General features: G+C 67.3%; 38 protein-coding genes and 3 tRNA genes. 34 read left to right on the forward strand and 7 right to left on the reverse strand.

Annotated elements, in window-relative coordinates; all coding sequences use genetic code 11:
- Window positions 1-142 precede the first annotated feature (142 nt).
- The 9 genes from AC5RUW_RS16010 to AC5RUW_RS16050 all read left to right on the forward strand — a co-directional run bounded on the left by AC5RUW_RS16010 (window position 143) and on the right by AC5RUW_RS16050 (window position 7393).
- Window positions 143-913 carry a fumarylacetoacetate hydrolase family protein gene (locus AC5RUW_RS16010; RefSeq protein WP_494161586.1) on the forward strand — a complete coding sequence of 257 codons (771 nt, stop codon included), beginning with the start codon at window positions 143-145 and terminating at the stop codon, window positions 911-913.
- Between the two features lie 44 nt (window positions 914-957).
- On the forward strand, window positions 958-1521 hold the full coding sequence (locus AC5RUW_RS16015) for a hypothetical protein (RefSeq protein ID WP_494161587.1): 564 nt from the start codon (window positions 958-960) through the stop codon (window positions 1519-1521).
- 191 nt (window positions 1522-1712) lie between these two features.
- Complete coding sequence (locus AC5RUW_RS16020) at window positions 1713-3590, forward strand: glycosyltransferase family protein (RefSeq protein ID WP_494161588.1); 1878 nt, start codon at window positions 1713-1715, stop codon at window positions 3588-3590.
- Between the two features lie 40 nt (window positions 3591-3630).
- Window positions 3631-4551: a glycosyltransferase family 4 protein gene (locus AC5RUW_RS16025; protein ID WP_494161589.1), complete on the forward strand. Its 921-nt coding sequence runs from the start codon at window positions 3631-3633 to the stop codon at window positions 4549-4551.
- A gap of 76 nt (window positions 4552-4627) precedes the next feature.
- Window positions 4628-6145, forward strand: coding sequence for a glutamate--tRNA ligase (gene gltX, locus AC5RUW_RS16030; protein ID WP_494161590.1), 1518 nt, complete (start codon window positions 4628-4630; stop codon window positions 6143-6145).
- A gap of 5 nt (window positions 6146-6150) precedes the next feature.
- A complete protein-coding gene (locus AC5RUW_RS16035) occupies window positions 6151-6870 on the forward strand; it encodes an HAD family hydrolase (RefSeq protein ID WP_494161591.1) in 720 nt (239 codons plus the stop codon).
- 117 nt (window positions 6871-6987) lie between these two features.
- Window positions 6988-7059: transfer RNA gene (locus tag AC5RUW_RS16040), tRNA-Gln, on the forward strand.
- Window positions 7060-7107: 48 nt separating this feature from the next.
- Window positions 7108-7180: transfer RNA gene (locus AC5RUW_RS16045), tRNA-Glu, on the forward strand.
- Window positions 7181-7320: 140 nt separating this feature from the next.
- Window positions 7321-7393: transfer RNA gene (locus AC5RUW_RS16050), tRNA-Glu, on the forward strand.
- Between the two features lie 263 nt (window positions 7394-7656).
- Here the strand turns inward: AC5RUW_RS16050 and AC5RUW_RS16055 are convergent.
- Complete coding sequence (locus tag AC5RUW_RS16055) at window positions 7657-8520, reverse strand: ATP-grasp fold amidoligase family protein (RefSeq protein ID WP_494161592.1); 864 nt, start codon at window positions 8518-8520, stop codon at window positions 7657-7659.
- A 148-nt stretch (window positions 8521-8668) separates the two neighbouring features.
- On the opposite strand from AC5RUW_RS16055, the gene thiL reads away from it, so the two are divergent.
- Together thiL and AC5RUW_RS16065 are read left to right on the forward strand one after the other, a co-directional pair.
- Complete coding sequence (gene thiL, locus AC5RUW_RS16060) at window positions 8669-9667, forward strand: thiamine-phosphate kinase (protein ID WP_494161620.1); 999 nt, start codon at window positions 8669-8671, stop codon at window positions 9665-9667.
- 128 nt (window positions 9668-9795) lie between these two features.
- Window positions 9796-10689 (forward strand): hypothetical protein, encoded by an 894-nt coding sequence (locus AC5RUW_RS16065; protein ID WP_494161593.1) that lies wholly within the window; start codon window positions 9796-9798, stop codon window positions 10687-10689.
- A 108-nt stretch (window positions 10690-10797) separates the two neighbouring features.
- On the opposite strand, the gene AC5RUW_RS16070 is transcribed toward AC5RUW_RS16065, so the two are convergent.
- Entirely contained in the window at window positions 10798-11223 is a 426-nt protein-coding gene (locus tag AC5RUW_RS16070; RefSeq protein WP_494161594.1) for a potassium channel family protein, read from the reverse strand.
- A 36-nt stretch (window positions 11224-11259) separates the two neighbouring features.
- Entirely contained in the window at window positions 11260-11979 is a 720-nt protein-coding gene (locus AC5RUW_RS16075; protein ID WP_494007359.1) for an IclR family transcriptional regulator, read from the reverse strand.
- A 153-nt stretch (window positions 11980-12132) separates the two neighbouring features.
- Between AC5RUW_RS16075 and leuC the strand changes: the two genes are divergently transcribed.
- The 6 genes from leuC (at window position 12133) to AC5RUW_RS16105 (ending at window position 18685) form a co-directional block, all read left to right on the forward strand.
- Window positions 12133-13575 carry a 3-isopropylmalate dehydratase large subunit gene (gene leuC / locus AC5RUW_RS16080; RefSeq protein ID WP_494161595.1) on the forward strand — a complete coding sequence of 481 codons (1443 nt, stop codon included), beginning with the start codon at window positions 12133-12135 and terminating at the stop codon, window positions 13573-13575.
- A 9-nt stretch (window positions 13576-13584) separates the two neighbouring features.
- A complete protein-coding gene (leuD, locus tag AC5RUW_RS16085) occupies window positions 13585-14184 on the forward strand; it encodes a 3-isopropylmalate dehydratase small subunit (protein WP_494007357.1) in 600 nt (199 codons plus the stop codon).
- Between the two features lie 217 nt (window positions 14185-14401).
- On the forward strand, window positions 14402-15745 hold the full coding sequence (gene murA / locus AC5RUW_RS16090; protein ID WP_494161596.1) for a UDP-N-acetylglucosamine 1-carboxyvinyltransferase: 1344 nt from the start codon (window positions 14402-14404) through the stop codon (window positions 15743-15745).
- An 11-nt stretch (window positions 15746-15756) separates the two neighbouring features.
- On the forward strand, window positions 15757-16497 hold the full coding sequence (locus AC5RUW_RS16095; protein WP_494161597.1) for a lysophospholipid acyltransferase family protein: 741 nt from the start codon (window positions 15757-15759) through the stop codon (window positions 16495-16497).
- On the forward strand, window positions 16494-17537 hold the full coding sequence (locus AC5RUW_RS16100; RefSeq protein WP_494161598.1) for an NAD(P)H-dependent glycerol-3-phosphate dehydrogenase: 1044 nt from the start codon (window positions 16494-16496) through the stop codon (window positions 17535-17537). The genes AC5RUW_RS16095 and AC5RUW_RS16100 overlap by 4 nt, the downstream gene beginning before the upstream one ends.
- A gap of 11 nt (window positions 17538-17548) precedes the next feature.
- The gene (locus AC5RUW_RS16105) at window positions 17549-18685 is read left to right on the forward strand and encodes a D-alanine--D-alanine ligase family protein (RefSeq protein WP_494161621.1); all 1137 of its coding nucleotides are present in this window, start codon (window positions 17549-17551) and stop codon (window positions 18683-18685) included.
- 63 nt (window positions 18686-18748) lie between these two features.
- Here AC5RUW_RS16105 and AC5RUW_RS16110 read toward each other — a convergent pair whose 3' ends face one another.
- Window positions 18749-19216 carry a DUF3515 domain-containing protein gene (locus tag AC5RUW_RS16110; protein ID WP_494161599.1) on the reverse strand — a complete coding sequence of 156 codons (468 nt, stop codon included), beginning with the start codon at window positions 19214-19216 and terminating at the stop codon, window positions 18749-18751.
- Window positions 19217-19730: 514 nt separating this feature from the next.
- Here AC5RUW_RS16110 and AC5RUW_RS16115 point away from each other — a divergent pair.
- The 7 genes from AC5RUW_RS16115 (at window position 19731) to AC5RUW_RS16145 (ending at window position 31273) form a co-directional block, all read left to right on the forward strand.
- Window positions 19731-20150 carry a hypothetical protein gene (locus AC5RUW_RS16115; RefSeq protein WP_494161600.1) on the forward strand — a complete coding sequence of 140 codons (420 nt, stop codon included), beginning with the start codon at window positions 19731-19733 and terminating at the stop codon, window positions 20148-20150.
- Window positions 20151-20455: 305 nt separating this feature from the next.
- Complete coding sequence (locus AC5RUW_RS16120; RefSeq protein WP_494161601.1) at window positions 20456-21346, forward strand: ABC transporter permease; 891 nt, start codon at window positions 20456-20458, stop codon at window positions 21344-21346.
- Complete coding sequence (locus AC5RUW_RS16125; RefSeq protein WP_494161602.1) at window positions 21330-22199, forward strand: ABC transporter ATP-binding protein; 870 nt, start codon at window positions 21330-21332, stop codon at window positions 22197-22199. The genes AC5RUW_RS16120 and AC5RUW_RS16125 overlap by 17 nt, the downstream gene beginning before the upstream one ends.
- A 26-nt stretch (window positions 22200-22225) precedes the next feature.
- Complete coding sequence (locus AC5RUW_RS16130; RefSeq protein ID WP_494161603.1) at window positions 22226-24094, forward strand: glycosyltransferase family protein; 1869 nt, start codon at window positions 22226-22228, stop codon at window positions 24092-24094.
- 14 nt (window positions 24095-24108) lie between these two features.
- A complete protein-coding gene (wecC, locus tag AC5RUW_RS16135) occupies window positions 24109-25359 on the forward strand; it encodes a UDP-N-acetyl-D-mannosamine dehydrogenase (protein WP_494161604.1) in 1251 nt (416 codons plus the stop codon).
- Between the two features lie 41 nt (window positions 25360-25400).
- Window positions 25401-29831 carry a glycosyltransferase gene (locus AC5RUW_RS16140; RefSeq protein ID WP_494161605.1) on the forward strand — a complete coding sequence of 1477 codons (4431 nt, stop codon included), beginning with the start codon at window positions 25401-25403 and terminating at the stop codon, window positions 29829-29831.
- Between the two features lie 539 nt (window positions 29832-30370).
- The gene (locus AC5RUW_RS16145; RefSeq protein ID WP_494161606.1) at window positions 30371-31273 is read left to right on the forward strand and encodes a hypothetical protein; all 903 of its coding nucleotides are present in this window, start codon (window positions 30371-30373) and stop codon (window positions 31271-31273) included.
- Window positions 31274-31295: 22 nt separating this feature from the next.
- Here the strand turns inward: AC5RUW_RS16145 and AC5RUW_RS16150 are convergent, their stop codons facing one another.
- From AC5RUW_RS16150 to AC5RUW_RS16160, 3 genes are all read right to left on the reverse strand, one after another.
- On the reverse strand, window positions 31296-32681 hold the full coding sequence (locus tag AC5RUW_RS16150; protein ID WP_494161607.1) for a hypothetical protein: 1386 nt from the start codon (window positions 32679-32681) through the stop codon (window positions 31296-31298).
- A 163-nt stretch (window positions 32682-32844) separates the two neighbouring features.
- Window positions 32845-33990 (reverse strand): non-hydrolyzing UDP-N-acetylglucosamine 2-epimerase, encoded by a 1146-nt coding sequence (wecB, locus tag AC5RUW_RS16155; protein WP_494161608.1) that lies wholly within the window; start codon window positions 33988-33990, stop codon window positions 32845-32847.
- 109 nt (window positions 33991-34099) lie between these two features.
- On the reverse strand, window positions 34100-34348 hold the full coding sequence (locus AC5RUW_RS16160) for a hypothetical protein (protein ID WP_494161609.1): 249 nt from the start codon (window positions 34346-34348) through the stop codon (window positions 34100-34102).
- 234 nt (window positions 34349-34582) lie between these two features.
- On the opposite strand from AC5RUW_RS16160, the gene AC5RUW_RS16165 reads away from it, so the two are divergent.
- The 10 genes from AC5RUW_RS16165 (at window position 34583) to AC5RUW_RS16210 (ending at window position 55284) form a co-directional block, all read left to right on the forward strand.
- On the forward strand, window positions 34583-35782 hold the full coding sequence (locus tag AC5RUW_RS16165; protein WP_494161610.1) for a glycosyltransferase family 4 protein: 1200 nt from the start codon (window positions 34583-34585) through the stop codon (window positions 35780-35782).
- 14 nt (window positions 35783-35796) lie between these two features.
- Window positions 35797-37524, forward strand: coding sequence for a glycosyltransferase family 4 protein (locus AC5RUW_RS16170; protein WP_494161611.1), 1728 nt, complete (start codon window positions 35797-35799; stop codon window positions 37522-37524).
- Window positions 37514-38389, forward strand: a complete 876-nt coding sequence (locus AC5RUW_RS16175) for an ABC transporter permease (RefSeq protein WP_494161612.1) — start codon at window positions 37514-37516, stop codon at window positions 38387-38389. Before AC5RUW_RS16170 ends, AC5RUW_RS16175 begins: the two co-directional genes overlap by 11 nt.
- The gene (locus tag AC5RUW_RS16180) at window positions 38382-39248 is read left to right on the forward strand and encodes an ABC transporter ATP-binding protein (RefSeq protein ID WP_494161613.1); all 867 of its coding nucleotides are present in this window, start codon (window positions 38382-38384) and stop codon (window positions 39246-39248) included. Before AC5RUW_RS16175 ends, AC5RUW_RS16180 begins: the two co-directional genes overlap by 8 nt.
- On the forward strand, window positions 39245-41146 hold the full coding sequence (locus AC5RUW_RS16185) for a glycosyltransferase family protein (RefSeq protein ID WP_494161614.1): 1902 nt from the start codon (window positions 39245-39247) through the stop codon (window positions 41144-41146). The genes AC5RUW_RS16180 and AC5RUW_RS16185 overlap by 4 nt, the downstream gene beginning before the upstream one ends.
- 111 nt (window positions 41147-41257) lie before the next feature.
- On the forward strand, window positions 41258-44344 hold the full coding sequence (locus AC5RUW_RS16190) for a bifunctional glycosyltransferase/CDP-glycerol:glycerophosphate glycerophosphotransferase (protein ID WP_494161615.1): 3087 nt from the start codon (window positions 41258-41260) through the stop codon (window positions 44342-44344).
- Window positions 44337-47009: a bifunctional glycosyltransferase/CDP-glycerol:glycerophosphate glycerophosphotransferase gene (locus AC5RUW_RS16195; protein WP_494161616.1), complete on the forward strand. Its 2673-nt coding sequence runs from the start codon at window positions 44337-44339 to the stop codon at window positions 47007-47009. Before AC5RUW_RS16190 ends, AC5RUW_RS16195 begins: the two co-directional genes overlap by 8 nt.
- Complete coding sequence (locus tag AC5RUW_RS16200; RefSeq protein WP_494161617.1) at window positions 47010-50552, forward strand: CDP-glycerol glycerophosphotransferase family protein; 3543 nt, start codon at window positions 47010-47012, stop codon at window positions 50550-50552. It begins immediately after the preceding gene.
- A 185-nt stretch (window positions 50553-50737) separates the two neighbouring features.
- Window positions 50738-51454 (forward strand): phosphocholine cytidylyltransferase family protein, encoded by a 717-nt coding sequence (locus AC5RUW_RS16205; RefSeq protein WP_494161618.1) that lies wholly within the window; start codon window positions 50738-50740, stop codon window positions 51452-51454.
- 50 nt (window positions 51455-51504) lie between these two features.
- The gene (locus AC5RUW_RS16210; RefSeq protein ID WP_494161619.1) at window positions 51505-55284 is read left to right on the forward strand and encodes a CDP-glycerol glycerophosphotransferase family protein; all 3780 of its coding nucleotides are present in this window, start codon (window positions 51505-51507) and stop codon (window positions 55282-55284) included.
- The last annotated feature ends 103 nt before the right edge of the window (window positions 55285-55387 follow it).

Below are 55387 nucleotides of genomic sequence, written 5' to 3' on the forward strand. Positions count from 1 at the left end.
CAACCATTACAAGGAAGAGGGCCCCGCACCGACGCGGGGCCCTCACCCATTTAACAACAAGTCGCAGAGGCCTGTGGTCAGAGCCGGCTCCAACTGGCGGCACGCGGGCGCGCGCTGATGCGGGCAGGATAGGCTTGAACCTATGCGTATTGCCCGATTTGTACATGAAGGAGATCCCACGTTCGGCGTGGTCGATCCCGGTGATAACCCCGCCGAAGTGGCCGTCATCAAGGGGGACCCGTTCTTCTCCGGTGTCCAGCTGACGGGTGAGCGGCACAAGCTGGAGGACGTGCGCCTCCTGGCACCGATCATTCCCCGCAGCAAGGTCGTAGGCATCGGCAAGAACTACGCCGACCACGCCAAGGAAATGGGGGGAGAGGTACCTGCCGCTCCGCTGATGTTCCTGGTGCCCAACACCGCGGTCATCGGCCCCAACGATCCGGTGGTCCTCCCCGCCTTCTCGGACGAGGTGTCCTACGAAGCCGAGCTCGCCGTCGTCATCGGCCGGATCTGCAAGGACGTTCCCCTGGAACGCGTGGACGAGGTCATCTTCGGCTACACCTGCGCCGACGACATCACTGCCCGCGACGCGCAGCGGACCGACGGCCAGTGGGCCCGGGCCAAGGGCTTTGACACCTCCACTCCGCTCGGCCCCTGGATCGAGACCGACCTCGACGTCGACGACCTTGCAGTGCAGGGCCGGCTCAACGGCACCCTCGTGCAGGACGGGCGGACCAGCGACATGATCTGGGGCGTCCGCGAGCTGGTCTCCTACGTTTCGCAGGCGTTTACCCTCCTGCCCGGCGACGTGATCATGACCGGTACCCCCGCCGGCGTCGGCACGCTTTCGGAAGGCGACCGCTTCGAGGTCGAGGTCGAAGGCATCGGACGGCTCACGAACACGGTTCGTTGATTTCCGGCAGGAACGACGCCGGGCGCCCCGCCGGGCGCCCGGCTGTGGCCGTTCCCGCCGGCATCACCTGGGCCGTACTGCTGTTCGCGGCACCCATCGCGGACATGAGCGGCTGGGCCGGTGTTGTCTGGGGGACAGGCGCCGCGCTGCTCATCGCCGTTTTCCCGTGGCTGGTAGTTACCGTCCTGGACCGCCGGGGTGACCTGCGCTCAGGCCTGCGCCGCCTCGGTGCGCCGCCGGTCATCCTGGGGGCAGCCGGCGCGGGCCTCGTCCTGCTGCGGGTGATCCTCTGGCTGGACGGACCACGGGCTCTGGCCGCCGTCATCTTCGGCATGATCACCGCCTATGCGGTCCTGCTGCTGGCGCAGCGGGTGCGCCCGCTCTCCTGGCGGACCGTTAGCAGCGGTGCCGCGGTCGTTCTCCTGCCGGCACTCCTGTATTTCGGATGGGGCTACGGTGGTGCGGCAGCTGGTGCGGTGGCCGCCGTCGTCGCCCTGACAGCTGCTGTGGCAGCGGAACGCCACCGCGGCGCAGCTCTTGCAGCAGCCGGGCTGGGTGCGGCCGCCGGCGGCGGGGTGGGCCTGTGGCTCCTGAACGTGCCGCTCTAAGTATTCGCTATCGACACACCATCAAGCCGTCAAGGGGATACCTCCAGAAGTCAGGAGTTTAGTCCCTCTGGGCTGGCTGATTTCCGCGGCTCATGTGATGAGGCTAGTATTGATAACCATCCTCCATGCGTGCCTGGCCGCGCATTACTTGGGTGAACACAGACTGCAATTCAGGGAGCTTGGAACGAAACGTGAGCGCAACGAAACGCACGGTCTACGACTGGAACCTAACGAGCAGGCGCTCCCTTGGAGTTACTCGGCGCGCATCGCGCGTGGAGGTGGATTCTCAGGCTGACGTTCATTTCTACGTGACCTATCGACGTGAGGACCGGCGATTCTCTGACCGGCCTTCCACCTCATCGTTCGACTTCCAGCCGGGAGAAGCGCTCGAGATCAACATTGAAGCGGATGCTTCTGCTGGTATGCAGGTGTCCTATTACGTAATTGAGTACACGGAGCAGGACCGCCGTACCCACAGCTACGCTACGTCGCATTTTGTACATCGAGTATCGGAAGATACCAAGCAGGTTACGCTGGCAGTGCGTGCGCAGGGTAGGGGACATATGAACCTGGGTGACGTGACTATAGCTCCCCTTAGCCGTGCGGATGATTGGCGTACCTCGTTGAAGGTGACAGCTGGGGAAACGCTCGCCTTCGAGGCGGGTGCCTTTGCTGTTGACTCCGTTCCGCCGGGCGCCGTACTCGTCAATATCGCCTTTGAAGACGCTGAAGGCGCAGTCGTCCTGCCCGGCGGTGATTCGCCCATAAACCCAAAGCTCGGCGCATACAAGTATTTGGAATGCGGAACCAAAAACGAACCCCGTACGACTAGGTTCGAAGTGCAGGTTCCTGAGGGTGCGACAACGGCCACGCTGAGTGCCATCCGATGGAAACAAGGGGATGTCTATTTCTCCCAAGAGCCCGAGGTCAACGTCAGCCGTAGGGATCCAAGCCTGGCACGGGAAACGGTTGAGGACTTCGTGGGTCGGATTCCTGAGAACGATACGCTTATAGTCCTCTATACCACCGCCCCTCAACTCGGCCACCCCACCCTCGCCCTGCGTCCTAACCGGCTCAGCAAGGAGTATCTTAAGCTGGGCTGCTGGGTCGTCTTTTTTCCATTCAGCCGTGTGCCAGTCGGGGAGGAAGCACAGGGGCCGAGGGCCCGACAGTACTCTCGAGAGGAAATGGGAAGGTTCCTGTCAGCGGCCAGCCGCCGCAGGGGGGCAAACAATGTTTTTATCTGCAGCTCGTTCCCCGACATAGTCGCTGTGGGAGCCGTCGACCTCCTCCGTCTGCACAGCTGGACGACCGTCTATGAAGTCAGGGACGACATGGAGGAATTCAATCGCGTGGGCTACTCGAAGTGGTTCCATCCGCAGTTGGAGACGCGGGTTGCCAGGGAAGTAGACCAGGTTGTAACCGTTAGCCCCCGGCTTGCTTCGAAGATGGACATTTTGCGTAACAGCCCGGGTCACTCCGTAGTAGTGCCAAACGCAGTTGACGGCGACTTTATTCTTGAATCTAAGATGAATCGGAGTGCCTCGAGTTTCGAGCGACGCTCCTCGTCGATGACCGTTGGCTATATCGGTCACTTAACCCCCTCGTGGTTTGATTGGCCCCTTCTGATTGATTGTGCCGTGCAGCTCCCTCATCTGTCATTCGAGATTATCGGGCACGGTATGCCGGAAGATTTGAACCTTCCGGAGAACGTGAGGGTTCTAGGACCGAAAACCCATGCCGAGTTCAAGGAGATCGCCCAAGACTGGAAGGTGGGCATCATCCCCTTCAAACCGTCCACGCTGACTTACGCCGTGGACCCAAATAAGGTTTACGAGTATCTTTCGGTAGGTCTTCGTACCGTTACCGCTCGAATGGGATCCGTCGATCTCTGCCCCTCGACGTGGATCTATGATGATCGCGAGGGATTCGCCGCGTCTCTAACGGAAGCAATGGCTGATCCTTACACCCCGGAGGAAGCCGCCAGAATGGAGGAGTTCCTGCAAACAGCAACTTGGGGGGCTCGTGCCGAGACTATGCTTCAACTGATCAGGGGAAACCGTGCCTAAGAAAATTCTTCATCTTTACCCGAACTGCAGCTTGGGGGGTATGACCACCGTTTACCGTAACCGTGCCCTCAGCGATCCTGACAATCGGTACATGTTTCTGTTTGCCAACGATAAGTCCGGTTCGGTTGCATATCAGGCGCTAGAGAATGCAGATTTTCGAATCACCAGGCCGGATCGGTACGAGGCCTTTGTGGAACACGCGGTGACTGCGGTTGACTATGACGTTATTCGGATAACCTCTCTACCCAGGATCGTCCAACGAGTGGCGCATTCTGGCGCCGAGGTCGTTTATGAGTTCCACTCCTCGGATGAGCGGGTCATCGAGCGTGAACTGTCGGAACTAAACTTGGGCCAAGTAGCTAAGATAACGGCGCCGAGCGACTTTCTGGCTGACGTAGTGCGCAGCAAACTTCCAAGTGAATCCAAGGATTTGGTTGAGGTCCTGCCCAACTTAGTCGACGCTGAGAGTTTCGCTACGGCTGGGTCCGAGGCTCCTTTGGCCTTCGGAGCGGATGAGATTCCCCTCGTCTGGATCGGGCGGCTCGACAAGGGGAAGAACATTGCTGATTTCATACGGGTGCTGAGCCTGTTGCCGGCCACTTATCATGGAATCGCCATCCTGAGCTTCGAGGATCAGCCTCATCGAATGGCTGATCTCCTCGGACTGGCGGCGTCGCTTGGTGTGGCTTCCAGGCTGCGGATCCTCTTGAACCTGAGCCAGCCGAAGATTGCAGATATATACCGGCAGGCCCGGGACCGGGGCGGCTTCTTCTGCAGCACGAGTTTGGGAGAGTCCTTCGGGTACGGGGTCGCTGAAGCACTCGCCTGTGGCCTCAACTCAGTCGCCTTTAACGTCGGGGCGCTCGGTGAACTTACCAGCGACATCGCGAACTATGATCTCGTTCCAGTCGGCGATCTCCATGCTTTCGCAGAGAGCGTGCTTCACGGGGCCAGATCCTAGCCGGTTCAGGAGACGCCTGCGGCCGGGGGTGAGTCAGGCGGCGCACCGGATGCCGGGAGACTAAACTGGGTTCATCATGACTACTGAGCCTTCCTCTCTCGCGTCCCTGCCCACCGTTGACGAGAACACCCCGGTCCGGGTGCGCTTCTGCCCGTCGCCCACGGGCACCCCGCACGTCGGGCTGATCCGCACCGCACTGTTCAACTGGGCCTACGCCCGGCACACCAAGGGCACCATGGTGTTCCGCATCGAGGATACCGACCGGGCACGCGACAGCGAGGAAAGCTACCTGCAGCTCCTCGATGCCCTGAAGTGGCTGGGCATCACCTGGGATGAGGGCGTGGAGGTCGGCGGGCCGCACGAACCGTACCGGCAGTCCCAGCGCGGGGAGATCTACCAGGACGTGATCGCCAAACTGCGCGAGGGCGGCTGGGTCTACGAGTCGTACTCGACCCCTGAGGAGATCGAGGCACGGCACCGTGCCGCCGGCCGCGACATCAAGCTCGGCTACGACAACTACGACCGGAACCTCACCGAGGGGCAGATCGCCGCATTCCGCGCCGAGGGCCGGGAGCCGGTGCTCCGGCTGCGGATGCCGGACGAAGACATCACCTTCAACGACCTGGTCCGCGGCGAAATCACCTTCAAGGCCGGCACCGTTCCCGACTTCGTGGTCGTACGGGCAAACGGGGCTCCGCTCTACACCCTGGTCAACCCGGTGGACGACGCGCTCATGGACATCACCCACGTGCTGCGCGGCGAGGACCTGCTGTCCTCCACCCCCCGGCAGATCGCCCTCTACCGGGCCCTGATCGAAGTCGGCGTCGCCAAGTACATGCCGCTGTTCGGCCACCTGCCGTACGTCATGGGTGGCGGCAACAAGAAGCTCTCCAAGCGCGACCCGGAATCGAGCCTGTTCCTGCACCGCGAGCGGGGCTTCATCAAGGAAGGCCTGCTGAACTACCTCGCCCTGCTGGGCTGGTCCCTGTCCGCCGACGAGGACATCTTCACCGTGGACCAGCTGGTGGAGAACTTCGACATCCACGACGTGCTGTCCAACCCGGCCCGCTTCGACCTGAAGAAGGCCGAGGCCATCAACGGCTCGCACGTCCGCATGCTCGAGCCCGAGGACTTCCGGGCCCGGCTGGTGCCGTACCTGCAGCAGGCCGGCCTGGTGGGCGAGACCCTCACCGGGCGCGAAGCGGAAATCTTGCGCGAGGCCGCCCCGCTGGTCCAGGAACGCATCACCCTGCTCGGCGAGGCGCCGGACATGATGGGCTTCCTGTTCAAGGCTGACGACGAGATCGAAATCGCCGACGATGCGCGCAAGGGCCTGCCCGCCAACCTGGCTGAGGCGCTCGACGCCGCCCTCGCGGCTTTGGAGCCACTGGAGGACTGGACCGCGGAATCCCTGCAGGCCGCGCTGCGCCAGGCGCTGGTCGAGGAGATGGGGCTGAAGCCCCGACTGGCCTTCGGCCCCGTACGCACGGCCATCTCCGGCCGGCGCATTTCTCCGCCGCTGTTCGAGTCCATGGTCATCCTGGGCCGCGAGTCGTCGCTGGCCCGGCTGCGAGCCTTCCGGGCGCAGGCCTGAGTCCCTTGACGAACGCCGGAGCGGCCCACGGGGTCCTGTTCGACATCGACGAGACCCTGGTGGACCTCTACACGGCCATGGGCAGCACGCTCCGCGCGATCAGCGCGGAGCGGCTGTCCCATTTCTCGGAGGAGCAGTGGCAGGCCTACCACGGCCTGTTCACGTCGGATCCCTTGGGCTATTACGACTCCTATCTTGCCGGGGACCTGTCCTTCACGGAGCAGCGCATCCTCCGTGTTCAGCACGCCGAGCAGGCTTCAGGACTCGACGGGCTGGACGAGGCCGCCGCGTCCGCCTGGAACGAGGAGTACGACGCGCTGCTGCCGCTCCATTTCAAGCCCTTCGCGGACGTGTTCGCCCTGTTGGACCTGCTGGAGCTCCGCGGCATCCCTTACGGGGCAGTCAGCAACAACGTCGCCGACTACCAGCGTGCCAAGCTGGACGCGGCCGGGTTGAACCGGGTTGAGATCCTGGTGGGCATCGACACCGTGGGGGCCGCGAAGCCAGATCCCGCGATCTTCCTGGAGGGCGTCCGCCGACTGGGCACCGAACCCGGACGTACGCTCTACGTGGGGGACAACCCGGTGGTCGACGCCGAAGGTGCCTGCGCGGCGGGTCTGCGCGGTGTGTGGCTGGATCGGACCGGTGCTGCGCTCCGGGAGGCCAGGGAGCTAGGGTTCCCCGTGGTCACCTCCTTGGCCTCGGTGCCGGATCTGCTGTACTGAGGCCGGGATCACACCCCGCTCGGTTTTGCACGGAGACCGATCCTCGTGTAGAGTTAATACTCGTTGCTGAGGGGTTGCAACGGAGACAAGTACTCCGAAACGACCCGGCAGAAACAATGGGATATGGTGTAATTGGCAACACAACGGTTTCTGGTACCGTCATTCTAGGTTCGAGTCCTGGTATCCCAGCGCTGATTGTTCAGGTGCATACTTGAAGCGTTACGCAGCAATATCAGCGGCCCCATCGTATAGCGGCCTAGTACGTCGCCCTCTCACGGCGGTAACGCGGGTTCGAATCCCGCTGGGGTCACGTTTTGAAGCCGGCTCCGGACATTGTCCGGAGCCGGCTTTTTCGTGTGCATTTTCCTCCGGACTGAGAGCTGCTGGATTTCTCTTTCTCATGTGGATGTGGCATACTTGTTGATGCCCGCAGAAACGCGGGAAGTATATGGCCCCATCGTATAGCGGCCTAGTACGCCGCCCTCTCACGGCGGTAACGCGGGTTCGAATCCCGCTGGGGTCACTAAAGGAAAGGACCCTCAGAGTATATCTCTGAGGGTCCTTTCCTTTTGATATCTGGAGGAGCGTCCGGGGCAGGGGTGTCCAGGAACTCAACCTTTCTGTGTGCGGCCAGTAGGTCTCGGGACACCGATAACAGCAACAGAAATCCTGCTTCTGCCCAGGTCGACACACAGATACAGAAGTTACGGAGTCATTGCAAACACGAACTTGTAAACGAGCCCCCGTGAAGGGGGTGCTTCCTGGTGGATCCGGCCTAAGGAGGAGTCATTTCGCCGGGATCGGACGAAAAACATTTTCGTTTCTCCTGTGGCTGAGCGTGCCTTGGAGCCGACGCTCTGCTGCATCCCACATACGCCCGAGGCGCTCAGCCTCGCTTTGGCTCATGATTTTACGGTTCCGATAGTAGAAGGTTCCCGGGAAAAAGGTAATTTCGCCCAAGGTGGGACCATTAGGGGTGTCGTATAGATCAATGCGTGCGAACGCGGATGGGACTGCCGTGGATATCCTCTTCGCAACCGACAGAAGCGCTTCCCAGTTTTCAGGGGTCTTCGCCTCCACGATCTCTTCGAGCTGCTTTGCTGTCTCGGCGACGGAGTACCGGCTTGAAAGATCACTGAAAGGCAAGAAGTCTCCATCGAAGTACATCGCCTTGGCGGCTTGCCCGGTCATGTGATCCTCTTTGAGGATCATGCCAATCTCACCCTGAAAAGCGTAGAAGCGAATGTCCTGCGGCGGTGTAGACCCGTCGTAGTCACGGAGGAGCTCTTCCACTATGAAAGTGGCTGCACTGGTTTTCTCACGGTAGCGTTCAGCGATGCTCTCACACTGTTCGAAAATGGTCTCCCGCTCCACAACCGTCTGTGTCAGCAGATCTACAAAGGTGGAGTCGTCCGACTTCCTGAGAAGGTGCACTCCGATGGAGGTGGAAGCGAAGGAAGGTTTCAAGACGAACTCCTCCGGGAAATCGAACTTACGAAGTTCGTCCAAGGGGCCCCTGAAATATACTGCAGGCGTCCTCACGCCGACGAGGTCTGCGAACTGCCGGACAAGATGCTTGTCACCTATGCGGGCGGGTACGAAGTCTTCTTTGCCGCCTAGTCGGCGCTCCATATGATCAAAGTAGTCCATTTCTAGATACTAAACGATTTTCGCTGCCGATCTTACACAGCATTCGCTGGTGCGAGTCATCAGACGAGAGAGGAGCGTGGGTCCCCCCGGAGGGGGCGCTGAAATGGTAGTTTCTTACAGGATAGAGAGGAGCGGGTGCGTGGCACGTATGACGGTTGGGGAGCTTGGTGAAAAGGAGCTCCTGGCACGCATCCTTCCTCGCCTGGGCCCCACGGCTGCTTTGCTCGGCCCCGGCGACGACGCCGCCATGATTTCCGCACCGGACGGCCGGACGCTGATCAGTATCGATTCTCTTGTGCAGGATGAAGACTTTCGCCTCCGGTGGCCGAGTGGATACGAAAGCACAGGATTCGATGTCGGTTGGAAGTGTGCGGCGCAGAATCTGTCAGACATCAACGCTATGGGTGCCGAACCTACCTCGCTTGTGGTTAGCCTGACCTTGCCCGAGGGAACGCCAGTCGCGTGGGTCGAGGACCTCGCTGATGGCCTTTCGGCGGCGGTCCTAACGCTAACTTCGGGCTCTCCGGGCTGCTCCGTGGTAGGCGGCGACCTAGGTCGTGGCAGACAGATCGTCGTTACTGCAGCCGTTACAGGCAACCTGGGCGGTGCCGACCCTATCCTCAGGTCCGGCGCCCGGCCGGGGGACCTTTTGGCACATTGTGGAGCCTTGGGCCTCGCCGCAGCTGGCCTGGCTGTGTTAGAAAGCCCACTGGATACGTCTGGTGTCGCCGAGGGGGCTGTATCGGAGTTGGATCGTGTCGTTGCAGCACAGTGCAGGCCTCGACCAATCCTTATTGGACCAGCGGCAGCCCGGGCAGGGGCCAGCGCAATGCTTGATGTCTCCGACGGCCTGGTACGCGATGCCGAACGGATTGCCGTCGCCTCAGGAGTGCGGATCGACTTGGATCATGGCACGCTCGCTGAACGCTCCGGACAGTTGGCGGGAACTGCAGCACGATTGGGTGTCGACCCGATGTCATGGGTACTGGGCGGCGGAGAGGATCACGGACTGCTCGCAACATTTCCTCCGTCTGTTGTGTTGCCAGAGGGGTTTGCCGTACTTGGCCAAGTGTTGCCCGGTGCTCCAGCTGTCACTATTGGGGGTGTGACGGCGCGAAGAGTCGGCTGGGACCACTTTGGGGGATAGTCGCCACTGCAATGGGGCATTAGGCGTGCCTATGCATTTGAGGGGGCTTCCAGCGCACCTTACGGAATGCGTCCTCTGGGGGTGACGGTGGAAGATGGCCCCTGCTGTTCCTCTGCGATACTGGTGAAATGCGTATTGAAGACATTGAACAGGGTGGTGCCAACGTTCCAGTGGCCACCTTTGAGAGCGCAGCTCTATTCGCACCTTTCACAGAGGAGGGGGCTTACAGGTACAGTGCGCCGCTAGGTCGTGGGATCGACTTAGAAGCGCTGCATCTTAATCGTTCCTCGGACATTCTGGTGGTGGCATTCCATGGGGCCTTGACCCGCGAGACAACGGAGCTTCCACGTTTTGAGAGGTTAGCCACTCTACTGAACACGGACTACAGCCTTCTCATCGTTTCAGACCCTACTCTGCGGCTCGCGGATAACATACAGTTGGCTTGGTATACGGGTTGGGCCGATTTGGACCTACGGCCAATCATTGCTGACTGGGCAGTCAAAACATCTAAAGCAGCCGGTGCTGACCACGTGATCTTCACAGGCGGGTCGGGTGGCGGATTCGCCGCTTTGCAGGTCTCGGCGTTTGTTCCGAACAGTCTGGCGGTGGTGTATAATCCCCAGACGCTACTTAATAGGTACCGGGTGGAGGGCAAGTATATGGGCCCTCAAAGAAGGTACGTGAAGGTTGTCATGCCTGAGTTCAGCCCGGTGCCGCCGGACCAACTCACGATTGACGACGACTGGGCGTCTCCACTCGGGGAACGAGCATCAGCGCCACTGACATACACACGCCTCCTGGAGAACCGGGTCCTGTACGTTCAGAACCGAAACGACAGCAGCCATGTCGCAGACCACTACCAGCCTTTCCGAGAAGCGGTTGAGGCAGGCCCGAACGCTTCGCGTGTCCGCTTCGAGTTCTACGACGGGCCAAATGCTCACGTGGCACAGTCTCAGGAAGTGATGGACCGCGGTATTGCAGCGGGGGTCGAATGGATTCGTTCCCAGCCTTGCGCCCTATAACTGCTTCGCTTTGCGCGGCCAGCCACTTGCTGCCTGGGGGAGCTCCCACTTTTGCAGGCCTCTGCACTGGTGGGGTAAGTAATCGCATAGCACCGAAAGGGCGAGCTCCTATGGCGGCAGGACCCGGCGTTGCCGCACCCGCTCCGAGAGGTCCTGCAGCTGCTCAGGGGAGAGGTCGGGCAGGTGCTCGAGCTCATCCACGAACTCGGCCAGGCTGGAGCGGGCACGGACCTTCAGCAGCTCGTTGTAGAAGCCGACAACAACCCCGGTCAGCAGCGCGACCACCACAATGCCGTACAGAGCGACGACGACGGTGATCAGCCGGCCGGCAAAGGTCACCGCTGTCAGGTCCCCGAAACCGATCGTGGTGAAAGAGACGAAGAGGTACCACATGGCGTCACCGAGCGTTGGTATGCCGGGTTCCACCCGGGGCAGCACGACGGCGGCCGCCGCCAGGACGGCGAGGAAACCGAGAAACACGTAGCTGGCGCCGGTGAGGCGGATGACGTTCCATAGGACGCGAAGCCTTTTCATGCGGCCCTCCCTGGGTTGGAGGGCACCAGACTAGGGTCAGTCCGGCGTCTTGCGCAGTGCGTCGGTGAGCTGTGCGGCCGCCCGCACCACCACTTCGGCGTGGATGCGCCCGGGCTGCCGGCTCAGCCGTTCGATCGGCCCGGAAATGGACACCGCGGCAATCACGCGTCCGGACGGGCCGCGCACCGGCGCCGAGACCGACGCAACGCCCGGCTCCCGCTCGCCCAGGCTCTGCGCCCAGCCACGCCGGCGGACCCCCGCCAGCACGGTGGGGGTGAACCTGGCCTGCTGCAGGCCCTCCAGCAGCCGCTCATGGTCCTCCCAGGCCAGCAGCACCTGCGCTGCGGAACCGGCCTTCATGGACAGCTGCGTGCCCACCGGAATGGTGTCCCGCAGGCCCACCGGCCGCTCCGCCGAGGCCACGCATACCCGCCACTCACCCTGCCGGCGGAAGACCTGCGAGCTTTCGCCTGTGGCGTCCCGCAGCGCCAGCAGCACCGGGCCGGCCGAGGCGATCAGGCGGTCCTCGCCCGCCGCGGAGGCCAGCTCCACCAGGCGGCCGCCCAGGACAAAACGCCCCTGCATGTCCCGGGTCACCAGCCGGTGGTGCACCAGGGCGATCGCCAGCCGGTGCACGGTGGGCCGCGCCAGTCCGGTCGCGGAAACGAGCTGGGCCAGCGTCGTCGGGCCCGCCTCCAGTGCGTCCAGCACCATGACTGCCTTATCGATCACGCCCACGCCGCTTGTGTTGTCCATAAGCTGATACTGCCGTCTCACTATTTGAGATGCAATAGATGAAGCTGGCGGAACCTACGAGGCTGGGGGTTAGCTGGAATCAGCGCACCAACGGCCCGCCCTCCGGCGGGCTCCAAAGCAATTGGCAGGCGCAAAGGACAAGGAGCACCGGTCATGGGTGAACATGTGGCAGGCAGGACGCTGGCGCAGAAAGTGTGGGACGACCACGTCGTCGCCAAGGGCACGGACGGCGCCCCCGACCTCCTCTACATCGACCTCCACCTCATCCATGAGGTCACCTCGCCCCAGGCCTTCGAGGGCCTGCGCCTGGCCGGCCGGAAGCTGCGCCGCCCGGACCTGACGATTGCCACGGAGGACCACAACACTCCCACGCTGGAGATCGACAAGCCGATCGCCGATCCGGTGAGCCGCACGCAGATCGAAACCCTGCGTGCCAACTGCGCCGAGTTCGGTGTCCGCCTGCATCCGCTGGGCGACGCCGAGCAGGGCATCGTGCACGTCGTCGGGCCGCAGCTCGGACTGACCCAGCCCGGCCTGACCGTGGTGTGCGGCGACTCGCACACCTCCACGCACGGGGCCTTCGGAGCGCTGGCGATGGGCATCGGCACCTCCGAGGTGGAGCACGTCATGGCCACCCAGACGCTGTCCCTGAAGCCCTTCAAGACCATGGCCATCAACGTCGAAGGCACCCTGCGCCCGGGCGTCAGCGCCAAGGACATCATCCTGGCGGTCATCGCCAAGATCGGCACCGGCGGCGGGCAGGGCTACGTGCTCGAATACCGCGGCTCGGCCATCCGCGCCCTGTCCATGGAAGCGCGGATGACCATCTGCAACATGTCCATCGAAGCCGGCGCCCGCGCCGGCATGGTGGCCCCTGACGACACCACCTTCGCGTACCTGAAGGACAAGCCGCACGCCCCGCAGGGCGCGGACTGGGACGCCGCCGTCGAGTACTGGCGCTCACTCGCCACCGACGACGACGCCGTGTTCGACGCCGAGGTCTTCCTGGACGCCGATGACCTGGAGCCGTTCGTGACCTGGGGAACCAACCCCGGCCAGGGCGTGCCGCTGTCCGAGAAGGTGCCCGCGCCCGAGGACTTCGCCGACGAAAACGCCAAGGCCGCCGCGAAGCGCGCCCTGGACTACATGGGCCTGGAAGCGGGAACTCCGATGAAGCAGATCCGGGTGGACACCGTCTTCCTGGGTTCGTGCACCAACAGCCGGATCGAAGACCTCCGCCTGGCCGCCTCCATCATCGAAGGCCGCGCCAAGGATCCCGCCGTGCGCATGATCGTGGTCCCGGGATCGGCGCGCGTCCGGCTGCAGGCCGAAGCCGAGGGGCTGGACCGGGTCTTCAAGGACTTCGGCGCCGAGTGGCGCTTCGCCGGCTGCTCCATGTGCCTGGGCATGAACCCGGACCAGCTCGAGCCGGGGGAGCGCTGCGCCTCCACCTCGAACCGCAACTTCGAGGGCAGGCAGGGCAAGGGCGGACGCACCCACCTCGTCTCCCCGGTCGTCGCCGCCGCCACCGCGGTGCGCGGCACCCTCTCCTCACCCTCGGACCTCGACCCGCTGCCCGTTGCCGCGGCCGCCTAGGAGCCCACCATGGAAAAGATCACATCCCACACCGGCATCGGCGTGCCGCTGCGCCAGTCCGACATCGACACCGACCAGATCATCCCGGCCGTCTACCTCAAGCGGATCACCCGCACCGGGTTCGAGGATGCCCTGTTCGCCGGCTGGCGCAAGGACCCGCAGTTCATCCTGAACCGGGAGCCCTACTCGGCCGGCTCCGTGCTGGTCGCCGGACCCGACTTCGGCACCGGGTCCTCCCGCGAACACGCCGTCTGGGCCCTGAAGGACTACGGCTTCCGCGCCGTGCTCTCCTCCCGGTTTGCCGACATCTTCCGCGGCAATGCAGGCAAGCAGGGCCTGGTGGCCGCGCAGGTCGCCCAGGATGACATTGAACTCATCTGGAAGGAGCTCGAAAACTCCCCGGGCACCCAGGTGACCGTGGACCTCGCCGCCCGCACCGTCACGTGCGGCCCGATCACCGCCGGCTTCCAGATCGACGACTACACCCGGTGGCGGCTGATGGAAGGCCTGGACGACATCGGCCTGACGCTGCGCCACGAGGCAGACATCACCGCGTTCGAGACCCGGCGCCCCGCCTACAAGCCGCAGACCCTCCCCGCGCTGGCCTGACGCCGGCCCGGTTCGCCCGCGGCCGACAGGCGGAAGTATCATGGACAGGCCCCCGATCCCGGGGGCCTGTCGGCGTTTTCCCTCCGGGGGAGCAGCAAGCCGGGCAGGAGAGGGCAGGACGCAGGGGCGCGTGTTTCTGAACGGATGCCCTTCCTCCTATGCTTGATGCAGTCGTGTTTCGTACCGGGGGCGTTGGGACTAAAGGAAATAGGTGTTCATGGGTAGCGTTCTGACCATCCGCGGTGGAGTTCCGCTCACCGGGAAGGTCCCGGTTCGCGGGGCCAAGAACCTCGTTCCCAAGGCCATGGTGGCGGCGCTGCTGGGCAGCACCCCCTCCCTGCTGCGGAACGTGCCGGAAATCAAGGACGTCGAGGTTGTCACGTCCCTGCTGAAGCTGCACGGCGTCGAGGTCACCAAGGATCCGGTCACCGGAGACCTGACCATGGACCCGAAGAACGCCAAGACCGCCGCGTCGAAGGACATTGACGCGCACGCCGGCGATTCGCGCATTCCCATCCTCTTCTGCGGGCCGCTGATGCACAGCCTCGGCGAGGCCTTCATCCCCGATCTGGGCGGCTGCCGCATCGGCGACCGGCCGATCGACTTCCACCTGCAGATGCTGCGCGACTTCGGCGCCGTCGTCGACAAGCGTCCCGGCGGCATCTCCATCTCCGCCCCCAAGGGCCTGCGCGGCGCCAAGCTGCGCCTGCCGTACCCGAGCGTCGGCGCCACCGAACAGGTGCTGCTGACCGCCGTGCGCGCCGAGGGCATCACCGAGCTCTCCGGTGCCGCAGTCGAGCCGGAGATCATGGACCTGATCGCGGTGCTGCAGAAAATGGGCGCCATCATCTCCGTGCAGACGGACCGGGTCATCCGCATCGAGGGCGTCACCGAGCTGACCGGCTTCAACCACCGCGCCCTGCCGGACCGCAACGAGGCGGCCTCCTGGGCCTCGGCGGCGCTGGTCACCCGCGGCGACATCTACGTGGAGGGCGCCTGCCAGCAGGACCTGACCGCCTTCCTGAACATCTACCGCAAGATCGGCGGCGCGTTCGACGTCGACGACAACGGCATCCGCTTCTACCACCCCGGCGGCCGGCTCAATCCGCTGGTGCTGGAAACCGACGTGCACCCGGGATTCATGACCGACTGGCAGCAGCCGCTCGTCGTCGCCCTCACCCAGGCCGACGGCGTGTCGATCGTGCACGAAACCGTGTACGAGAACCGCTTCGGCTTCACCGACGCGCTGATCCGCATGGGCGCCGGCATCCAGGTTCACCGGGAGTGCCTGGGCAGCGTGCCCTGCCGCTTCGGCCAGCGCAACTTCCTGCACTCCGCCGTGATCTCCGGGCCCGCCAAGCTGCACGGCACCCGGATCGACATTCCGGACCTGCGCGGCGGCTTCAGCCACCTGATCGCGGCCCTCGCCGCCGACGGCGTGTCCACGGTCACCGGCATCGACATCATCAACCGCGGGTACGAACACTTCCAGGGCAAGCTCGAGGGCCTGGGCGCCGACTTCGACGTGGCGGAAGCGGCGGCCGGCGCTGCCATGCGGTAGACAGGTTCCTTATGAGCAATGAAACAGCGAAATCACGGCTCGTGTTCGCCCTCGTGGCCGGAGCCGCGCGCCCGGTCCTGAACCTGCTGATGGGCCGCGACTGGCGGGGAATCGACAAGCTGCCCCGGAACACCGGCTTCATCGTCTGCCCGAACCACGTCACGGAAATCGACCCGCTGGTGGTGGGCCACTACCTCTACAACCAGAAGATCATGCCGCGCTACCTGGCCAAGGAGTCGCTGTTCCGGGTGCCCGTCCTGGGTGCTGCGCTGCGCGGCACCCAGCAGGTGCCGGTGGCGCGCAGCACCGGCAAGGCCGGCGCCTCCCTGGAGGTGGCCCGGGACGTCATCGACGCCGGCGGCGCGCTGATCATCTACCCCGAAGGCACCCTTACCCGGGACCCGGATCTGTGGCCGATGCGTGGCCGGACCGGAGCCGCCCGGCTCGCGCTCGAAACCGGCGCGCCGGTGGTCCCCGTAGCCCATTGGGGCGCGCAGGACGTGCTGCCCCGCTACGCACGGAAGATCCATGTCTTCCCCCGCAAGCGGGTCACCGTCCTCGCCGGCGATCCCGTGGACCTATCGGACCTGCAGGGCAAGCCCCTCACCCGCGAAGCGGTCGACGACGCCACCAACCGCATCATGGACGCCGTCACGGCCCTGGTCGCACAGCTGCGCGGGGAACAGCCGCCCGCCGAGCGCTGGGATCCGGCCGCCCATGGCCAGCCTGAAACCGGACGGAGCACCTCATGACCCCCCGCACCCAAGGCCCCGCCCGCATCGCCGTCCTGGGCGCCGGAAGCTGGGGAACCACGTTCGCCAAGATTGCGGCCGACGCCGGCGCCGCCGCCGGCACCCCGGTGGCCGTCTGGGCCCGGCGGCCGGAAGTGGCCCGGGACATCAACGAGAACCACCGCAACAGCGACTACCTCGGCGACATCGCCCTGCCGGAGAACCTCACCGCGTCCACCGACGCGGCCGAGGTCCTGGCCGGAGCCGACCTGGTGGTCCTCGCGGTGCCGGCGCAGACGCTGCGCCAGCGGCTGCGCGAGTTCCGCGGGCTGATCCCCGCGCAGGCGGTCCTGCTGTCCCTGGCCAAGGGCCTCGAGGTAGGCACCGACGCGCGGATGAGCCAGATCATCCGGCAGGAGCTCGAGTGGCCCGAGGATCAGGTCGCCGTCCTGTCCGGACCGAACCTGGCCCTGGAGATCGCCCGCGGCGAGCCGACCGCCTCCGTGGTCGCCTGCACCAGCCTGGAGACCGCAGGCTGGATCGCCGCCGCCTGCACTCCGCCGTACTTCCGGCCGTACACGAATACCGACGTCGTCGGCACTGAAATCGGCGGCATCGTGAAGAACGTCATTGCGCTGGCCGTCGGCATCTGCGAAGGCAAGCAGATGGGCGACAACACCAAGGCCTCCGTGATGACCCGCGGGCTCGCGGAGACCACCCGGCTCGCCGTCGCCCTCGGCGGCAGGGCCGAAACCCTGTCCGGGCTCTCCGGCATGGGAGACCTGATCGCCACCTGCTCCTCGTCGCTGTCCCGCAACCACACCGCCGGCCGCCTGCTGGCCCAGGGGCTGACCCTGGACCAGGTGACCGACACCATGCGGCAGACCGCAGAGGCCATCAAGTCCGCTCCGGCGGTGCTGGACCGTGCCGTCCAGCTGGGCGTCTCCATGCCCATCACCGAAAACGTGGTGGCCGTACTGCAGGGGGTGATCTCCGTGGACGAACTCGGACCGCGGCTGCTCGCCCGAGAACTGAAATCCGAAGGTGTGCACGCGCAGTGACCGAGAATCCCATCGTCCCCTCCGGCACAGGGCGGCAGCCGGCAAAGCCCCGGGTCGCGGTGCTGTTCGGCGGGCGCTCCAGCGAGCACGCCGTCAGCTGTGTCACCGCCGCCGGTGTCCTGGATGCCATCGACCGCGACAAGTACGACGTCGTGCCGATCGGCATCGCCCGCAACGGCCAGTGGAGCATCGTCTCCGAAGACCCGCACACCTGGTCCCTGCGCGCCACCTCGCTGCCCGAGGTGCTGCCCGGCAAGGAGGCCGTGGTCATCGCGGCCCGGGACGCCGGCCAGGAACTGGTGGCGCACGCGCCCGGCGAGGAGCCGCGCAGCTTGGGCGCGGTCGACGTCGTGCTGCCGCTGCTGCATGGCCCGTTCGGTGAGGACGGAACCCTGCAGGGCATGCTCGAAATGGCCGACATCCGCTATGTGGGTGCCGGCGTGCTGGCCTCCGCCGTCGGCATGGACAAGCACTACATGAAGGTGGTCTTTGAGGCCGCCGGTCTGGCCGTGGGCCCGTACGAGGTCATCACGGACCGCCAGTGGCAGCGCGACCCGGAGGCAGCGCTGACGCGCGCCGCAGCCCTCAAGCTGCCGCTGTTCGTCAAGCCGGCCCGGGCCGGATCCTCCATGGGCATCACCCGGGTCACCGATCCCGCCCAGCTGCCCGCGGCCATCGAAGCGGCGCGGGCGCACGACCCCAAGGTCGTCGTCGAAGCCGGCATCACCGGGCGTGAAATCGAAGTGGCCGTGCTGCAGGGGCGCGGCTTTGCCGACCCGCGCACCAGCCAGCCCGGGGAGATCGCCGTTCAGCCCGGCGCCCACCAGTGGTACGACTTCGAGGCCAAGTACGTGGACGGCGCCGCCGCGCAGCTCAGCTGCCCGGCCGACCTGCCGGCCGAGGCCATCGACCAGGTCCGCACCCTCGCCGCCCGCGCCTTCGACGCCGTCGGCGCGGAGGGCCTGTCCCGCGTGGACTTCTTCTACACGCCCGACGGCGCGCTGGTCGTCAACGAAATCAACACCATGCCCGGCTTCACCCCGGTCAGCATGTACCCGCAGATGTGGGCCAAGTCCGGCATGCCCTACACCGAGCTGATCGACGAACTGATCCAGCTGGCCCTGGAGCGGCCCACCGGCCTGCGCTGAGCCTGGGCCGGCCCGGCCGGGCTGACAGCTGGGCGGTTGAGCTCCCGCTGGTTGGCTCCGGCGCTAGGGGATATCCAGGGTGTCCTGCGGGCTCAGGCATTCCCCGGTGGGTTCGATCCGGGACACCGGCCCGGCCAGCTCCACCAGCAGGGTGGAGGAAGCGACCTCATTGGGGTTGAACACCACTTCCACGGCCGGCTCCCGGCCGTAGGTGGTCGCGCGCCAGACGTCGCCTTCCTCCTGCAGCAGCCAATCCACACCGTTGACGCTGGCGCAGGGCTCCGTGGTCGGGCCGGGGACGGGCACCCCGCACCGCAGGATCACCTTCGACGGGTTCCCCCAAGCCGCCGTCGCCTGGCTGTTGGTGTCCCGCAGGGGAGTCTCCGCGACTTCGACGGGCAAATACACCATGACTTCGGCGCAGGCCGGGTTCTCGGCGTCGGGAGCCGCTTCGACATCGGCGACCGGAGTGCAGCCGGAGAGCAGGGCGGCCGCGGCAAGGACACCCGCGGCGGTGGGCAAACGCTTCATGGCTTAAGCCTAGCCGCCGGGAGAGGGAGCCTTGACGCCGGGAGCGGCGGGAGGCTGTAGACTCTTACGGCGCCGACCCAGCGGCAACTCTGTTCCCGCTGGTCACAAGACCAGCAGCTATTCATCCTCGGGGGAGACCATGAGCATCCGCGACCGCCTAGCGGCCACAGCGCTGGCCGGTGCCCTCGTATTGAGCTGGGGAGCCGCCGCGCCGGCGTTTGCGCAGGACCCGCCGGCCGAAGGTGGGCCGGTCCGGAACGAGCCGTCTGACCCGCAGCCGGCCCCCGGTGTTCCGGGGACGGATGAACCGGGGCCGGACGAGCCGGGGAATTCCCCAGATACTCCGGGTGACGGAGGGGAGCAGCCGGACGATCCGGGGCTCACGGATCCGCCGCCGGCTCAGCCGGGTCCCTCCGTCCCTGCGAACCCTGCGCCCGCGCCGCCCGGCACAGCTGAGCCTCCTGTTGGACCCGCTCCCCAGAACGGCCCCTCCTACGACGCCGTTACCGGCTACTTGATCGACGCCGCCACCGGTTATCTGGTCCATCCCGCAACGGGACTCCTGATTGAACCGGGCAGCCTGCGGCTGATTGATCCTTTGACCGGAAGCTACACGGGTCTGCGCTGGGACCCGGAAACCGGCGAGGCGCTGGAACCGGAAAGCGAACCGGCCCCTGAACCAACGGCGTCGTCGACGCCTTCGTCTCCAGCAACCCGCTCCGCGCCCCCGACCGCCGCGCCCTCGCCGTCCGGCACGGAGAAAGCCGAAGCGCCGATCGAGGCAGCAGCGCACGAGTCCTCGGGCGCGGTGGGGGCGTGGCTTCCACGTGTTCTGGTCATAGTGTTGCTGGTTGGAATCGGCGCCGCGTACTACGCCAGGTTGCGTCGTCCGGTCCGTATGCACCCCGGTACCGGCAAGGAAAAGGACGGCTAAAACCAGCGAACTCCACGCCGGGGGCGGAATCGGTCTTCATTCTGAACGTCGCCGATTGAGCGTTCGCTCCCCTTCATTGGATTAGTACCTTTTGCATAAAATCTGGTTTCCTGAGAAACCCAGCAGAGAATACGTTGCAAGATCCCCGATCGGCCTGCAGGCCGAATCCGGGGTGCGTCAGACTCCCAGGCTTCCCGGCCCGGGACCGGAAGGAAACACATCTTGAGAGCAGCGCCCACCTCCTTTGAGGCAGGACGACGCCGCAGTGAAGGCGTCCAGCGGGCAGACCGGACGGCATGCCGGTGATGACGCAGGCTCAGAAAGCTCCGGCGGCGCAAAAGCCTCCCACCATCGTCCAGGTCGATCTTCGCAAGGTCAACCGGGTGGGTGCCCGCCCCCCGATGCTCGATTACCTGGTGTCCCTTTGGAACTACCGGCACTTCATGGCCTACGACGCGCGGGCACGCGTGCAGAGCGGCAACAGCAAGGACCGGCTTGGCAGCGCATGGCTGCTCCTGGATCCCCTGCTCAACGGCCTCGGGTACTTCGCGATCTTCGGCCTGCTGCTGAACTCCGGCCGGGGCATCGAGAACTTCATTGGCTACCTGATTATCGGTATCTTCCTCTTCCAGATGAGTTCCCGTGCGATCGTCAACGGCGCACGTGTCATCCGCAGCAACCAGAACGTCATCCAGGCGTTCAACTTTCCCAGGGCGACCCTCGCGGTTGCCGTGAACCTCCGGGAACTGATGGCCAACATTCCCGTCCTGGTGATGATGTTCCTCCTGATAACCCTCCTCGGGCCCGAGGAGGAAATCACTTGGCGCTGGCTGCTGATCATTCCGGTGGTCCTGCTGCAGGCGGTCTTCAACCTCGGGGTGGGCCTGTTCCTGGCGCCCCTGGTGGCCCGGCTGAACGACCTCGTCCATGCCATTTCCTTTGCGATGCGGTTCTGGCTGTTCGCTTCCTGCGTCATGTTCTCGATCGAGCGGTATGCCTCCGTTCCTGCGCTCAAGGCCGCCGTGGAGGTGAATCCCCTGTACCTGGTCCTGACCATCGCAAGGGATTCCATCCTCTACGCTCAGACGCCGTCATGGCAGTCCTGGGCGGGGCTTGCGGCATGGGCCTTCGGCGCTTTGATCCTCGGCATGCTGGTGTTCTGGCGAGGGGAGGAGTCCTATGGCCGCCGTGACTGAGCCGGGAGAGCTCGCCACATCGCCCGCCGTGGTGGTGGAGAACGTGCAGATGACGTACAAAGTGGCCGGAAAACGCGGCAAGGGTGCAGAGGGCCGCGGTCGACTCATCTCAGGGAGGACGGAAGTTTCCGCCCTCAACCCGCTGACCTTTGTGGCGGAGCACGGCGAGGCCATCGGCGTTATCGGCCGCAACGGGTCCGGCAAGAGCACGTTGATGAACCTCATCTGCGGCAAGGTGCAGCCTACCTCGGGGGCCGTCTACGCCTCCTCGACCCCGATCATGCTCGGAGTATCCGCGGCCTTGGTGCCGGACCTGTCCGGCGCGCACAACATCATGCTGGGCTGTCTGGCCCTCGGCATGACGCCGACGGAGATTGACCGCAAATACGAGTCCATCCTCGAACTGGCGGGCCTTGAAGGGTCCATCGACTTCCCCATGAGTTCCTATTCATCGGGTATGGCCTCCAGGCTGAGGTTCGCAATCGCCGCTGCCATTGATCCCGAAATCCTGGTCATCGACGAGGCGCTGAACACGGGCGACGACGAGTTCAAGGCCCGGACCAAACGCCGGATGGACCAGCTCCGCGAGCAGGCCGGCTGCGTCTTCCTGGTCAGCCACAGCCTCAACACCATTCAGGAGCTGTGCACCCGTGTGATCTGGCTGGATAAGGGGGACCTGCTGTTCGACGGAGAACCTGCCCAGGCGCTGGCCTGGTACCGCCGCTACACCAAGGAGCTCTCCTCCGGCGACCGCTTCGCAGCAGGCAAGATCCGCCGACGCATGCAGAATGACCTGCAGGCCGTGCAGATCCACCACCTGGCGCCGGGCCGGCGGAAGTCGGGGCAGGCGTGAGCATCACCCTCCGAGAGGCTCGGGCCATGCTCTGGCACCTTCGCAACGGCGGCCTCCAAAGCGTCCGTGAGCAGCAGCGCCGGCTGAAGGCTGAACGCGGCGGCCCGTCGTCGGGCATCGGCGGCCGACGGCGGCGCGGCGCCAAGGCACGTCTGGCCTTCGACCCCTATGAGCCCGAACGCCGCACCGTACGCCGATCCGACCTGACCGTCGCAGTCATCCTGGACGACTTTTCCCTGCAGGCCTTCGGCTTTGAGTGGACCCAGCTGGCGCTGTCCCGCCGCGGCTGGCGGGAGGAACTCGCTGCAGCCCGTCCGGACCTGCTGTTCGTGGAGTCGGCATGGGCAGGGAACAAGGGCCAGTGGCAGTACCAGCTCACGGGGGAGCGCGGCCCGAAGCCTGACTTCACTGAGCTGGTATCCGCCTGCCGGGCCCAGGGCATTCCGACGGTCTTCTGGAACAAGGAAGACCCTCCCCACTACGACGACTTCCTGGACGCAGCACGCCTGTTCGACGTCGTCTTCACCAGCGATGCCAACCGGCTCGAAGCCTACCGCCGTGACCTGGGGCATGACCGGGTGGATGTGCTTCAGTTCGCCGCCCAGCCGGCCCTCCACAACCCCGTTCGTCCCCGCCGGGGCTGGCACGAACGCGACGTCGCCTTCGCCGGGATGTACTTTGCCCACAAGTTCCCGGAACGGCGCGAACAGCTCGATCTGCTGCTCGGTGCGGCGGGGAAACTGAGCGAGGAAAAAGGGCTCGGGTTGGACATCTTCGCCCGCAAGGCGGGCGCCTCACCGAATTACCGCTTTCCCGCGCCCTTCGACCGCCACGTGGTCGGTTCCCTGCCCTACGACCGGATGCTGACTGCCTACAAGGCGTACAAGGTTTTCCTCAACGCCAACTCAGTGGTCGACTCTCCCAGCATGTGCGCCCGCCGCATCTACGAAATCACGGCCGCCGGGACCTCCGTGGTCAGCACTCCAAGCCGGGCGATCGAGGAGCAGTGGCCGCCGGAGGAGCAGTTTGTTGTCCGTTCTCCCGAAGAGGCAGCGGAGACCATCCTGGCACTGGCCCGCAACCCACAGCTCTCGGACCGCCAGCTGCACCGCGCCCAGCGTCGGATCTGGACTGAGCACACCTACGCGCACCGGACGGAGTCGGTGGTTGCCGCGGCGCTGCCTGCTGCGCTGCACCGTCCGGTCGCGGCTCCCTCGGTGTCCCTGCTGGTTTCAACCATTCGACCGGGGCAGCTGGAGCATGTGTTCCGCACGGTCGCAGCCTTCACCGGTCCGCGGCCGGAACTGGTGCTGTGCACGCACGGATTCGAGCTTTCCGGGACCGACCTGGACCGTCTGAAGCACAGCCACGGTGTGCAGGACGTCGTCCTGCTTAGCCTTCCGCGGACGGAACCACTCGGTGCCTGCCTCAACCTCTGCGCGTCGGCAGCGGGCGGGGATGTGCTGTCCAAACTGGACGACGACGACTTCTACGCCCCCGATTATCTCCAGGACATGCTCCATGCCCTGTCGTTTTCCGGCGCCGATGTGGTCGGCAAACAGGCGCACTACATGTACCTGGCAGCCCAGGACGCCACCCTGCTGAGGTTCCGGGACCGCGAGCACCGCTTCACGTCCACCGTCATGGGCCCGACCATCACTGCACGCCGTGAGGTCTTCCGCAGCCATCCGTTTGCACCGGTGGCGAGGGGCGAGGACACCGGCTTCCTGCGTTCCGTCAGCGGTGCGGGCGGGCGGATCTACTCGGCTGACCGGTTCAACTATGTCCAGTTCCGCGGCAGCGGAAACCATACCTGGCGGGTCTCGGACGCTGAACTGCTGGCGTCCGGGGAAATCCGCTTCTTCGGCTCACCATACGAGCACGTCACTATCTAGGGGAATAGAAACAGATGCACTCAACTCAGACCGTTGCCGTTATCGGGCTTGGCTATATCGGCCTTCCCACCGCCGCGATTCTTGCCGCCAATGGGATCAACGTCATCGGCGTGGACGTCAACGTGAACACCGTCAGCGCCGTCAACCGCGGCGAAGTGCCGTTCGTGGAGCCGGACCTGGGGGTCCAGGTGGCGGGAGCGGTAAGCCAGGGGATGCTCAAGGCGACCACTGACACTCCGGTGGCCGACGCCTACATCGTCGCTGTGCCCACCCCGTTCAAGGCGGACAAGAGCGCTGACCTCTCCTACATCGAGGCGGCGGCCCGGGGCATCGCACCCCAGCTCTCCGGCGATGAGCTGGTCATCCTCGAATCCACTTCACCTCCCGGGGCCACCAAGCACCTCGGCGACTACCTGGTCGAGCTGCGACCGGATCTGACCCTTGATCCGGCGGAGGACAAGCCGCTGATCCACGTCGCGCACTGCCCGGAGCGGGTGCTGCCCGGCCGCGTGATGATCGAACTCGTGACCAACGACCGGATCGTCGGTGGAATCACTCCCGCAGCGGCGGAAAAGGCCCGGGACCTGTACAGCGTCTTCTGCCAAGGTGAAATGCACATCACCGACGCAACCACCGCTGAAATGGCCAAGCTGGTGGAAAACTCCTATCGGGACGTGAACATCGCCTTCGCCAACGAACTGTCCGTCATCAGCGATCGGCTCGGCATCAACGTCTGGGAGCTTATCGAGCTGGCCAACCATCACCCGAGGGTGAACATCCTGCAGCCCGGCCCGGGTGTGGGCGGTCACTGCATTGCCGTTGATCCGTGGTTCATTGTCGCCAGCGCGCCCGAGGACGCGCAGCTGATCCGCCAGGCGCGGGAGACCAACGACGCCAAGCCGGGATGGGTTCTGGACCGGGTCCAGGACCTCGCCCAGGCCAAGGGTGGCACGGTGCGCGTCGCGGCACTCGGCCTGGCGTTCAAGGCGAACATTGACGACCTGCGGGAGTCCCCGGCCGTGTCGATCGCGGCCTCCCTCAGCGGACGCCTGCCGGAGGCCCGCATCGATGTCGTCGAGCCGCACATCGAGGAGCTTCCCCGTGCCCTGGCAGGCCTGGAGAACGTCGCCCTGCGCGGGGTCGAGGAAGCTGTCGAGGAAGCCGACATCGTGGTTCTGCTCGTCGACCACGATGCGTTCAAGTCCATGGACCGCAGCTGGCTTGAGGGCAAGGACGTCGTCGACACCCGCGGTATCTGGCGCTAGCGACGGAAGCGACGAGAACAGGCAGCAGGCAGGGCGGAAGCATGAACCACGCAGACGAAGAGCCGGGCTTTTCAGCGGCAGCGGCAGCACGCCGGCAGGACTACCTTGCCGACGTCGACGGCCTCATTGAGGCCTTCGAGGAGCTGAGGCTCCGCGACGTCGGGACTGCCGGACAGGCGGAGGCACTGCAGGCCGAGCTACAGAAGCTCCAGCAGGAGAACATCACCCTGCGCTCGGACCTTCGTGCGGCGCGGACGGAAGTCCAAAGGCTCAAGGCCGTCCTGACCTCGCTGCGCCGCTCGTCGACCATGCGGGCCGGCAAAGCCGTGCTGCGGCCGGCCCGCACCCTGCAAAAAGCCGCCACCGCGTTGCGCCCATCCGCGAGGAGCGCACAGGCCGGCCCGGGCGCCGGGGGGCGGGACCGCAAGCGCCCGGCAGGAACGGGTGCACAGGCACTGAAGGCGGCTGCGGTCCCGGACCAGGCCGCCCAGGCGCCCGCCCCCGTGAATCCGCATACGCAGGACGCGCTCGCTGATCCGACGCCGGCTAACCTCGCCCGTGCGGCCTCGCACGGCTACTTTGAGTTGGGCGAGATCAGCGGGCCTGCCCGGCTCCTGAAGGAGTATCCTGACGCCGCCGCCGCCCTCACCGGGGCTGACCGCAAGGCAGCGGAAGCTGTTCTTGGGCTGGACAGGCTGCTGTCGGAACTTCCCCGGCTGGCGCCCCGGCAGCCCAACCCGGGCTACCTGGCCGAGCGTGGACGCCTCATGTACTGCGCGCACAGCACGGCCGAGTTCAACAGCAACGGGTACTCCACCCGGACCGGCGCGTTGGTAGCGGCCCTGGCGGAGCACGGTATGGACGTCACGGTCACCGCCCGCCCCGGCTATCCGTGGGACGTATCCACCGACCTGCCTGCTCCCGTACGCGAACGCTTCACGCGGGACATTCTGGGCGTTCGTCACGTTTTCAATCCCGGGCCCAGCTGGACCAAACAGCCGCTGGACCGGTACTGGGCGGAAGCCACGGATGTCTACGTACGCGAAGCCCAGCGGATGCGGGCGGCCGCTATCCACTCGGCCTCCAACCATGTCACCGCCCTGCCGGCTCTCGTCGCGGCCCGGCGGCTCGGCCTTCCCTTCTCCTACGAGGTTCGTGGTCTGTGGGAGGTAACGGAGGCATCTGAAAGGCAATCCTGGGCAGACACCGAACGGTTCCAGCTTGCCCGCCGGCTCGAGACGTATGTGGCGACAAATGCCGACGTCGTGTTTGCCATCACGGAGGAAGTCAAGAACGAGCTGATCAGCAGGGGCGTGGAACCGGGACGGATCCGGCTGCTGCCCAACGGCGTGGACACGGACCGTTTTGCACCGCTGCCGCCCTCGCCCGCTATGAGGAGCAGGCTTAACGTGCCTGAAGGAGTGCCGGTGGTGGGCTACGCCGGCAGCCTCGTGCACTACGAGGGCCTCACTGACCTGCTCGAGGCCCTGGCGCTGCTTCGGAAGGACGGTGTAGAGTTTCGCGCCGTAATCGTGGGCGATGGACGTGAACTGGCCGATCTTAAAAGCCAGGCCGCCCGACTGGAACTCAACGGAGTAGTCCGCTTCACCGGGCGGGTGAACGCCGCGGACGTGCCGGAGTACGTCAGCGTCTTTGACATCATGCCCTGCCCTCGAACCAGCCTGCCGGTCACCGAGCTCGTTTCGCCCCTGAAGCCGCTGGAAGCCATGGCCGCCGGGAAGGCAGTGGTCCTCACCGATCTCGCCCCCATGCGCCTGTTCGCGGGCCCCGACCAGGACAGGGCCCTGCTGGCGCGGCCCTCCGACCCCGTCTCCCTGGCCCGCGCCCTTCGCACGCTGATTGAAGACGACAGCCGGCGCAGCCTACTGGGGCACCGCGCCCGGCTCTGGACCGTCCGCGAGCGGCAATGGAGCACCATCGGCCGTCAGGCCGCCCTAGACCTGGCCGACGCGCACACAGCAGCGGCCGCCTCCGCGCCGCGCGGCCGCAGCCTGGATACTCTGACGGTCGGCATCATCGCCGATACGTTTACCACCGAAGGGCTGCGCCCCGAGGTTTCCCTGTGTGAACTGCGGCCGGACTCCTGGCGTGCCCAGATGCAGGAGCAGCGACTCGACGCCCTGTTCGTGGAATCGGCCTGGGAGGGCCTGGACGGGGAGTGGAGCCACAAGGTCGGCTACTACGACGAGGAAAGCTTCCGGGACCTGCAGGAGCTGCTGGATCACTGTCGGTCTGAGGGAATCCCGACGATTTTCTGGAACAAGGAAGACCCCGTCCACTTCAACCGATTCCAGACCACCGCGGCGAAATTCGACCACGTGTTCACCACCGACGCAGCATGCATCCCTCGTTATGCTGCCAGCGCAGGACCGCGGACGGTGGCCTCACTGCCCTTCTACGCCCAGCCGCGGCTGCACAACCCGCTGCCGCCCTCCCTGCCCTACCGGCACACCGTGGCCTACGCAGGCTCTTACTACGGGGATCGGTACCCGGAGCGTTCGGCGGAACTCGCTGCCCTGCTTTCCGCCGCGCGCCGGCACGGTCTGACAATCTACGACCGCCAGCACCTGAATCCGGACAGCCCCTACCGCTTCCCGCCGGAACTGCAGCAGTACGTCGAAGGCGGGCTGCCGTACCTGGAAATGGTTGAGGCCTATAAGGCCCACCCCGTTCACATCAACGTCAATTCGGTGGAGGGTTCGCCGACGATGTTCTCCCGCCGGGTCGCCGAACTTGCCGCCTCCGGAACCGCCGTGCTGAGCGGGCGGGGCAGCGGCGTCGACCTGGTGATGGGCGGGCTCGTGCACACGGTGCACGGCAGCCGCGAGGCGGAGACCCTTTTGGACCGATGGATGGGGGAGGAACGGGCGAGGCTGGCGGACGCATGGCTCGCCTACCGGTTGATCCACAGAGGCCATACAGCTGCCCACAGGCTGGCATATGCCCTGCGGTGCGCCGGCCTGACCGTCACCGCCCCGGAAGCACCGCGGTACGCGCTGCGAGCGGAGGACCCGACGCCGGCCCTGATCGCTGGCCTGGAGGCCCAGACCGTGCGGCCGACGGCGGTCATCTGCCCCGTGCCCCCGCAGGATCCGGGCGATCTCCTTTTCCTGACAGAGGCCGAGGCAACGCCCGAAAGGCTCGCCCGGCTGGGCGTGCAGTGGATCGGAGATGGGCCTGGGCGGGTCCCGGACCGGACCACCTATGAAGACATGCTGACGGCCGTCCGCTTCGGGAACTGGAGTGCCCTGGGTGTCTCCGCTGATGGTTGCGATGAGCCCGGGACAGGTATTCTCGCCTACGGGCGTCCGCCGCAGGGCAGCCCGGTCCTCACCGCCGTCGGCACGGAGGTAAGCGACGGGCCCGCCGTTACGTTCCGCCGCCCGGAGTCAGGCCAAACCGTGCGATCTCCCCACGGCGCGAAGGCAGCAGCCCGGGCCGCCGGCCCCGCCTCTTCCCAGCGGGTGCTGGTGGCAGGGCACGACCTGAAGTTCGCCACAGGCATCCTCAAAAGCCTTCAAGCAGCCGGGCATACCGTCGTGGTCGATAAATGGGCGGGGCACAACCAGCACAACGAGGCGGAGAGCAAGGCCAAGCTGGAACAGGCGGACATCGTGTTCTGTGAGTGGACCTTGGGCAACGCTGTCTGGTATTCCCATAATCTGCTCCCCGGGCAGCGGCTGGTAACGCGATTCCACTCCCAGGAGCTGTTCACCCCGCACCCGAGGGCGGTCGCCATGCAGCGGGTGGACGAGGTCATCTTCGTCGGCGGACACGTGGCGGACCTGGCTGCGAGGGACCACGGGGTTCCGACACGGAAAGCAACGGTGATCCCCAACCCGGTGGCAGTGGACGCGCTGTTTCTGCCCAAGTCAGCAGAGGCCCGGTTTACGCTTGGAATGGTCGGCATCGTACCGGCCCAGAAGCACATGGACCGGGCGCTGGACCTGCTCCGGGAACTGCGCCGGGCCGATCCGCGCTACCGCCTGCGGATCAAGGGAAAGCAGCCCCGGGACTACTCCTGGATGGCGGACCGCCCCGAAGAGATGCGGTTCTACGACGAGCAGTACCGGCGGCTGGAAGAGGATCCGCTGCTGAACGGCGCGGTCCGCTTCGATGGACACGGAGATGACATGGCCGAGTGGTACCGCGGCATCGGCACCGTCATCTCGCTCAGCGACTTCGAATCCTTCCACCTGACGTTGGCGGACGGTGCAGCCAGCGCCGCTGTTCCCGCAAGCCTGCCCTGGCCCGGGGCGGACCGCATCTACCCGGCATCCTGGATCCACCCCACGATCAGCGATCTTGCGGAATACATCCGGGAGCAGACCGGCACCGAGGAGCAGTGGCGGGCCGCAGGAACGGCAGCCTCCGCCCTGGCGCAGGGTCGTTTTGCCGAAGGGCAGATCCTGCCGCAGCTCCTGCAGGCCATCCTGGGCGTCAAACGATGAAACTCGCTGGCAGGTTCCGGCACGCGGCGCTGTCAATGCTCCCCGCCGCGCCGGTCGACAAGGCCCGGGCCAGGATGCTCAGCCGAACCCGGACGATGCTGTCCCGGCCGCTCGCCGCGATTGGTGCGGCCGCCCCGTCCGCGAGCAGAAGTGGAGCTGATGAGACCACTTGGCTCCTTCACGCGGGCCAGGCACCCGACACGGGAATCACCTGGCGGGCGCCGCGTGGCGGCAAGTTCGAAGTGCACGGCCACGGACTCGTCCTGCTTGATGCAGCCGGCCGGCGCCGGGGCGAAGTTCTGGTGGACGCTGCCGGGCCGGCCCGCTTTCGTGCCTCCGGCCCGGGCCCCGCTGCCCGCCAGGCCACTCTCTTTACTGCGGCCGAGGCGGTCTTCCGGATCCGGGCGGGAAAGCTGCTGACCGTGGATCGGGGCGTAGGCACGGGACCCTCCCGCTGGCGGAGCTGGGACGGCGGCCGCCGTCTCACATACCTGATTGAGGAGCCGTCGAGTGCAGCGGGCAGGAAGAGGCTCTGCGTCGTGTTCTCTGCGATCGGCGCTGAACGCGACTTCACGTACAACTACCGATCGGCGCTGCAGGGAGTGGACGCCTACCGGGTCTATATCCTCGACGATTTCGGCACGCACGGATCCTACTACTACGCCGATCATCGGGACGTCGGGATCTTCGCAAGTGTGCAGAACCTGCTCCGCCACCTTTCGGCCCGGCTGGATGTCCCAGCGGCGGACATGACGTTCGTGGGCTCATCCAAAGGTGGAACCGCGGCTCTCGCTCATGGGCTGCGGTACGGGGCCGGCAGGATTATCGCCGGTGCCCCGCAGTGCTTCCCTGGCAGCTACCTGCGTGGGGCAGCACCGGAGATCCTCAGGTTCATCGCAGGTGATGACAGCGCAGCATCTGTGGCATGGCTCGATCGCCTGCTCCCCGACGTCCTGGAGGCAGCATCGACAACACCGACCATCAGCATCTTAGTCGGTGAAAACGACAGCCACCGTCAGATCCATGTGGAACCGTTCCTCCGGCTCGCCCGGAAAGCAGGGAAGGACGCACACGCCACCGTGGTTCAGGACCTGAGCCACCAGGACATTGGAGCGGCTTTCGGCCCCTTCGTGGACGCGCTGCTGGGCGGCGCCTCCACTGGCACACTGGTTCCATATCGCTTCGAACGGCGTCTTGATGCGCCGGGGGAAGCGCAGCTGCGGCTCTGGCTGCCGGCGGGAGAGGAAGCGGCTCTGACCCTTCTGGGGCCTGAAGGACCGCTGGGCTTCATCGAACCCTCCGCTGAGGGCTATCACCGTATGCGGATTCCAACCGACGAGCCGGTTAAGGTCCTGATCCGCCGCATTGCCGCCGGAACGGGCCGGACGATCTGCGAATTCGAAACCCGGGTCCTGAAACCGGTTTCAGGACCCAACGGCTGAATCCCATCGCCGGGGCGGCGAATCAGCCCGCAGGAACCAGGGTGATTCGGGCCGCTTCATCCCATGCCGGCAGCGGCCCGTTCCAATCTCGGAGTGCATGATCGAGGAAGCCGTTGAGGACAAGGCGGTAGGGCATGTTGTGTCCATCGGCGAAGCGTTCAACGACCAGCTGCACGTTGCCGTCTGCTGTCCGGGCCGTCTGAGCCGGCAGCTGCAGGACCTCGGCGAAGGGGGCAAGATGGGCACGCATGTGGAACTCGTCGTCGCTGTTTTGGATATAGAGCACCTGATAGTCCACGGGTGGGTCGCGGCGCGCCCGCTCCACCGCATCGCCGCGTGCTCCCAACGCGGCAAGCCCGGCGGGGGAGCCCAGCTCAGGAAACAAGGCCTGCTGGTAGGCGGAAACCGCGGTCTGCCAGTACCTGCGGATGCTGGTCTGAGGGTTGAAGGCCAGCGCCCGTGAGCCTGGTGTCAGCGCAGCCAGAGCCATTGACGCGAAGCCTCCGCCGGAGCCGCCGGCGAAAAGAATGCGGCGCGCACCCAGCTGGTCGGCCACGGCCCGCACCACTGCGGCCAGGCGGACGGTGACATCATCCCGGGCATCTCCGGTAAACCACGCGACCTCTACGTCGGGGTTCGCATCCAGCACGGGGTCCGAGAGAAACAGCAGGTTCTCGCTCCGTGACTCGACGGTGGCCAGCCATTCAAACCGCGGAAGGGAGTACTTGCTGCGTGAGAGCGCTCCGTGGCTGATGACGATCAGAGTGTCGGAGCCGCTGTTCTGCACCAAAAACCGCAGCGGGTAACGTTCTCCGAGATGCTGTCGTGGAACCACGAGGTGCTCGGTTCGCCCTGGCAGCGAGGCCTGTATCTGCCGGACATCTGTCCAACAGAGTATGGGTGCGGCATGGCGGTCATCCCGGTTCCACTCTCCGGCTGGGACACCCATGGCACCAGCCATGGCCCCGGCGAGGCGATGAAAGACGGCATCACGGGAATCCGCGGGTACCGCAACCGGCGCCCCTGGCACCTGCAGGACGTGGACGCCCAGGCGGCGCAGATAGCGGAAGTAAGGCTCGAGCACCGCTTCCTGTGACATGACTTGGCCCGAATCGGTGCCGACAGGAGGCAGCACGTAGGTCTTGTTTCCGAGCCCGTTGTCCTTTAGGAAGCGGACGAAGCGCCTGGCGGCGGATTTCCACAGCCGCAGGTGGCGGAAACTCCCCACCGGTATCGGACGCCCGTCGGTGACACCTGGGTCGTCCCGGGCCGGGGAAGGGAAACCTATGCCCGTGTCCTGAACGCCGAGCAGTTCATCGTCCAGGTCCCAGATCAGGGCGTCCAGCTGTCCGGCCTCCGCCTTAAGGCGGGAGGAGAGGAAATCTGCGGCCTCGACCGGCTGGGGCACCTTGCTGCCTCCGGCGGCGGCCCTGCGCGCATGTCGCCGCACGGCGGCAGGAGCCCAGGAAGTGATGAGGGACCGGCCGGTCAATATACCTGCACACTCAGCGTCAAGTGTGTAGTCAGTCACCAGCCTGCGGGCGGTGCCGCCGCCCAGAACGAAGAAGCGTCTAGGCATCCGCGAAGTCGGAGATGCGGGACCCTAGGCCGAGGAGCTCTTCGATGGCAGCCACCGTTCGGGGCGCCGCCTTGCCGTCACCGTACGGGTTGACGGCGTTGGCCATGGCCTCGAAGTATGTCTGGTCGTTGAGCAGGCGGGACACTTCACGCACGACAGTGTCTTCTTCGGTGCCCACCAGTTTGACGGTGCCGGCATCCACTGCTTCCGGGCGCTCGGTGTTCTCACGCATCACCAGCACCGGCTTTCCCAGGCTGGGTGCCTCTTCCTGGACTCCGCCCGAGTCGGTGAGGACGACGTGTGCCATGGACAGCATGCGCGTGAACTCGCCGTAGGCGAGGGGCTCGATGATCATGACGTTCGGCAGGCCGTCGATGAAGGGGACCACGGCTTCGCGGACAACGGGGTTTTTGTGCAGGGGCACAACGAGCGTCAGCTCCGGCTCCTGCTCCGCAATCCGGGCCAGGGCCCGCCCGACACCGCGCATGGCCTCGCCCTGGTTCTCCCGGCGGTGCGTCGTCACGAGCAGGATCCTGCGGTCGGCCTCCGCGAGCTCCTCCAGTCGGGGATCGCTGAACGGAACCTTCTTGTCCACTGTCATGAACAGGGCGTCGATTACCGAGTTGCCGGTGACGACGATGTCCGCTGCGTCGATGCCCTCCGCCAGGAGGTTGGCCCGGCTGGTGGAGGTGGGGGCCAGGTGAAGGCTGGCGATCTGCGACGTCATCTTGCGGTTGGCTTCCTCCGGGAACGGAGAGAAGAGGTTGCCGCTGCGCAGGCCGGCCTCCACATGCACTACGGGGATCCCATGGTAGAAGGCAGCGATGGCTCCTGCGGTGGAGGTCGTGGTGTCGCCCTGCACTACGACGGCGTCGGGACGGTTGACGCTGAAGAGCTTGTCCAGGCCTTCAATGGTCTTGGTGAGGATGCCGTTCAAGGTCTGGCCAGGCGAAAAGATATTGAGGTCGTGGTCCGGGACAATGCCGAACAGCCCGTTCACTTGGTCCAGCATGGACCGGTGCTGGCCCGTCACCGTCACGAAGCAATCCAAGGTTCTGGACTCCTGGAGGGCCGCCACAATCGGTGCCATTTTGATTGCTTCAGGACGCGTACCGTAGATGGGCATAACAGTCGGCACGAAGAACCCCCATGGAATAGCCGAGACTGGATCAGATGTTAAGCGTAATCCGCCAGTCAAAATCGGCCAAACTGCCCGTTAATCCGGGTCGCAGCTCGGTTGTGGTGTGTCAGCCCAAAAGGTACAGCATCAGCAGCAGCGCCGGCACGGACAGGCAGACCAGCGCGGATACCACCAGGACGGCCAGACGCTTGCGCCGGTAGACCCGGGCCGGCTCCGGGCGGGCGGCGCCGGCAGGACGGACCAGGGCTGTCCCATCCGCACTCCTGGCCGCCTTGGAACGGGCCGGCGCCTCAGCTGCCGCGCCCACCTTCATATGGCGGGCAGCAGGAACGTCCGGAAAAAGCTTGTTGGCCATGACACCACTTTGACACAAAGGCCCCTTTCCATCCGGCTCCGCGGCCTTCCGGGCCGGCAGGGCGGCCCGGATCCCACAACCACGGCCGCACCACGAAGTGGGTGAGGTATCCACGTAGCTGCTGCCGGCTTTTCCGTCGAAAAGGCGAGTATAGGAGGGGCAAACCGGCTGCCCTATACTCAAGGACTGTATCTTTTAGGGGGGAAATCGCAGTGGAAAACGGGGGGACTTGACGTGCGCGTCCTGCTGTTAACGCACTCGTACGCACCGGAGAGCAGCCCTCCGCAGCGACGCTGGACCCAGTTCATTCGATACTTCAGGGCTGCCGGGTGGAAGGTTGACGTGATTGCGCCGGTGGCGCACGCACCCCACGGCCGGAGGGTTCTGCCGCGGTCAGTGGCCGGCCGGCCGTTCCGCCGGGACCGGGGACAGTTTGGGGAAAGCGTCGTCCGCGTCCCCTACCTGCCTCATCCCACGACCCGCCTGGGCCGGTTCGCGGACCAGTGCTTTTCCGCTGCAGCCAGCGGGCTGGCGGGGCTGTTCTGCGCGCGGCCCGATGTCATCGTGGCCACCGCCCCGAGCCTTCCCATCCTGGTGACAGGGTTCCTGGCGGCCAAGCTGCGGCGGGTACCGTTCGTCGCTGATATGCGCGACGCCTGGCCCGATCTGGCACGGGATGCCCGAATCGTCGGGGGATCGGCCAAAAGCCTCGCAGAAGTCGTCATCAAAGCGGTCCAGGCCAGGGCAGACCTCGTGGTGACCGTGACGGAGGGCTTCGCCGAGACGCTGCGGGCCAGGGGGGTGCGCCGTGTGGCGACGGTCAGCAACGGCGTCGATGTCACTGTCCGCGAACTGCTTCCGCCGCCGCCCCCGGAATCGGGGCACCTTGAGGTGCTGTACCTGGGCAACCACGGAGAGAGCCAGCGGCTGGAGATCGTGGTCCAGGCGGCGGCCCTCGCCAGGGACACGGTGCGCGTGACCATGGTCGGCCACGGTGTCCGCCGGCGCGAGCTGATGGCCCTCGCCCGCGACTTGGATGCACCCGTCACCTTCCACGAGTCCGTCGCCGGCCCGGAGGTCATGGAGTTCTACCGCCGCTCCGACAGCTGCGTCGTGTCGCTGCGCGATGACTGGAAGTCCTTCGAAACCACGATTCCGTCCAAGACCTACGAGGTCCTCGCGGTCGGCAGGCACGTCACCGCCATCGTGCGCGGCGAGGCCCGGACCATTATCGAGCAGTCCGGCGCCGGCGACGTCGTGCCCGCCGACCCCGGAGCGGTGGCCGCGCTGTGGAAGGAGCTGGCCTCCGACCGGACCAGGCTCCTCACCGGGACCTCAGGGCGGGACTGGATCCACCACCACGCCAACCTGGACACCCTGGCCGGCCAATACATGGCCCTCCTGGGCGAGCTTGCACCGGAGCGGACAGGATGAGTGCGGCCCAGGCCGTGCGTAATCTTCCCCTCGCGGCCCGCACGGTCATCGAGCACCTCGGTGACGATCCCATGACGCTGCTGCTGCAGGCGTCGCGAAAGCTGCCCGCTGCCGTGGTGGTCCCGGCCGCGAAGGTGGCCGGCAGGCTTCCGCACGCTCCCACCGCCACCGCGCTGTCCGCGCACGTGCTCGGCGACGGCGGGCAGCTGCGGCGCACCCTTGATCGGCACACGCATCTCGGCGCCCGGGCCCGGGTCCGCCTGGCCGACGTCGCACTGGCCGCCAATCAGCCCGATACCGCCGACCGGCTGCTGGAGGGTGTGGACCGGCAGACGCCGGGACTGCGCGCCGTCCGCGCCCGCCGCCGGTGGCATGCCGGGGACATGGACGGGGCGGTGAAGGTCCTTCAGGCCGGCAACCGCAGGGAGCGTCGGGCCGGAGCACGTTTGGCAGCGGAGGCCAGGGTCTTCAGCGGCTGGCGGCCGGCCGTGGCGGCCCAGCCAACCTACCGGCCGGCCGACGACGTGGTGCTGCACCTGCTCACCAACTCGCTGCCGTATACGGGCAGCGGCTACGCCCAGCGCAGCCATTCGCTGCTGCGGGCACAGGCCGACGCCGGGTGGACGGTCCACGCCGCCACCCGGGTGGGATACCCGGTCCAGCTCGGCAACCTGGCCGCCGGACGCAGGCAGGCCCTCGACGGAGTGACCTACCACCGCCTGCTCCCGTCCCGCCTGCCATTCGGCATGGACGCCCGCCTCCAGCTGCAGGCGGAGATGCTCCTCGAACTGGCCCTGCAGACCCGGCCCGCGGTCCTGCACACCACCACACACTTCGTCAACGCGCTGGTGGTCCGCGCCGTGGCCGAAGCGCTGGGGATCCCCTGGGTCTACGAGGTGCGGGGGCAGCTGGCCGACACCTGGGCCTCGACCCGGGGCCCGGAGGCGCGCCTGAGCCAGCGCTACGTACAGTTCCAGGCCCGGGAAGCCGAAGCCGCCGCCGCGGCGGACCTGGTGCCCACCCTCGGCACGGCCATGGCCGACGGCCTCACCGCGGCGGGCGCGGACCCGGACCGGATCGTGCTGCTGCCCAACGCGGTGGGGGAGGACTTCCTCAGCGAGCCGCTGCCTCCCGGACCCGCCCGCGCCGCCGTCGGCCTGGCCGGACCCGGACCCATCATCGGGACCGTGAGCAGCGTGGTGGACTACGAAGGCCTGGACGACCTGCTGCGGGCCACCGCCCTCCTGCTGCCCCGGTACCCTGAGCTGCGCTGCATGATCGTGGGCGACGGAGCCGCCCTGCCCGGGCTCCGGGCACTGGCGGCGGAGCTCGGCATCGCCGGCCAGGTGATCTTCACCGGCCGGGTGCCGCGCGAGGCCGCCGCCCTGCACCACCAGGCGCTGGATATCTTCGTGGTCCCGCGCAGGGACCTGCCCGTGACCCGCGCCGTGACGCCGCTGAAGCCGGTGGAGGCGCTGGCCTCCGCCCGCCCCGTCGTGGCCAGTTCCCTGCCGGCCCTGGCCGAACTGGTCCGCGACGGCGAAACCGGCATCCTCGCCCCGCCGTCGGACCCGCCGCAGCTCGCAGAGGCACTCGCCCGCCTGCTCGACGACGGGCAGCTCCGCGCCCGGATGGGTGCCGCCGGGCGGGCCGAGGTCATCGCCACCCGGACCTGGGCGGCCAACGCCCGGCTCTGCACGCAGCTCTACCAAAAGATGAGGAGGGGAGGCCATGGGCATTAGGGGGGATCCGCTCCGCGTCGGACCCGCAACGGCGAACCTGGCAGGACTCCACCGGGTGGGCGCCCGCCCCCGCTTCAGCGCCTATCTGAAGCAGTTGTGGAACTACCGGGAATTCAGCTTCTACGACGCCCGCTCCCGGGTGGAAAGCGGCAACCGGCGCGACAGGCTGGGCAGCGCCTGGCTGCTGCTGAACCCCGTCCTCAACGGCCTGACCTATTTCCTGGTCTTCGGCCTCCTGCTCCGCACCGGCCACGGCATCGACAACTTCGTCGGCTACCTGATCATCGGCATCTTCCTCTTCCAGTTCAGCTCCCGGTCCATCACCAACGGCGCCCGCTCCATCCAGCAGAACCGCGCCGTGGTCCAGGCCTTCAGCTTTCCCCGGGCTACCCTCCCCATCGCCATCAACCTGCGCGAACTCCTGGCCAACCTTCCCGTCTTCGCAGCCATGCTGGTGCTCGTCCTGCTGCTGCCGCCCGCCGAACCGGTGACCTGGCTGTGGCTGCTGCTGCCGCCCCTGGTGGGCCTCCAAATGGTATTCAACCTCGGCGTCGGCCTGATCCTGGCCCGCGTCATTTCCCACGTGAACGACGTCGTACACCTGCTCAGCTTCAGCCTGCGGGCGTGGATGTACGGCTCGGCGGTGTTCTATTCGTTCGAACGGTTCGTGGATCACCCGCTGCTGCTGCAGATCCTGCAGCTGAACCCGCTTTTCATCGTCCTGGACATCGCCCGCGACTGCCTCCTCTACGCCACGGCGCCGGCCTGGCAGTCCTGGGCCGCGCTGGCCGCCTGGTCCCTGGGCGTGCTCGCAGCGGGCCTGGTGTTCTTCTGGCAGGCGGAGGAAACCTATGGTCGTGACTGAACCCGCAGAGGACCTGCAGGACCCGCCCTGCGTGGTCGTGGACCGCGTCAGGATGCGCTTCGAGGTTCCCTCCAGCGAGCCGCCGCCGGACAACGGCCTGCTCAGCCGGCTCACCGGCCGCGGCAGGATGGTCACCGTGCACGCCCTTCGGTCCGTCTCGCTGGTGGTGCGCCGCGGCGAGTCCCTCGGCATCGTCGGACGCAACGGATCGGGCAAAAGCACGCTGATGAAAATCATCAGCGGCCAGCTTCCGCCGACCTCGGGTGCCGTCTACGCCGCCGCAACGCCCATCATGCTCGGGGTCAACGCCGCCCTGGTGCCGGAACTGCCCGGGGACCGCAACGTGGTCCTGGGCTGCCTGGCCATGGGCCTCAGCCGGGACGACATCGAGCGCAGGTTCGATTCCATAGTGGAGCTGTCCGGGCTCCAGGGATCGATCCATCTGCCGATGCGGTCCTACTCCTCCGGCATGGCCTCCCGGCTGCGGTTCGCCATCGCCGCCAGCATCAATCCCGAAATCCTGCTCATCGACGAGGCACTGAACACCGGCGATGCCCAGTTCGGCGAGCGCAGCCGCAAACGCATGGCCGAACTCCGGGAGAACGCCGGATGCGTCTTCCTGGTCAGCCACAACCTGGGCACCATCAAGAGCTCCTGTACCCGGGTCGCCTGGCTGGACCAGGGGGAACTGGTCATGGACGGTACGCCGCAGGACGTGGTGAAGACCTATCAGGAGTTCACCCGGCACCTGGCCAAGGGGAACAACCTCACCGCTGCCGGCATACGCGACGACGCCGCACACGCACTGAGCATCGCCAGGCCGCCGGAGCGCATCAGCGGACGCCGGAGACGGCGATGAACGCCCTCGCCACGGCGCGGACCGGCTTCTGGCACCTGCGCCGCCATGGCTGGGCGGGACTGCGGAGCTGGCAGGCCCGACGTCGGATCGCCGCCGGGTTCGCTCCGCCGCCCGGGGCGCGGGGCGCCCAGGGCCAGTGGGTGCGCCGAGGCGGCCGGCGGCTCCTGTCGTTCCAGCCGATCGAGCCGCCCGCCCGTCCGCCGCGCCGAAGCGACCTCCGGGTGGGGGTCATCCTTGACGAGTTCTCGGCCATGGCCTTCGGATACGAATGGGACTGCATCCCGCTGGACCCGGCGAGGTGGCCGACCCAGCTGGCGGAAGGGCTCGACCTCGTCTTCGTGGAGTCGGCCTGGGCAGGCAACGACCGCCTGTGGCGGGGCAAGCTCAACGGCCCCCAACCCGCCGACGCGTTGCGGCAGATGCTGCAGGCCTGCCGGCAGGCGGGGATTCCCACCGTGTTCTGGAACAAGGAGGATCCGCCCCACTACAACGACTTCCTGCCCGCCGCCGGACTGTTCGACCACGTCTTCACCACGGACAGCGGCCGCCTGCCGGCCTACCGCAGGGACCTGGGGCACCACCGGATCGGCGTGCTGCCGTTCGCGGCCCAGCCGGCCATCCACAACCCCGTCAGGCCGGCCCGCGGGTTCCGCAGCCGGGACATCGCCTTCGCCGGAATGTACTTCGCCCACAAGTTCCCCGAGCGGCGTGCCCAGATGGAGATGCTGCTCGGCGGCGCCGCCGATGCCTCACGCCACCTGGACACCGGGCTGGAAATCTTCTCCCGGCGGCTGGGCGTGGAACGGGAGTACCAGTTCCCGGAGCCCCTCGACCGCCACGTGGTCGGCACGCTGACCTACCCGCAGATGCTGGCCGCATACAAGGCCTACCGGCTGTTCCTGAACGTGAACTCCGTGGTCGGGTCGCCGAGCATGTGCGCCCGGCGCATCTTCGAAATCAGCGCCTCCGGCACCCCCGTGCTGAGCGCCCCCAGCGCCGCGCTGCGCACCTTCTTCACCGACGGCGAGGTGCCTTCGGCGTCCGACCGGACCGAGGCTGCCTCGCTGGCCCGGGCCCTCGTCACCGGCCCGGAACTGGCGGACCGGATGGTGCACCGGGCGCAGCGCAGGATCTGGGCGGAGCACACCTACGCCCATCGGGCGGAGCAGGTCCTGGCCGCAGTGCTGCCCGAACGCTCCCGTCCGCCGGCCCTGCCCACGGTCACCGCGCTGGTGCCGACCATCCGCCCCCACCATCTGGGCCACGTCTACGCAACGCTTGCCGCCCAGAGGGACGTCCAGGTGCAGCTGGTGCTGCTGGCCCACGGCTTCGATCCCTCGCCGGCGGTGGTGAGCCGCCTGCGCGCGGAACACGGACCGCTCGACGTCGTCCTCCTCACCGCGGACGCCGATGTTCCGCTCGGGGCGTGCCTGAACCGCTGCGCGGCGGCTGCCGACGGCGAGGTGCTGGCCAAGATGGACGACGATGACCACTACGGCCCGCATTACCTGGCCGACCAGCTGCACGCCCTCGGCTACTCTCAGGCGCAGGTGGTGGGAAAGCAGGCACACTACATGCACCTGTCCGGCTGTGACGCCGTCGTCCTCCGCTTCGGAGACCGGGAGCACCGGTTCACCGACTTCGTCACCGGACCGACCATCGTCACCGGACGCGACGTGATCCGCGCCCATCCTTTTCCCGAACTGCCGCGCGGTGAGGACACGGGCTTCCTCCGCGCCGTCCGGGCCGCCGGCCTGCAGATCTACTCCGCCGACCGTTTCAACTACTTTCAGGTCCGCACCGGGTCAGGGCACACCTGGCAGGTCGGAGAAGCAGAGCTGCTCGCCGCCGGCGAGCTCAGGTTCTACGGAGGGCCACGTGCGCATACGGACATCTGACAAGGCATTCCTCCGCGGCAGGATCCGCGGAGCACACGGGGCGGCACCGGCCGCCCCAACCCCGCCGCACCCCCGCGGGACCACCGTCCGTTCCTGGCCACCCTTCCGCCCATGAACGGGGGGCTGCGCAGCTTCGCAGCCCGCCACGTGCAGTCCCTGCACCCGGCGCGCCGCGCCGGACTGGCCCGCGCCCTGCACCCCCGCGCAGGAAGGGACCACGGCCTGCTCAGCGTGATCATTCCGGTCCACAACGTCGAGCCCTACCTGGACCGGTGCCTGGCCGGCGTCGTCGCCCAGTCCTACCGCAACCTGCAGGTGCTGGTCGTCGATGACGGCTCCACCGACGGCACGGCCTCCATCGCGCGCGGATACGCCCGGCGCGACCGGCGGGTGCGTGTGCTCACCCTGCCCCACGGCGGCAACGGCAGGGCCCGGAATGCGGGTATCCGCGCCGCGTCCGGGGCCTTCCTCGCCTTCGCAGACGGCGACGACGTCGTTCCCTCCGACGCGTACCGCCTGCTCATGGATTCCCTCGCGGCGTCGGGGTCCGACTTCAGCGCCGGCTCCTGGTGCCGCCTGCGGGGCCGGGCACGGGTGGCGGTGCACCTGGCCGATGACCTTCACCGGGCCCGCCGGCTCCGCACCACCCTGACGGAAGTGCCGGAGGCCATCCACGACGTCTTCCTCTGGAACAAGGTGTTTCGCCGCAGCTTCTGGGATTGCGCCGTAGGGCCGATGCCCGAGGGCGTCCGCTATGAGGACCAGGAGCCCACGGCCCGCGCCTTCCTGCGGGCGCGAGGTTTCGACCTGCTCCCGGAGCAGGTGTACCACTGGCGGATTCGGCCGGATGGTTCCTCCATCACGCAGGAAAAGCACCTGGCGGCGGACCTGCGGGACCGCCTTGCCGCCGCTACGGCGGTCAGCCGCCTCCTCGGCAGCGAGGCTGGCGCTCCGGTCCTGGCCGCCTGGCGACGACGGCTCCTCGACGCGGACCTGCTGCCGTACCTGGAGCAGGCGGCGGACGCGGACCCGGAGTACCGGGCCGTCCTCGCCGCCGGGCTGGCCGACCTTGCGCCCGAAGAGCTGCTGGCCGGAACCGCCGGGGTGGACGCCCAGGTCAAGGTGCTGCTGGACCTGGCCCGGCGGGGGGAATGGGACGCGCTGCGCACGGCGCTCGTCGGGCGGATCAACCACGGCACGGCCACGGCGCTGAGTATCCACGGCATCGCGCTCACCGCCGAGCTGCCGTACCCGCTGCCCGTTCCGGTGCCTCAGGCACTGCTCAGGGCGGATCCCGGAGCGCTGCGCGCAGTCACCGGCATCACTGACCTCCACCACGAGCCCGAGGCGGTGACCGTCACCGGCTACGCCTACCTGGCGGGGCTGGCCCCGGGCGGCAACGCCGTCCGGCTCCGTGTGCAGCCGCCCGTGCGGGAGGGGCAGGAGCCGCCCGCAGAGCTGGAGGTCCGACGGCACATCGACCCGGACATCGACCTCCTGGCTCCGGACCGGACCGGCAGCCACGCCGACGCCGGGTTCTCCGTCCGCGTGCCCCGGCCGCTTCCGGGCGATCTGCTGCTGACGCTCGGCGTCGGCACGTGCACGGTCCAGACCATCCTGCGGCTGCCCCCGGCCACGGGGGCAGGGAAAGCTGCAGCCACCGCCCGGGACGACGTGCTGACCCTGGACCTGCCGGCCGGCATCAGCGGGGAGGCCTTCGCGCTGGTGACCGCCCGCGCCGCCCTGCCCGCCGCCGTCGTCGCCCGGCACCCCGACGGGACGGTGAGCCGCCTCAACGTGCGGATGCGTCTGGACTCGTGGGGCCAGGAGCTTGCCGCGCCCGCCGGCACCTACACGCTGCGGACCCGGACCGGGCGGGGCGCCGCCGCGGCCGGAGACCCGGCCGTCCACATACCCGAGGAGGCGGCCGCCGGGCTGCGCCCGCTGTTGCTGGCCTCGGTCCGGGTGCGACCGTTCCGGACCGCGTCCGGTGCGCTCGCCGTCGCGGTGTCCGCCCCGCTCGCCCCGGATGAGGCACCCCTGTGGCGGCAGTACTCCCGCCGCCGGCACTTCGCCGAGCGGAGGCGCGGAGAGCTGGCCGCCGGCATCCTCTTCGAAAGCTACGGCGGCAAGAGCTGCAGCGACAATCCCCGCGCGATTTCCGACCACCTTGCAGCCGCGGGCTTCGACGAGCCGCTGTACTGGTCCGTCAGCGACCGATCGGTGCCCGTCCCCGATTACGCGGTACCCCTCATCCAGGGCAGCCGGGAGTGGTTCGAACGGCTGGCCACGGTCCGCCGGCTGGTCAACAACAACAACTTCCCCTGGTTCTTCCGCAAGAACCACGGCCAGGTGTATCTGCAGACCTGGCACGGAACGCCGCTGAAACGGCTGGGACGGGACGCCCCGGCGGCCGGCATCTCGCTGTCCTACCGGGACCTCATGTCCCGTGAGGCTGCCTCGTGGGACCTGCTGCTGGCCCAAAGCAGCTACGCGGCCGACATATTGCCGCGCGCGCTGGGCTATGACGGTCCGGTGCTCACCGCCGGCTATCCCCGCAACGACGCGTTGGTGCGCGACGACGGCGGGACTCGGGCCCGGGTGCGGGCCCGGTTGGGCATTCCGCCGGAGCAGCAGGTCCTGCTGTACGCCCCGACCTGGCGCCAGGAAGTGCGCGACGCCGCAGGGCGCTCCGGCGCGGTCGGCCACCTCGACGTGCGGCAGGCCGTCCGGCTCCTGGGCCCTGGCTTCACGGTGCTGGTCCGCGGACACCACAACACCGCCGGAACGCGCCATGCCGCGGGACCCGCCGCCCTCGATGTGACGGACTACCCGGAGGCAACGGACCTGTACCTGGCCAGCGACGCCCTGATCACCGACTATTCCTCGGCGCTGTTCGACTACGCGCTGCTGGACCGGCCCATGTACTTCCTCGCACCGGACCTCGACAGGTACGCCGGCGTGCGGGGCTTCTACCTCGACCCGGCCGCCACGTTGCCCGGGCCGCTGGTGCGGACCACCGCGGAACTCGCCGCGGCCGTCACGGCACGGCGGGCACCTGACCGGCGGCTGGGGGAGTTCCGCGCCGCGTATGCGCCGGACGTCGGACGGGCCTCGGAGGCCGCAGCCCTCGCCCTGCTGGAGGCAGGCGAACGAAGCGGGCCCCGCCGGGCCCGGGTGGGAGATGTCCATGGCTGAGTGCCGCTTTTCGCTCGTGGTGGCGGTCTACAACGTCGCCGAATATCTGCCGCCGTTCCTCGAGTCGCTGCTGCGCCAGCGCTATCCGCTGGCCGAACTGGACATCGTGATGGTCGACGACGGCTCCACCGACGACTCCGCGCAGATCATCAGCGATTGGAGCACCCGGACCGGGGCGGGGATCCGGCTGCTGCGCCAGGCCAATGCAGGGCCGGGAGCGGCCCGGAATGCAGGGCTGGAACACGCCGTGGGCGAATGGGTGACGTTCTGCGATCCGGACGACATCCTTCACCCGAGCTACTTTTCGAACGTCGCAGCCTTCCTCGAGGCCGACCGCAACAGCTCGGCGCGGATGCTGGCGACGCGGCTGGTCCAGTTCCAGGACGGCTCGGCCCGGCTCTCCCACCGCCACCCGCTTGGGCGCAAGTTCCGGCAGGGCAACCTGCTGGTGGACCTGGAGGCCAACCCCGAATTCATCCAGCTGCACGGGCCCACAGCGTTCCTGAAGCGCAGCGTCCTGGCCGGGCACAACCTGCGCTTCGAGGAGCGCCTGCGGCCGAAGTTCGAGGACTCGCACCTGATCGGCCGCTACCTGGCCGCGGTGGACTCGCCGGTGCTCGGCATAATCGCCGACGCCTGGTACCTCTACCGCCGGAACCGGCGCGTCGGGGCCTCGCTTGTCGCCGGGGCATGGGCGGATCCGAGGGCCTACGACGAGCTGCCGCAGCTGGGCTATCTGGGCCTGCTCGAGGCTGTTCGCGACCGGTTGGGCCGGCTGCCGGCGTGGACCCAGTACATGGTGCTGTACGACCTGGTCTGGTTCTACATTGACGACAAGCGGATGCACAGCCGAACCGCCGGGGCGACACCGGAGCAACAGGAGTCCATGCACCGGTGGCTCGAGCGCATCGTGGATCTCATTGACGACGAGGTCATCGACAGTTTCAGTGTCGTGAGCCAGGGATGGGTCTTCCACAACATCCTCAAGCTGCACTACCGCCGCCGTCAGGACGGACCTCCGCCCGTGCAGCAGTGGGGTACCGACACGGACCGGGGCACCACCCGGTACTCGTACCTTTTCACCGGCGCCATGCCGGAGGAGAAGATCTTCCTGGACGGGCGGCCGGTGGTTCCGGCCGCCGCGAAGGTCCGGGCCCACCGGGTCCTCGGGCGGGTCCTGATCCGTGAGCGGATCCTTGTCCTCCCCGCCCGGGGGCGTCTGGAGTTCGTGCTCGACGGCGTTGCCGCCCCGCCGACCACGGACCGCGGCGTGCCGCTGTGGACCGGCCGGCGGCCCGAGCAGCAGCAGGACTTCCTTCTGGCAACGCAGCCCGGCGGCGCACAGTCCGGCCGGGGGAGGGCGGTGCAGGATCGGATCCAGGTGCGGCGCCTGCTGTCCGGGCAGCCGACCGCTGCGATCCTGGCCGGCGTCATCGCCCGGCGGTTCCGGGACCCCGCCCGCCGCCTGCTGGACCGGTCCCGCGACGCAGCCGTGGCCCGCAGCGCCGCCCGCAGCAGGGTTTCGGCACGTTACCGGAACGCGTGGGTGCTTATGGATCGGGTGGACCGGGCGGATGACAACGCCGAGCACCTGTATCGGCACCTGCAGCGTTTCCGGCCGGACATCAATGCCTGGTTCCTGCTGGCACGGGACAGCCGGGACTGGGGGAGACTGGAGCGGGAAGGGTTCCGGCTGGTGCCCTACGGGTCCGCCGAGGCCGTGCGGCTGGTGCTGAACGCCGACTTCGTCCTGTCCAGCCACCTCAATGCCAACATCTACGATCCGATCGGGCGACGTCGCTTCGGCACTTCGAACGCCCGGTTCGTTTTCCTGCAGCACGGGGTCATCAAGGACGATCTGTCCCGCTGGCTGAACCAGAAGGACATCGCCCTGATGTTCACCGCCACCACCGCCGAACACGCCTCCATCGTGGGAGACGACACCGAGTATGTGCTCACGGGCCAGGAAGTGAAGCTGACCGGTTTCCCCCGCCACGATTCACTGCTTCGGCTGGCGGCGCAGCACCCGCCGGAGCAGCGCGGGAACCTCCTCATCGCCCCGACCTGGCGGGAAGACCTGAGGGACACCCTGGCGGGCATCGCGGATCCGGAGGAACAACGGCTCGCCTTCCAGGACACGGACTTCGGACGGACCTGGCTTCAGGTGCTGCGCTCCCAGCGGCTTGCCCGGTACTGCCGGGACCATGGATACACCCTGGTCCTGCTTCCCCATCCCGAACTGGAACCGGTCGTGCCGCTGCTCGACCTTCCGCCGCACGTCCGGCTCACCTCCTACGATGAGGGCAGCGTCCAGGGCCAGCTCGTGCGCGCCCGGCTGCTGCTGACGGACTATTCCTCCATCGCCTTTGACGCCGCGCACGGCGGGGCCGTGGTGGTCTACCTGCAGTTCGATGAGGACGCCGTCTACGGGGGCGGCCATATCTACCGGCGCGGCTACTTCGACTACCGGCGCGACGGGCTGGGACCGGTGACCGCCACCGCGGAGGACGCCGTGGGCGCAGTCATCCACCACGGGGCGGACGCGGCGGTCTATGAGCAGCGGCGACGTGAGGCTTTTCCCTTCCGCGACGAGGCCGCCGCCGCACGCGTGACGGCGGAGCTGGAACGGCTGAGGCCCGGCACGGGCGGAAGGCTCAGCACCTGAATGGGCAGGCCTGCAGAACGCCGACGGCTCGGTCCCGGCCTGCGCGCCGCGGCCGGCAGGCTGGGCCGCGGGCTCTCCGGCGTTGCAGGCGCTGCCCGCGGCGGCCGGCATGCCGACGGGCGGGAACACACCGCCGGCAGGCAGCGGGAGCCCCTGCTGACGGTGCTGCTGCCTGCAGACGACGAACAGGCCGGGGGAACCCTCCAGGCGCTCCTGGCCCAGCGCGGCGTGCGGCTGGAGATCCTGGTTCCCGCGCACCTGGAGCCGGCCGTGCACGATGCCCGGCTTCGGCGCATCGGGGCGGCCGGGACCGCAGCCTTCTGGGAAGCTGCCCGCGGCGAGGTCCGGGGCGCCTGGGTGGCCGTGGTCACCGCCGGTGCGCTGCTGCACCCCGAGGCGTTCGGGCACGTCATCCGCGACCTCGCCGCCGCCGACGCCGCGTTCGGCACGGCGCTGCCCTCAGGGGACCTGCGGCTGGCCCGGCTGCACGCCGTCACGCCTCAGCTGCCGGCCATCGACTACCTTGAAGCTTCCGGCGATCTGCGCCTGTGGTGCAAGGTGCTGCGCCGCGACCTCTGGACCGAAGCGGCAGCCCGGCTGTCGCCGGCACCGCCCGTGACCGTCGAGGACCTATGCGACCGGCTGCTCCTGGCCGTGTACCGCACCGCGCCGGTCATCCGGCTGACCGGGCGGCCGGCGGGGGAGGAGCCCGGCGGTGCGGCGCAGGAGCCGATGGACACCCTGCCCCGGCTCCTGCGGCGGACACAGCGGATCACGTGCACCGGCACGCAGGACCGGGCAGCGGCCGCCTGGGCCGCGGCCCTGCCGGTCCACTCATGGCAGGCGATCTGCCGCGGGCTTTGCGGGCAGGACCCTGCGTGTGTGGACCTGGCGGCACGGGCGGCCCGCGCCATGCTTCATGCGCTCGGGCGATTTCTCGATGTCCATGCGCCGCTGCATGAAAGGGTGCTCCTGCTTCTGTGCGCCGAAGGGCGCCGGGAGGACATTCTCGAGGTCCTGGCGGATCTGCAGGACCATGGCGCCGGGATGCCCCTGACGCCCTCGGCGGGCGCAGCCGGTCCCGCGCCGTCACCGCCGTCGGGCCGGCCCACCTACCTGCCGCTGCTTCGCGGCCCCCTGCCTGACGCGCTGCTTCGCCTGGGGCCGGCCGACGTGCGGCTGCACGCCCGGCTGACCGGCTACGCGTGGAACGGTCCCGTGCTGACGGTCCGGGGCCACGCCTACCTCGAAGGTCTGGGCGACGAGGTCGGACAGCCGACGCTTTCGGCCGCCCTTGTCTGTACGGAGACGGGCCATCAGATGCCGGTGCCGGTCAGCGCCCGGCCGGATCAGGATGCGGCGGAGCGGTCCGTGGACGCCTGGGCGATGCGCGCGCGTCCGGGTTTCACCATCGTCATTGACGCAGGCAGGATCCTGGGCGCCGAGGCCGCCGAGGCCGCCGGTGGGCGCCAGTGGGCCCTGGTGCTCACGCTCCGCCAGGTCGGCTTCAGCCGCACCGCGCGGATCCTGGAACGGGACGGCGAAGTGCTGGCTGCGCGGCTCGACGTCGGGGCCGTCGTCGGGCAGGAACGCGTGGTCGGTCTCTTCGACCGGACCCGCGGGCTTCGCCTGGCCGTGGTCCGGTACCGGGTGCTGGCTGATGCCGTCGATGTCCGCGGTTCCGAGGTCACCCTGTCCCTGCCAACACCGGGGATCCGCTCCGTGTCCCTGGACGGCGATGGCCGGAGCCTGGCCCTCCAGCCTCGGGCCGGTCCCGGGGAGAGCGTGCGGTTCGGCTGCGTCCTCCCGCCGGACGCGGTCGGGCCGGCGGGCACCGGCGTGGTCCTCTCGTTCCGCGCCGTCGACGGGCAGGGCGGAAACCATCCGGTGGGGTGGGCCGGCTCCTCGGACTCACTGCACGGCATGGCACATGAACCCCTGAAACCCTCCGTCAACGGCTTCGGCTTCCTCCAGCTCGATCCGGCCCGCGAGCGCGCCGTGGTGAGCACCTGGCGGTGCGCCGGCGACGGTACCTCGCTGGCTCTGGAGGGCTGGTCCAGCGTCGATCCGGCCGACGGCGGACTGGTCCTGGAAGGACGCCGCAGCTCGTACCCAGGCGTCGTGGCCAGCCGCCCGGAGGCCACGGGGTGGAGGTTCGAGGCGCACTTCGATCTGGCCGGCCGGCCATGGGGCGGCGAGCGGGTCTGCGCCGAACGGGGAGACTACCGGCTGATGATGCTCACAGCCGGCCGCGCCGCCTGCCCGGTCGCTGCGGCGCCCGGGCTGGCGGCCCGCCTGCCCGAAGCAGCAGGCCCCAGGCTGCGGATCCGGATCATCGACACCGGACCGGCCGTCGTGCTCAAACTCCTGCGCCCCTACCCGGCGCAGGAGCGGGGCCCGCGCCGCCGTCGCCTCGCGGTGGAAGCATACGGGGCCTCCGAGGCGCCGCTGCAGGACGCAGCCTTCTTCGAGAGCTTCGCCGGCAAGGACGGAGGTGACAGCCTCCGTCCGCTGGCTCAGGCGCTCGCCGAGCGGGAGCCGCAATGGCCGCGCTACTGGTCGGTGGTGGACTTCGCGGTCCCGGCGCCGTCCGGAACCATTCCCGTGCTCCGCTACTCCGCGGAGTGGTTCCATGCCCTGGCCACATCAAGGCTGGTGATCAGCAACGACACGCTTCCGCCGTTCTTCCGCAAACGGCAGGGCCAGTTCTACCTGCAGACCTGGCACGGCACGCCCCTGAAAAGAGTCGGCTTCGACACCCCGGCTGCCGGCCTGTCGCCTTCGTATCGGCGCATCCTGCAACGCGAGCCGCAATCCTGGGACCTCCTGCTCGCTCAGGGGACCTTCGGGGCGGAAACGCTCGCCTCGGCCTTCCGCTATACGGGCCCGGTCCTGGCGCGAGGCTACCCCCGCAACGACGTCCTGCTTTCGGAACGGGCGTCCGACGTCCGGCGCAGGACAAGGCAGCTGCTCGGAATCGGAGAGGACCAAGCTGTCGTCCTGTACATGCCCACCTGGCGGGAACGCAGGCCCCGAGCCCGCGGCGGGCCGGCGGAGGTCCTTCACACCGGCTTTCCCGAGGCAGCCCTGGAACCGGGATGGGTGGTTTTGGTCCGCGCACACCACCTTTCGGCGCCCATGGCCGGCGGTCCCGGCGTCCTGGATGTCACCGGGTTTCCGGATGTCGGAGCTCTCTGCCTTGCCGCGGACGTCCTGGTGACCGACTATTCGTCCGTAATGTTCGACTTCTGCCTGACCGGAAAACCGATGGTCTTCCTGGTGCCCGACGAGGAGGAGTACCGGACCCGGGCCAGGGGCTACTACTTCGACTTCCGGGCGGAGGCTCCGGGGCCGCTCCTGACGGATGCCGCGCAGCTGCCGGCCGCGCTGGCTGCGGCCGCAGCGGCGGTCCCGGCCGACACGCCGTTGTATCGGCGCTTCCGGTGCCGGTATGCAGACAGCGGGAGCGGCGACGCAGCCTACGCTGCGCTCTCGTATTGGGAAGCTCAGACCCGGGTCCCCGGCAGCGGAAGCGGGGCCTAACCGGAGCCCGCTTTAACGGGGTGCGGACCCGCGATGTTTACCGCCTTTTGGGCCGTCGTAAACGCGTATTTTTCCATTACTTGGCACGGGTGCAGGCCCGTAATGCGTGCGCTACCATCCCCACTCTGCCGGGGAGCTCCGGTCCTGCTCACCAAGTATCCGCCCTCGAGCGACAGGAACGCGACGTGACTGTTCAAGCAATAATTCTGGCTGCCGGCATGGGGACCCGGCTGGCGCGCCCGCACCCCAAGCCGCTCACCCGCCTCGACGACGGACGAAGCATCATGGCCCAGCAGGTGGAAAACCTCGAGTCGGCCTTCGGCCCGAAGCTGCACCTCACCGTTGTGGTGGGCTACCAGCTGGAGCAGGTCATGGGGCATGTGCCCGACGCCTCCTTTGTCTACAACGAGCACTTCGACCGGACCAATACCTCCAAGAGCCTCCTGAAAGCCCTGCGGAACTCATACGAGGGCGGGGTGCTGTGGATGAACGGCGATGTTGTCTTCGACCCGCGGATGCTGGGATATCTGCAGCGGTGGATCGATTCCGATCAGTCGTTTATCGCCGTCGACACGTCCTCCGTCTCCGACGAGGAAGTGAAATACACAGTTGGTGAGGACGGCTTCATCCTGGAGCTCTCCAAACAGGTGCAAAACCCTCTGGGCGAAGCCGTGGGAATCAACTACGTGTCCTCGGCCGACAAGGCGGCCCTCATTGAACGCCTGGCCCAGGTGCATGACCAGGAGTATTTCGAGGGAGGCATCGAACTGGCCATCGCCGAAGACGGGGCGAGGTACCTGCCGGTCGATATCAGCAGCTTCTACGCAGTGGAAGTGGACTTCGCCGAAGACCTGGTACGCGCCAACGAGGAAATGCTCGGGCACCGCCGGGTCAGCGCCTGATAGCCGCGGTCTCACATCACCATGCACGCTTGGGTCTCATGGGGGAATCAATGATCGGATGGCAGGCGCTGTACGCCCACGCCCGGAGGATGGAACACCGGGAGGCGTGGTCCGCGGCAGCGGCAAGCTACGAACGCCTCAGGCGGCTCGGGGAGGAAGACAACCCGCGGGTGGTCTTCCGCCTCGGCCACACGCTGTTCCGGGCGGGCCGCCTCGACGAAGCCCTGCCCGTGCTGGAGCATGCCACCCGGCTGGACCCTGCCCAGGCGGATTGGCAGTACCGCCTCGGGTTCGTCCTCGAACGCCGCAAACGCTACGTCGAGGCGGCTGACAGGTACCGCCGGGCCCTGAATCTGGCCGCCAATGAACGGTGGCGGCACCGGCTCGCCGCCTGCGAAGCCGCCCTTGCGAAAGCCCGCCTCGAGCAGGCACTCAAGGCCAAGGTGCCGACCTGGCAGCTGATCGAGGTCCTTGAGGAAGGTTCGGCCGCATGTGCCGGGGATCCGGACTGGGCCGCCCGCCTGGGCGATGCCCGGCTGCGGATGGGACGGTGGAACGAGGCCGCCGAGGCCTACGCCCTGGCTTCCCGGCTTCTGCCAAACTCAGTCCGGCTGGCGTTCAGGGAAGGCTGGGCGCGGGAGGAGGGCGGCGACCGGGCGGGAGCGGACCGCTGCTACGGGCGGGCCCTCGCCAACGAAGAGTCCGAGGAAATCCGGGCGCTGGGCGTGGGAGCCTATTTCCAGGCCGCAGGCAGGTGGCGGCTCGCCGCTGAGCACTACGCCCGCCGGCAGGACAGCACGCACCGCTCGGTGGAGCTCTGTTACCGGTTGGGCGTGGCACGCCAAAAGAGCTACGACTGGGCCGGCGCCGTCGAAGCCCTTGAGGCTGGCGCCGCCGTCGATCCCTCCGCCGAGAGGCTGTACTGGCGGCTGGGGCTGTCATGGGAGCGGCTGGGGAACCCGGCTAGGGCCGAGGCCGCCTACTCACGCGCCCTGCACAGCCCCGGGGACGAACACGCCTACTGGAAGTACCGGCTCGGTTACGTCCTGTATCTGCAGGGCCGCCACCGCGAAGCCTGCATCGCTTTCCTCCTTTCCTGCAAGGACCCTGCCCCCGCCGCTGCCCCCGCCGCTGCGCACGACGGTGCGGCTGCGGTCGCCGCGGCAGCGGCAGCCCGGAACGACACGAACCTCGAACAGGCACTGGAGCGGAACCTTGCGGATGCGCAGGCGGCCCAGTCTGCGGATCTCTGCCACCGGGTCGGGCTGCGGGCCGAGGCGGCCGGCTTTCCCCGGGTCGCGGCCGCGGCCTATCAGGCGGCGGTGGAACGGACGGAGCAGTACAACCCGGACCGGTGGTTCAGGCTGGGACGCGCCTTGATGGGGCTGGGCCGGCATCGCGAAGCGTGCGCAGCGTTCCTGGAGACGCGGCAGTTCAAGCGGCCCTACGGCGTCGACACTGTGCCGTACATGCACAAGAAACAGCATCGCCAGATCATGCCCTACACGGAGTACCTTGAGACACTGCCGCTGCGGCGCGGCGCGATCCTGTATGAAAGCAGCCACGGGGCGGTCGTGGGCGGCAACCCGCTGCATCTGTGCCGCGCCGTGCTGGGCGACATCCGGTTCCACGGTTTCCGCCACATCTGGGTGCTCAACAACCGTGAGCACATTCCCGCTGAGTTCGCCGGGCGGTCGGACTTTGTCTTCGTGGCCCGGGACAGCGATCTGTACCTGCGCTACCTGGCCAGCGCGGAGTACCTTGTCAACGACAACACCTTCCCGCCTTACTTCATCCGCCGTGAGGGCCAGCAGTACCTCAACACCTGGCACGGCACGCCGCTGAAAACCCTGGGCCGGGACATCCGGGGAGGGGTGCTGGAGCATCGGAACGCCGCACGGAACTTCCTGCACGCAACGCACATGATTGCCCCCAACCGGTTCACCGCGGACTGCCTGATCGACAGATACGACGTCGCGGGCCTGTTCGCCGGGAGGATCGCCCTGACGGGCTACCCGCGCATCGATGCCGTCATCGGCACGTCGGCGGAGGAGAAGGCCAGGCTGCGGCGGAGACTCAATGTCCCGCCCGGGCGGAAGGTGGTTCTTTACGCCCCGACCTGGCGCGGTTCCCTGGCCAGCCGCGCCGTGGACGAGGAACGGCTTCGGCGTGACGTCGGCGCCCTGGCCGGGGGGAACTGGCATCTGCTGTACCGGGGTCACACGATGACAGGCCCGGGCGCGGGCACGGCCCTGCAGCGGCACGCCGTGCCCGCCGACATCGACACGAACGACCTGCTGGCCGTGGTGGACCTGCTGATCACCGACTACTCCAGCATCTTCTTCGACTTCATCCCCACGGGCCGCCCCATCATCCACTACGCCTACGATCTGGAGGACTACCGGGAACAGCGGGGGCTCTACTTTGACCTGGAGGAAATGCCGGGGACGGTGTGCCGCTCGCTCCCGGAGGTGCTTGAGGCGGTGGAACCCCTGCTTGCCTCGGCGCAGCACGCTGTCCTGCCGATGGGCCATACCGGGGCACGTGAAAAGTTCTGCCCCCGGGAGGACGGGGCGGCCTCGCAGCGGGTGCTCGAGTTCTTCTTTTTCGGCAGCACTGCGGACGACCTGCCGAACCGGACCGACAACCGCCGCAATGTGCTGATGTTTCAGGGCTCCTTCCTGCCAAACGGCATCACCACCTCCTATCTGAACCTGACCTCCCACATCGACACGGACGAGAACAACGTCTACGTGGTCGTGGATCCCGAAGCCCTGGCATCGCGCCCGGAAAGGCTGGAGAAGTTCGCCGGGAACCCGGACCATGTTCGGGTGCTGGGCCGGGTGGGAGCGCACGTGCTGACGCCGGAGGAACGGTGGGTCATCGACAAATTCAACTCCCAGCACGACGTGGACTCCGAGGAGATGTGGGCCGTGATCGACCGGGCCTTCGCCCGTGAGTTCCGCCGGGTTTTTGGCGCCGGCCGCTTTGATTCGGTGATCTGCTTCGAGGGATACGCCAGATTCTGGACGGCGCTGCTGGGCTGCGCGCCGCCTGGGGCCCGGAAAACGGTCTGGCTTCACAACGATATGCACCGGGAATGGCGGACCCGGTTCGAATACCTGGAAGGCAACTTCCGGTTGTACCGGCGGTTCGATTCCCTGGCCTCGGTCACCGAGAGCGTCGCCGAGGAGAACGCCCGCAGCCTTGCCGGCAGGTTCAGGCTGGACCCTGAGTCCTTCACGTTCTGCAACAACCTCATCAATCCCGATGAGACAGTCCGGCTGGCAGATGAGGCCCTGGATGCGGATATTGCCGCCTTTGCGGCGGCGGGCGGGCCCCTCTTCGTGACGGCGGGGCGCCTTTCCCCGGAAAAGGGACATGTCCGGCTGATCAAGGCATTCGCCGCAGTGAACGCGGACCATCCGCAGACACGGTTGGCGATCCTGGGCGACGGTCCGCTGCACCAGTCACTGATCGCGCTGGTCTGCCAGCTGGGGCTGACCGAAAAGGTCATGCTGGCAGGTCACCGGGCGAATCCGTTTCCGGCCCTGAAACGGGCGGACTGCTTCGTCTTCTCATCCGAATACGAAGGACAGGGCCTGGCCGTCCTCGAGGCGCTGATCCTCAGGCTGCCGGTCATCTCGACCGACGTGGTGGGGCCGCGCAGCGTGCTCAAGGACGGGTATGGACTCCTGGTGGAGGACGGGGTGGAAGGTCTCGCCGGCGGCATGCGCCGTTTCCTGGAAGGGACCATCCCGCAGGAGCCCTTCGATTATGAGGTCTACCAGAAGGACGCCCTGGCCCGGTTCGCGGCCGTGGCGCTGTAGAGGCGCGGCTAGGTGTAGCTCTTACGGAGGTTGTGAACGGCGTGGCAAGAGTTAAATAGGCGAGGGTCTCCGGTTCGATATGGGTTACCACACTCGTATCGTC

This window comes from Arthrobacter sp. Y3222053 (assembly GCF_059092805.1).

Bases quoted from the DNA above. Each gene is read 5' to 3' on its own strand.
- AC5RUW_RS16010 (WP_494161586.1), top strand. From the start codon at position 143: ATGCGTATTGCCCGATTTGTACATGAAGGAGATCCCACGTTCGGCGTG.
- AC5RUW_RS16025 (WP_494161589.1), top strand. From the start codon at position 3,631: ATGACCACCGTTTACCGTAACCGTGCCCTCAGCGATCCTGACAATCGG.
- gltX (WP_494161590.1), top strand. From the start codon at position 4,628: ATGACTACTGAGCCTTCCTCTCTCGCGTCCCTGCCCACCGTTGACGAG.
- AC5RUW_RS16055 (WP_494161592.1), bottom strand. From the start codon at position 8,520: ATGGACTACTTTGATCATATGGAGCGCCGACTAGGCGGCAAAGAAGAC.
- thiL (WP_494161620.1), top strand. From the start codon at position 8,669: ATGACGGTTGGGGAGCTTGGTGAAAAGGAGCTCCTGGCACGCATCCTT.
- AC5RUW_RS16065 (WP_494161593.1), top strand. From the start codon at position 9,796: ATGCGTATTGAAGACATTGAACAGGGTGGTGCCAACGTTCCAGTGGCC.
- AC5RUW_RS16070 (WP_494161594.1), bottom strand. From the start codon at position 11,223: ATGAAAAGGCTTCGCGTCCTATGGAACGTCATCCGCCTCACCGGCGCC.
- AC5RUW_RS16075 (WP_494007359.1), bottom strand. From the start codon at position 11,979: ATGGACAACACAAGCGGCGTGGGCGTGATCGATAAGGCAGTCATGGTG.
- leuC (WP_494161595.1), top strand. From the start codon at position 12,133: ATGGGTGAACATGTGGCAGGCAGGACGCTGGCGCAGAAAGTGTGGGAC.
- leuD (WP_494007357.1), top strand. From the start codon at position 13,585: ATGGAAAAGATCACATCCCACACCGGCATCGGCGTGCCGCTGCGCCAG.
- murA (WP_494161596.1), top strand. From the start codon at position 14,402: ATGGGTAGCGTTCTGACCATCCGCGGTGGAGTTCCGCTCACCGGGAAG.
- AC5RUW_RS16095 (WP_494161597.1), top strand. From the start codon at position 15,757: ATGAGCAATGAAACAGCGAAATCACGGCTCGTGTTCGCCCTCGTGGCC.
- AC5RUW_RS16100 (WP_494161598.1), top strand. From the start codon at position 16,494: ATGACCCCCCGCACCCAAGGCCCCGCCCGCATCGCCGTCCTGGGCGCC.
- AC5RUW_RS16110 (WP_494161599.1), bottom strand. From the start codon at position 19,216: ATGAAGCGTTTGCCCACCGCCGCGGGTGTCCTTGCCGCGGCCGCCCTG.
- AC5RUW_RS16120 (WP_494161601.1), top strand. From the start codon at position 20,456: ATGACGCAGGCTCAGAAAGCTCCGGCGGCGCAAAAGCCTCCCACCATC.
- AC5RUW_RS16125 (WP_494161602.1), top strand. From the start codon at position 21,330: ATGGCCGCCGTGACTGAGCCGGGAGAGCTCGCCACATCGCCCGCCGTG.
- AC5RUW_RS16130 (WP_494161603.1), top strand. From the start codon at position 22,226: ATGCTCTGGCACCTTCGCAACGGCGGCCTCCAAAGCGTCCGTGAGCAG.
- wecC (WP_494161604.1), top strand. From the start codon at position 24,109: ATGCACTCAACTCAGACCGTTGCCGTTATCGGGCTTGGCTATATCGGC.
- AC5RUW_RS16140 (WP_494161605.1), top strand. From the start codon at position 25,401: ATGAACCACGCAGACGAAGAGCCGGGCTTTTCAGCGGCAGCGGCAGCA.
- AC5RUW_RS16160 (WP_494161609.1), bottom strand. From the start codon at position 34,348: ATGGCCAACAAGCTTTTTCCGGACGTTCCTGCTGCCCGCCATATGAAG.
- AC5RUW_RS16175 (WP_494161612.1), top strand. From the start codon at position 37,514: ATGGGCATTAGGGGGGATCCGCTCCGCGTCGGACCCGCAACGGCGAAC.
- AC5RUW_RS16185 (WP_494161614.1), top strand. From the start codon at position 39,245: ATGAACGCCCTCGCCACGGCGCGGACCGGCTTCTGGCACCTGCGCCGC.
- AC5RUW_RS16190 (WP_494161615.1), top strand. From the start codon at position 41,258: ATGAACGGGGGGCTGCGCAGCTTCGCAGCCCGCCACGTGCAGTCCCTG.
- AC5RUW_RS16195 (WP_494161616.1), top strand. From the start codon at position 44,337: ATGGCTGAGTGCCGCTTTTCGCTCGTGGTGGCGGTCTACAACGTCGCC.
- AC5RUW_RS16200 (WP_494161617.1), top strand. From the start codon at position 47,010: ATGGGCAGGCCTGCAGAACGCCGACGGCTCGGTCCCGGCCTGCGCGCC.
- AC5RUW_RS16210 (WP_494161619.1), top strand. From the start codon at position 51,505: ATGATCGGATGGCAGGCGCTGTACGCCCACGCCCGGAGGATGGAACAC.